Source organism: Xanthobacter albus (assembly GCF_043194895.2).
Classification (GTDB): domain Bacteria; phylum Pseudomonadota; class Alphaproteobacteria; order Rhizobiales; family Xanthobacteraceae; genus Xanthobacter.
Genome location: NZ_CM195532.1, coordinates 3,008,435 through 3,064,737, shown reverse-complemented (window position 1 = coordinate 3,064,737; position 56,303 = coordinate 3,008,435). Strand labels below are relative to the sequence as shown.

At 69.1% G+C, this 56,303-nt stretch carries 50 protein-coding genes (2 of these 50 running past the window's edge); 22 read left to right on the top strand and 28 right to left on the bottom strand.

From position 1 onward, the window contains the following. The 3 genes from V5F75_RS13660 to V5F75_RS13650 form a co-directional block, all read right to left on the bottom strand. On the bottom strand, nt 1-954 hold the 5' portion of the coding sequence (locus V5F75_RS13660; protein ID WP_394034455.1) for an AEC family transporter. The gene continues 30 nt to the left of window position 1, outside the view; the window shows 954 of its 984 coding nt (coding positions 1-954); its start codon is at nt 952-954; its stop codon lies beyond the left edge, outside the window. A 117-nt stretch (nt 955-1,071) separates the two neighbouring features. Further along, nucleotides 1,072-2,721 (bottom strand): long-chain-fatty-acid--CoA ligase, encoded by a 1,650-nt coding sequence (locus tag V5F75_RS13655; protein WP_394034456.1) that lies wholly within the window; start codon nt 2,719-2,721, stop codon nt 1,072-1,074. Nucleotides 2,722-2,916: 195 nt separating this feature from the next. Beyond that, nucleotides 2,917-4,239: an OmpP1/FadL family transporter gene (locus V5F75_RS13650; RefSeq protein ID WP_394034458.1), complete on the bottom strand. Its 1,323-nt coding sequence runs from the start codon at nt 4,237-4,239 to the stop codon at nt 2,917-2,919. A 420-nt stretch (nt 4,240-4,659) separates the two neighbouring features. On the opposite strand from V5F75_RS13650, the gene V5F75_RS13645 reads away from it, so the two are divergent. The 5 genes from V5F75_RS13645 to V5F75_RS13625 all read left to right on the top strand — a co-directional run bounded on the left by V5F75_RS13645 (nt 4,660) and on the right by V5F75_RS13625 (nt 11,104). Beyond that, entirely contained in the window at nt 4,660-5,091 is a 432-nt protein-coding gene (locus V5F75_RS13645) for a MerR family transcriptional regulator (RefSeq protein WP_394034459.1), read from the top strand. A 186-nt stretch (nt 5,092-5,277) separates the two neighbouring features. Beyond that, nucleotides 5,278-6,423, top strand: a complete 1,146-nt coding sequence (locus tag V5F75_RS13640) for a thiolase family protein (RefSeq protein WP_394034460.1) — start codon at nt 5,278-5,280, stop codon at nt 6,421-6,423. Between the two features lie 11 nt (nt 6,424-6,434). After that, nucleotides 6,435-8,765 carry a 3-hydroxyacyl-CoA dehydrogenase/enoyl-CoA hydratase family protein gene (locus V5F75_RS13635; protein ID WP_394034461.1) on the top strand — a complete coding sequence of 777 codons (2,331 nt, stop codon included), beginning with the start codon at nt 6,435-6,437 and terminating at the stop codon, nt 8,763-8,765. 163 nt (nt 8,766-8,928) lie between these two features. Beyond that, nucleotides 8,929-10,719 (top strand): acyl-CoA dehydrogenase C-terminal domain-containing protein, encoded by a 1,791-nt coding sequence (locus V5F75_RS13630; RefSeq protein WP_394034462.1) that lies wholly within the window; start codon nt 8,929-8,931, stop codon nt 10,717-10,719. A 73-nt stretch (nt 10,720-10,792) separates the two neighbouring features. Next, nucleotides 10,793-11,104, top strand: coding sequence for an SCP2 sterol-binding domain-containing protein (locus V5F75_RS13625; RefSeq protein ID WP_394034463.1), 312 nt, complete (start codon nt 10,793-10,795; stop codon nt 11,102-11,104). A 7-nt stretch (nt 11,105-11,111) separates the two neighbouring features. On the opposite strand, the gene V5F75_RS13620 is transcribed toward V5F75_RS13625, so the two are convergent. The 3 genes from V5F75_RS13620 to V5F75_RS13610 all read right to left on the bottom strand — a co-directional run bounded on the left by V5F75_RS13620 (nt 11,112) and on the right by V5F75_RS13610 (nt 15,723). Then, the gene (locus V5F75_RS13620; protein WP_394034464.1) at nt 11,112-13,157 is read right to left on the bottom strand and encodes an acyltransferase family protein; all 2,046 of its coding nucleotides are present in this window, start codon (nt 13,155-13,157) and stop codon (nt 11,112-11,114) included. Between the two features lie 160 nt (nt 13,158-13,317). After that, nucleotides 13,318-15,378 (bottom strand): acyltransferase family protein, encoded by a 2,061-nt coding sequence (locus V5F75_RS13615; RefSeq protein WP_394034465.1) that lies wholly within the window; start codon nt 15,376-15,378, stop codon nt 13,318-13,320. 108 nt (nt 15,379-15,486) lie between these two features. Next, a complete protein-coding gene (locus tag V5F75_RS13610) occupies nt 15,487-15,723 on the bottom strand; it encodes an Lrp/AsnC ligand binding domain-containing protein (protein ID WP_394034466.1) in 237 nt (78 codons plus the stop codon). Between the two features lie 275 nt (nt 15,724-15,998). On the opposite strand from V5F75_RS13610, the gene thiD reads away from it, so the two are divergent. Then, on the top strand, nt 15,999-16,814 hold the full coding sequence (gene thiD / locus V5F75_RS13605; protein ID WP_394034467.1) for a bifunctional hydroxymethylpyrimidine kinase/phosphomethylpyrimidine kinase: 816 nt from the start codon (nt 15,999-16,001) through the stop codon (nt 16,812-16,814). 81 nt (nt 16,815-16,895) lie between these two features. Then, entirely contained in the window at nt 16,896-17,510 is a 615-nt protein-coding gene (locus V5F75_RS13600; RefSeq protein ID WP_394034468.1) for a helix-turn-helix domain-containing protein, read from the top strand. Nucleotides 17,511-17,526: 16 nt separating this feature from the next. Here the strand turns inward: V5F75_RS13600 and V5F75_RS13595 are convergent, their stop codons facing one another. Together V5F75_RS13595 and V5F75_RS13590 are read right to left on the bottom strand one after the other, a co-directional pair. Continuing rightward, the gene (locus tag V5F75_RS13595) at nt 17,527-17,967 is read right to left on the bottom strand and encodes a DUF1489 family protein (protein WP_394034469.1); all 441 of its coding nucleotides are present in this window, start codon (nt 17,965-17,967) and stop codon (nt 17,527-17,529) included. Nucleotides 17,968-18,040: 73 nt separating this feature from the next. Then, nucleotides 18,041-19,021, bottom strand: a complete 981-nt coding sequence (locus V5F75_RS13590) for a hypothetical protein (RefSeq protein ID WP_394034470.1) — start codon at nt 19,019-19,021, stop codon at nt 18,041-18,043. Between the two features lie 556 nt (nt 19,022-19,577). On the opposite strand from V5F75_RS13590, the gene V5F75_RS13585 reads away from it, so the two are divergent. After that, nucleotides 19,578-19,886, top strand: a complete 309-nt coding sequence (locus V5F75_RS13585; protein ID WP_394034471.1) for a DUF3253 domain-containing protein — start codon at nt 19,578-19,580, stop codon at nt 19,884-19,886. Nucleotides 19,887-19,889: 3 nt separating this feature from the next. On the opposite strand, the gene V5F75_RS13580 is transcribed toward V5F75_RS13585, so the two are convergent. The 4 genes from V5F75_RS13580 to V5F75_RS13565 form a co-directional block, all read right to left on the bottom strand. Beyond that, a complete protein-coding gene (locus V5F75_RS13580; RefSeq protein WP_394034472.1) occupies nt 19,890-20,693 on the bottom strand; it encodes a YdcF family protein in 804 nt (267 codons plus the stop codon). Nucleotides 20,694-20,912: 219 nt separating this feature from the next. Next, complete coding sequence (locus V5F75_RS13575; RefSeq protein WP_394034473.1) at nt 20,913-22,085, bottom strand: isovaleryl-CoA dehydrogenase; 1,173 nt, start codon at nt 22,083-22,085, stop codon at nt 20,913-20,915. Between the two features lie 139 nt (nt 22,086-22,224). After that, the gene (obgE, locus tag V5F75_RS13570) at nt 22,225-23,259 is read right to left on the bottom strand and encodes a GTPase ObgE (protein WP_394034703.1); all 1,035 of its coding nucleotides are present in this window, start codon (nt 23,257-23,259) and stop codon (nt 22,225-22,227) included. 68 nt (nt 23,260-23,327) lie between these two features. After that, the gene (locus V5F75_RS13565) at nt 23,328-24,332 is read right to left on the bottom strand and encodes an amidohydrolase family protein (protein WP_509212076.1); all 1,005 of its coding nucleotides are present in this window, start codon (nt 24,330-24,332) and stop codon (nt 23,328-23,330) included. Nucleotides 24,333-24,467: 135 nt separating this feature from the next. Here V5F75_RS13565 and V5F75_RS13560 point away from each other — a divergent pair, with 135 nt between their 5' ends. After that, entirely contained in the window at nt 24,468-26,645 is a 2,178-nt protein-coding gene (locus V5F75_RS13560) for a primosomal protein N' (protein WP_394034475.1), read from the top strand. Nucleotides 26,646-26,754: 109 nt separating this feature from the next. Here the strand turns inward: V5F75_RS13560 and tgt are convergent, their stop codons facing one another. The 4 genes from tgt to V5F75_RS13540 all read right to left on the bottom strand — a co-directional run bounded on the left by tgt (nt 26,755) and on the right by V5F75_RS13540 (nt 30,272). Continuing rightward, a complete protein-coding gene (gene tgt / locus V5F75_RS13555) occupies nt 26,755-27,906 on the bottom strand; it encodes a tRNA guanosine(34) transglycosylase Tgt (RefSeq protein ID WP_394034476.1) in 1,152 nt (383 codons plus the stop codon). Then, a complete protein-coding gene (queA, locus tag V5F75_RS13550; RefSeq protein ID WP_394034477.1) occupies nt 27,903-28,988 on the bottom strand; it encodes a tRNA preQ1(34) S-adenosylmethionine ribosyltransferase-isomerase QueA in 1,086 nt (361 codons plus the stop codon). Before queA ends, tgt begins: the two co-directional genes overlap by 4 nt. 92 nt (nt 28,989-29,080) lie before the next feature. Beyond that, the gene (locus V5F75_RS13545) at nt 29,081-29,698 is read right to left on the bottom strand and encodes an exopolysaccharide biosynthesis protein (protein ID WP_509212075.1); all 618 of its coding nucleotides are present in this window, start codon (nt 29,696-29,698) and stop codon (nt 29,081-29,083) included. 331 nt (nt 29,699-30,029) lie between these two features. After that, entirely contained in the window at nt 30,030-30,272 is a 243-nt protein-coding gene (locus tag V5F75_RS13540; protein ID WP_394034704.1) for an usg protein, read from the bottom strand. Between the two features lie 500 nt (nt 30,273-30,772). Here V5F75_RS13540 and groES point away from each other — a divergent pair, with 500 nt between their 5' ends. The 7 genes from groES (at nt 30,773) to rpmG (ending at nt 38,423) form a co-directional block, all read left to right on the top strand. Continuing rightward, a complete protein-coding gene (gene groES, locus V5F75_RS13535) occupies nt 30,773-31,087 on the top strand; it encodes a co-chaperone GroES (RefSeq protein ID WP_393988308.1) in 315 nt (104 codons plus the stop codon). A gap of 92 nt (nt 31,088-31,179) precedes the next feature. After that, nucleotides 31,180-32,811, top strand: a complete 1,632-nt coding sequence (gene groL, locus V5F75_RS13530) for a chaperonin GroEL (protein WP_394034479.1) — start codon at nt 31,180-31,182, stop codon at nt 32,809-32,811. Between the two features lie 522 nt (nt 32,812-33,333). After that, nucleotides 33,334-35,664, top strand: a complete 2,331-nt coding sequence (gene rnr, locus V5F75_RS13525) for a ribonuclease R (protein WP_445329412.1) — start codon at nt 33,334-33,336, stop codon at nt 35,662-35,664. A 20-nt stretch (nt 35,665-35,684) separates the two neighbouring features. Beyond that, complete coding sequence (locus V5F75_RS13520) at nt 35,685-36,188, top strand: DUF983 domain-containing protein (RefSeq protein ID WP_394034706.1); 504 nt, start codon at nt 35,685-35,687, stop codon at nt 36,186-36,188. Then, on the top strand, nt 36,185-36,919 hold the full coding sequence (locus V5F75_RS13515; RefSeq protein WP_394034480.1) for an NUDIX hydrolase: 735 nt from the start codon (nt 36,185-36,187) through the stop codon (nt 36,917-36,919). Before V5F75_RS13520 ends, V5F75_RS13515 begins: the two co-directional genes overlap by 4 nt. 16 nt (nt 36,920-36,935) lie before the next feature. Continuing rightward, nucleotides 36,936-38,123, top strand: coding sequence for an MFS transporter (locus tag V5F75_RS13510; RefSeq protein ID WP_394034481.1), 1,188 nt, complete (start codon nt 36,936-36,938; stop codon nt 38,121-38,123). Nucleotides 38,124-38,255: 132 nt separating this feature from the next. Continuing rightward, on the top strand, nt 38,256-38,423 hold the full coding sequence (gene rpmG / locus V5F75_RS13505; protein ID WP_127089705.1) for a 50S ribosomal protein L33: 168 nt from the start codon (nt 38,256-38,258) through the stop codon (nt 38,421-38,423). Nucleotides 38,424-38,903: 480 nt separating this feature from the next. Here the strand turns inward: rpmG and V5F75_RS13500 are convergent, their stop codons facing one another. After that, nucleotides 38,904-39,284, bottom strand: coding sequence for a response regulator (locus V5F75_RS13500; RefSeq protein WP_394034482.1), 381 nt, complete (start codon nt 39,282-39,284; stop codon nt 38,904-38,906). Nucleotides 39,285-39,373: 89 nt separating this feature from the next. Between V5F75_RS13500 and V5F75_RS13495 the strand changes: the two genes are divergently transcribed. From V5F75_RS13495 to purB, 3 genes are all read left to right on the top strand, one after another. Beyond that, nucleotides 39,374-39,700, top strand: a complete 327-nt coding sequence (locus V5F75_RS13495; protein WP_394034483.1) for a DUF3572 domain-containing protein — start codon at nt 39,374-39,376, stop codon at nt 39,698-39,700. Nucleotides 39,701-39,763: 63 nt separating this feature from the next. Beyond that, the gene (locus V5F75_RS13490) at nt 39,764-41,056 is read left to right on the top strand and encodes a DNA polymerase IV (RefSeq protein ID WP_394034484.1); all 1,293 of its coding nucleotides are present in this window, start codon (nt 39,764-39,766) and stop codon (nt 41,054-41,056) included. An 82-nt stretch (nt 41,057-41,138) separates the two neighbouring features. Further along, nucleotides 41,139-42,446, top strand: a complete 1,308-nt coding sequence (gene purB / locus V5F75_RS13485; protein ID WP_394034485.1) for an adenylosuccinate lyase — start codon at nt 41,139-41,141, stop codon at nt 42,444-42,446. A gap of 94 nt (nt 42,447-42,540) precedes the next feature. On the opposite strand, the gene V5F75_RS13480 is transcribed toward purB, so the two are convergent. The 7 genes from V5F75_RS13480 to purC form a co-directional block, all read right to left on the bottom strand. Then, on the bottom strand, nt 42,541-42,810 hold the full coding sequence (locus V5F75_RS13480) for a hypothetical protein (RefSeq protein WP_394034486.1): 270 nt from the start codon (nt 42,808-42,810) through the stop codon (nt 42,541-42,543). 75 nt (nt 42,811-42,885) lie between these two features. After that, nucleotides 42,886-43,224, bottom strand: a complete 339-nt coding sequence (gene grxD, locus V5F75_RS13475) for a Grx4 family monothiol glutaredoxin (RefSeq protein WP_394034487.1) — start codon at nt 43,222-43,224, stop codon at nt 42,886-42,888. A 181-nt stretch (nt 43,225-43,405) separates the two neighbouring features. Next, nucleotides 43,406-43,645, bottom strand: a complete 240-nt coding sequence (locus tag V5F75_RS13470) for a BolA family protein (RefSeq protein ID WP_393988320.1) — start codon at nt 43,643-43,645, stop codon at nt 43,406-43,408. A 144-nt stretch (nt 43,646-43,789) separates the two neighbouring features. After that, on the bottom strand, nt 43,790-46,000 hold the full coding sequence (gene purL, locus V5F75_RS13465) for a phosphoribosylformylglycinamidine synthase subunit PurL (protein ID WP_394034488.1): 2,211 nt from the start codon (nt 45,998-46,000) through the stop codon (nt 43,790-43,792). 28 nt (nt 46,001-46,028) lie between these two features. After that, entirely contained in the window at nt 46,029-46,727 is a 699-nt protein-coding gene (purQ, locus tag V5F75_RS13460) for a phosphoribosylformylglycinamidine synthase subunit PurQ (protein ID WP_394034489.1), read from the bottom strand. Nucleotides 46,728-46,974: 247 nt separating this feature from the next. Beyond that, nucleotides 46,975-47,214, bottom strand: a complete 240-nt coding sequence (purS, locus tag V5F75_RS13455; protein WP_394034490.1) for a phosphoribosylformylglycinamidine synthase subunit PurS — start codon at nt 47,212-47,214, stop codon at nt 46,975-46,977. A 143-nt stretch (nt 47,215-47,357) separates the two neighbouring features. Further along, nucleotides 47,358-48,152, bottom strand: coding sequence for a phosphoribosylaminoimidazolesuccinocarboxamide synthase (gene purC / locus V5F75_RS13450; protein WP_234050378.1), 795 nt, complete (start codon nt 48,150-48,152; stop codon nt 47,358-47,360). 415 nt (nt 48,153-48,567) lie between these two features. Between purC and V5F75_RS13445 the strand changes: the two genes are divergently transcribed. Then, nucleotides 48,568-48,888: a DUF1476 domain-containing protein gene (locus V5F75_RS13445; protein WP_394034491.1), complete on the top strand. Its 321-nt coding sequence runs from the start codon at nt 48,568-48,570 to the stop codon at nt 48,886-48,888. Nucleotides 48,889-48,969: 81 nt separating this feature from the next. On the opposite strand, the gene rpsD is transcribed toward V5F75_RS13445, so the two are convergent. Then, nucleotides 48,970-49,587 carry a 30S ribosomal protein S4 gene (rpsD, locus tag V5F75_RS13440; protein WP_394034492.1) on the bottom strand — a complete coding sequence of 206 codons (618 nt, stop codon included), beginning with the start codon at nt 49,585-49,587 and terminating at the stop codon, nt 48,970-48,972. 317 nt (nt 49,588-49,904) lie between these two features. Between rpsD and V5F75_RS13435 the strand changes: the two genes are divergently transcribed. Further along, entirely contained in the window at nt 49,905-50,618 is a 714-nt protein-coding gene (locus tag V5F75_RS13435) for a type 1 glutamine amidotransferase (protein WP_394034493.1), read from the top strand. A 120-nt stretch (nt 50,619-50,738) separates the two neighbouring features. On the opposite strand, the gene V5F75_RS13430 is transcribed toward V5F75_RS13435, so the two are convergent. The 3 genes from V5F75_RS13430 to V5F75_RS13420 all read right to left on the bottom strand — a co-directional run bounded on the left by V5F75_RS13430 (nt 50,739) and on the right by V5F75_RS13420 (nt 53,266). Continuing rightward, nucleotides 50,739-51,977 (bottom strand): lytic murein transglycosylase, encoded by a 1,239-nt coding sequence (locus V5F75_RS13430; protein WP_394034494.1) that lies wholly within the window; start codon nt 51,975-51,977, stop codon nt 50,739-50,741. A gap of 17 nt (nt 51,978-51,994) precedes the next feature. Beyond that, nucleotides 51,995-52,867 carry a glutamate racemase gene (gene murI / locus V5F75_RS13425; protein WP_394034495.1) on the bottom strand — a complete coding sequence of 291 codons (873 nt, stop codon included), beginning with the start codon at nt 52,865-52,867 and terminating at the stop codon, nt 51,995-51,997. A 78-nt stretch (nt 52,868-52,945) separates the two neighbouring features. After that, nucleotides 52,946-53,266 (bottom strand): 2Fe-2S iron-sulfur cluster-binding protein, encoded by a 321-nt coding sequence (locus V5F75_RS13420; RefSeq protein ID WP_394034496.1) that lies wholly within the window; start codon nt 53,264-53,266, stop codon nt 52,946-52,948. Nucleotides 53,267-53,592: 326 nt separating this feature from the next. Between V5F75_RS13420 and V5F75_RS13415 the strand changes: the two genes are divergently transcribed. Then, nucleotides 53,593-56,303, top strand: partial view of an apolipoprotein A-IV repeat region-like domain-containing protein gene (locus V5F75_RS13415; RefSeq protein WP_509212074.1) — the 5' portion only. It continues 2,260 nt past the right edge of the window; the window shows 2,711 of its 4,971 coding nt (coding positions 1-2,711); it begins with the start codon at nt 53,593-53,595; the stop codon falls past the right edge of the window.

Sequence of the window (56,303 nt, the reverse complement as noted above, 5' to 3'; positions counted from 1 at the left end):
CGCCCGCAGCACATAGAGCATGGCCGTGACGCTGAAGACGGAGCAGACCGTGCCGATGAGCACCGCCGTGGAGGCCTCCTCCACGTAGGTGTGGTACTGCCGCGCGAGCACGAAGCAGTTGAGCGCCGGCGGCAGCGCCGCCATCACCAGCAGCGTCTGCGCCCACACCGGCGACCAGGACACCCCCCAGCCCTGGGCGAGCGCGCCGACGAGCGACAGCGCGAGCAGCGCGATGGCGGGGTGTGCGACCAGCTTCAGCCCCAGCAGCGGCGCCAGCTCCAGCGGAATGCGCCGCAGCGGGCGCAGCGCCACCGTCACCCCGAGCGTGAACAGGGCGCAGGGGGCCGCGGCGTTCTTCAGCCCGTCCAGCAGGCGGGAGACCGCATCCGGCTCCCGGAAATGCACGGCGGCGGCGAGCACGCCGAGCAGGGTGGCGATGTTGAAGGGGTGGGTGAAGACCCGCTTGGCGATGAGCCCGAAGGTGGCGGCGAGGCTCTCGCCGCGCCCGCGCGTGGCCATGAGCAGCGGCACCAGCGTGAAGAACAGCACGCTGTCGCAGGCGAAGATGAGGGCGGCGGGCGTCGCCGCCCCCTGCCCCAGCGCCGCGATGCTCAGGCCCGGCCCCATGTAGCCCACGTTGGCATAGGCGCCGACCGTGGTGGCGATGGCCGCCTCCCCCACGTTCCCCCGCCGGAACCACAGGCCGATGCCCAGCGCGACCGCAGCCGTGGTGGCGGTGGAGCACACCACCGCGAGGATGAAGGCCGGGTTCGCCAGCTCCTCGAACGGGGTCTGCGCCACGATGCGGTAGAACAGCGCCGGCAGCGCCACATAGATGATGAAGAAGGTGAGCCAGGCGAGCCCCGCCTCTGGCAGCCGCACCAGCCGCCCGCAGAAATAGCCCAGAAAGATCAGGCCGAAGAACGGGAAGACGAGGCCGAACAGGTCGCTCATGGGGGGATCTGGGGTTGGCCTCGGGGGCGGGATGCAAGGCGGCCGCCCGGCGCCTGGGGCGCGGACGGCCGTTTTCCGCCTAAAGAGAACGCGCCGCCCTTGCAAGCGGGCGCAGGCTCAGGCGCTGGTGCGCGCCCGCTCTTCCTCGATCAGCTCCTTCTTGGAGAGCTTGCCCACCATGCTCTTGGGCAGGCTGTCGCGGATCTCGATCTCCCGCGGCATCTCGATCTTGGAGATCTGCGCCGAGAGGAAGGAGAGCAGCTCTTCGGGGGTGGCGCTGGCGCCGTGGCGCAGGGTGACGAACGCCTTCGGAGCCTGCCCGCGATAGGCGTCGGGAATCGCGATGGCCACCGCCTCCGAAACCGCGGGGTGCAGGTACAACGCCTCCTCGATCACGCGCGGATAGACATTGTAGCCCCCGCACAGAATCACGTCCTTGATGCGATCCACCAGGAACAGGTAGCCGTCGACATCGAGATAGCCCACGTCCCCGGTGCGCAGGGCGCCGTCCTGGAAGCTGTCGATGGTCTCGAGCGGGCGGTTGTAATAGCCGCGCATCACCTGCGGCCCGCGCACATAGACCTCGCCCTTCTCCCCCACCCCGCACAGCCGCGCGGGATTGGCGAGGTCGTGGATCTCGATGACGGTGCCCGGCACGGCGGTGCCCACCGAGCCGTCCTTCACCAGCCCCAGGGGCGGATTGGCGGTGACCACGGGCGAGGTCTCGCTGAGGCCGTAGCCCTCCACGAGCTTGCAGCCGGTGAGCGCCTCGAATCGCGCGCGCACCTCGCCCGGCAGCGGCGCGCCGCCGGAGATGCACAGGGTGAGCGAGGAGAGGTCCCGCCCCTCGATACCCGGCGCGCCGTTGATGGCGGCGAAGATGGTGGGCACGCCGGGAAACATGGTGGGCTTCTCTTGCTCGATGAGGTCCAGCACGTCCGAAAGGGTGAAGCGCGGCACCAGCAGGATTTCGGCGCCGAGGCAGATGGGAATCACCATCACCGTCTGCATGGCGAACACGTGGAACAGGGGCAGCACGCCCACCACCCGCTTCACGCCGATACGCCGGCATTCGGCGTGGATCATCACCTGCTGCGCATTGGCCGAGACGTTGGCGTGGGTGAGCATGGCGCCCTTGGGCACGCCGGTGGTGCCGCCCGTATATTGCAGCACGGCGATATCGGTGACCGGGTCGACGATCACGGGCCGCGCGCGCGCGCCGTGGCGCAGCAGCGCCGCATACGGCAGGTGCAGGCCGTCTCCCGGCTGGAACTCGGCCTGCTCCTTGCGCTTGAAGAGGGTGAACAGCATGCCCTTGAGCCAGGGCAGCACCCCCGCCATGGGGCAGACGATGATGCGCCGCAGCCCCGCCTCCTGGGCCACCGCCGCCACTCGCGCATGGATGAGCTTCACGTCCGGCACCACCATGATGGTCGTGCCCGAATCCCGGATCTGGTGCCGCAGCTCGCGCTCCACATAGAGCGGGCTGAAGTTCACCACGGTGCCGCCCGCCTTCATGATGGCGAAGAAGAAGATGACGGAATAGGGCGTGTTGGGCAGGCACAGGCCCACCTTGCTGCCGGGGCCGACTCCTTCGGCCTGCAGGCCCGCCGCCACCTTGTCCACGAGCATGCCGAGTTCGTCGTAGGTCCACTGCCGGCCGAAGAAGTTGAGGGCCGGCTTGGGGCCGTGCTCCGCGACGCTGGCGTCGAGCAGGTCCGGCACGGGAACCGGCACGATGGGCGTGCTCTCGGTCCGTTCGAGCATGGGCGTTCTCCCGCGTGGCAGGCGCGCCGCCGCCGTTCGCCGGCGTTTCGGACGCATGGCCCGCCGTCTGTTCTTGATGCCTTCGGGGGCGCGCCGCATGAGGTGCGCCTTTTGCTTTCGGGCCAGGATCGGCCCCGATTGCGCCGGGACGGCGGCGCCCCCACCGCCGTCCCGGCTGACCGCGCCCTGCCGCGGCTACTTGGTAATGAGGCTGGTCTGCTGGGCCGGCGCGCCGAACTTGTAGCGCAGGCCCACGGAGACGATGTCCACGTAGCCGTCGTTCACCTCCCCCACCAGCACGCCGCGCAGGGCGTTGCCGGTCTTGTAGGGGTACTGGTCGATGGGGCTGTTCTCGCCGAAGATGTGGCTGTAGGCGAAGTCCATGGAGAGCTGCTGCGTCACCGCATAGGTGAAGCCGGCCGAGAGCCACAGGCGGTTGGTGTCCGGCAGGCGGGGAGAACGGGTCTCGTCGGGCACGGGGGTGAGCTCGTAGGCGAGGCCGGCGCGCAGGGCGAGCTTCGGGTCCCACTGATATTCGACGCCGCCCGAGAAGAACCAGCCGCTCTTCCACTGCAGGTCGAGGACGCTCGCCACGCCGGCCGGGGTGCGCACCACGAGCTGGTCCACCGACGACCAGTCGGTCCATTCCACGGTGCCGAGCACCGTCCACTGCGGCGCCACCTGGGAGCGCAGGGAGGCGGTCACCTGCCCCGGCAGGGTAAGGCCGGCATTGGCCGCATATTGGGCGATCTTGGTCTGCAGCATGAACATGCTGAGTGTGCCCTCCAGATCATGATCCATGGAGGACTTGTAGCCGATACCGATGCTGGTCCCCGCCCAGGGGGTGAACAGAACGCCGAGGTTGAAGCCGACCCCGAGGTCGTCGCCGTCCACCTGGGCATAGAGATTGTTGGCGGGGGGCACGATGCCGGTGAAGGCCGCGTTGCTCAGCCGCGCGTCGATGTAATTGACGCTGACGCCGCCGCCGATGGTGAGCCACGGGTTCACCTTGTAGGCGATGGAGGCCTGGGCGTTGATGTCGAAGATGCGGCTGTAGCAGCCGTAGTAGCGGCCGGACCAGCTGCACGGCGCATCGGAGATGAGGCCGAACGGCACCGTGAGCCCGAAACCGACCGCGATGTCGTCCCACGCGTAGGTGAGGAAGGTGGTCGGCAGCAGGGCGTCGTCGATGATGTCGCCCACCCCCGCGTTGCCGAGGTTCGCGCCGGTGAGAGGCGCCCGCGCCTCATACACGTCCACCGAGGCGTGGGGCATGATGTAGGTGAAGTTGCTCTCGATGTTCATGCCCGGCGAGAAGCTGATCGCCGCCGGGTTCCAGAACATGGAGGCGAGGCCCTCGCCCCCCGCGGCGGCACCGGCGAACGACGTGCCCTGGTAATAGGAGCTCTGCTCCCGGAGCCCGAAGCCGCCGGCCTGCGCCTCGGCGGCGAGCAGGGTGGCGAACACAGGCAGCGCAACGCAGCCGGCACGTCTGACCAGGACGGTGGATCTGAACATGACTCCCCCTTGCTCGGCGCGCCCGGACTGGATGCGGGGCGGCGCCTGCGAATGTGGCGTTTCCTCGGGGCACGGCACGCTGCGGTGCACTATTGGTTTCTAGGGTGCCCTATACGTCACCCAGAATGCCTAAACGAACAGCCGCGTCAACCGCCATCGTAGCCATGATATGCGGAAGACCCACGATATTTCGGCAGCGTTGCATGAACAGCACGCGGAAGCTTAAGCGTGTGCTTCTCTCCCACAGAACAATCCGCGTGCGGAAAGAAAAGAGACATTGAGGCTGACGTATTCGTTGCGGCGCATCATGCGCGTTTTTTGACGTTGCGTGCCGCGGCGGTGAAAATCGGTGGGGAGGGTCTTGCGCCGAAGGTCAAAGCATGTATCGTCAGTGCGGATAGGTGACGTATAGGTGAACTTGTGGCATCGACAGGCAAACGTGGCAGCGGTGGCGCCCCCACCGACACCTTCTTCACCGTCACGGAGCTCGCACGCGACCTCGCGGTGACGCCGCGCACCATCCGCTTCTATGAGGACAAGGGCCTCATCACCCCCCGCCGAGCCGGCACCATGCGCGTCTACACCAAGCGTGACCGCGCCCGGATGGTGCTGATCCTGCGGGGCAAGCGGCTCGGCTTCTCCCTGCGCGACATCAAGGACTATCTCGACCTCTACGACATGGATCCCACCCAGTCCGAGCAGATGCGGATGCTTCTGAAGAAGGTGGAGAACCGGCTGGAGATGCTGGAGGACCAGCGCCTGGCGCTGGAGGAGACCATCGCCGAGCTCCGGGAGATCCAGGACCAGACCCTCGCGGGCCTCGCCAGCGGCGAAGTCAAGGCCGCGGGCTGAGCCGCCTTCGGCGCACTTTCCAGCAAAGCCGCGGGCCGGGGCGCGAAAGACGCCCTGGACGCGGACGCGATCGGGCCCGCGGCAAACTGCGGCGCCCCAACACGCCGCCCCCTCCGGCGGAAACCAAAATGCCCCCGCGGCGTCGCCGCAGGCGGGTGGAAGAAACGCACACAGGCAGGAGCGCTCATGCTTAACGTCGTGATCGCGGGCTATGCCCGCTCGCCCTTCACCCTCGCCAAGAAAGGCGACCTCGCGCGCCTTCGCCCCGACGATCTCGCCGCCCAGGTGGTGGCCGAGCTGGTGGCGCGCACCAAGGTGAAGGTGGAGGACATCGAGGACCTCATCGTCGGCTGCGCCTTCCCGGAGGCCGAGCAGGGCTTCAACATCGCCCGCCTCATCGGCATGATCGCGGGCCTGCCGCAGTCGGTGGCCGGCACCACCGTGAACCGCTTCTGCGGCTCGTCCATGCAGTCCGTGCACATGGCGGCGGGGCAGATCCAGCTTGGCGCCGGAGAGGCCTTCATCTGCGCCGGCATCGAGAGCATGAGCCGCGTGCCCATGACCGGCTTCAACCCCATGCCCAACCCGGCGCTCTACGCGCGGATGCCCGCCGCCTACATGGGCATGGGCGAAACCGCCGAGAATGTCGCCAGCAAGTGGCAGATCACCCGCGCCGACCAGGACGCCTTCGCCCTGCGGAGCCAGGAAAAGGCCACCCGCGCCGAGGCTGAAGGCCGCTTCAAGGCGGAGATCGTCCCCGTGCACGTCAACGGCAAGGTCAACCGGACCGTGGACACCGACGGCTGCATCCGCCGCGACGCCACCCTGGAGGCCCTCGCCAGCCTGAAGCCCGCCTTCGACGAGAACGGCACGGTCACCGCCGGCACCTCCTCCCCCCTCACCGACGGCGCCTCCGCCGTGCTGGTGTGCTCGGAGAGCTACGCCGAGAAGAACGGCCTGGAGCCCCTGGCGCGCGTGAAGAGCGTGGCGGTCGCGGGCTGCGCGCCGGAGATCATGGGCATCGGCCCGGTCGCGGCCACCAGGAAGGCCCTCACCCGCGCCGGCATCTCCATCTCCGACATCAACGTGGTGGAGCTGAACGAGGCCTTCGCCTCCCAGGCCATCGCCTGCCAGCGGGAGCTGGGCATCTCCGACGAGACGCTGAACATCGACGGCGGCGCCATCGCGCTCGGCCATCCGCTCGGCGCCACCGGCGCGCGCATCGTCGGCAAGGCGGCGGCGCTGCTGAAGCGTGAGGGCGGCAGGTATGCGCTCGCCACCCAGTGCATCGGCGGCGGGCAGGGCATCGCCACCGTGCTCGAGCGCGTCTGAGGGAGGCGCGCATGTCGTTCGAAATCAAGAAGGTCGCCGTCATCGGCGCCGGCGTCATGGGCGCCGGCATCGCCGCCCACGTGGCCAATGCGGGCATCGAGGTGCTGCTCCTGGACATCGTCCCGGAAGGCGCCGCCAACCGCAACGCCGTCGCCGACAAGGCGGTGGAGAAGCTCCTGAAGGCGGACCCCGCCGCCTTCATGTCCAAGAAGGCCGCCCGGCTCGTCACCACCGGCAACATCGAGGACAACCTCGCCGACCTCGCCACCTGCGACTGGATCGTGGAGGCGGTGATCGAGCGGCTCGACATCAAGCAGGCGCTCTATGCGAAGATCGAGGCCGCCCGCCGGCCCGGCAGCGCGGTGTCGTCCAACACCTCCACCATTCCCCTCGCGGACCTGACCTCCGGCCTGCCGGAGAGCTTCCGGCACGACTTCCTCATCACCCACTTCTTCAACCCGCCGCGCTACATGCGCCTGCTGGAGATCGTGGCCGGGCCGCAGACGAACCCCGACACGGTGGCCGCCGTCTCCCGCTTCGCGGACGTGAAGCTCGGCAAGACGGTGGTGACCTGCAAGGACACCCCCGGCTTCATCGCCAACCGGCTCGGGACCTATTGGCTCCAGCTCGCGGTGGGCGAGGCCTTCGCGCTCGGCCTCAAGGTGGAAGAGGCGGACCAGGTGATGGGCCGGCCCTTCGGCTTCCCGAAGACCGGCGTGTTCGGCCTCATCGACCTCGTGGGGCTCGACCTGATGCCCCACGTCCAGGGCTCCCTGAAGCGGGCGCTGCCGGCGTCCGATCCCTTCCACGCGACCCTGCGCGACGAGCCGCTGATCTCGCGGATGATCGAGACCGGCTACACCGGGCGCAAGGGCAAGGGCGGCTTCTACCGCCTCAACCGCGCGGACGGGCAGAAGCTGAAGGAGGCCATCGAGCTTTCCACCGGCGAGTACCGCCCGCAGGTGAAGGCCGGCGTGCCGGAGCTGGAAGAGGGCGGCGGCAGGGACCTTGCCGCCCTCATGTCCGCCCCCGGCCCCGCCGGCCGCTATGCCCGCGCCGTCATGGCCCGCACGCTGGCCTATGCCGCGCGCCTCGTGCCCGAAGCCGCCGACGACATCGTCGCCATCGATGACGCCATGCGCCTCGGCTACAACTGGAAATACGGCCCCTTCGAGCTGATCGACAAGATCGGCGCCGCGCGGCTCATCGAGATGCTGAAGGCCGACGCGGTGGAGGTGCCCGCCCTGCTGGCCCTCGCCGCCGACACCCCCTTCTACCGCACCGAGAACGGCACGCGGCAATATCTGGGAACCGACGGCGCCTACCGCGACATCGCACGGCCCGAGGGCGTCCTGCTGCTGGCCGACATCAAGCTGAAGTCTCAGCCGCTCCTCAAGAACGGCTCGGCCTCCCTGTGGGATATCGGCGACGGCGTGGTGTGCCTGGAGTTCACCTCCAAGAGCAACTCCCTGGACGAGGGCATCATCAGCCTGCTCTCCAAGTCGCTGAAGCTTGTGAAGGAAAAGTACAAGGCGCTCGTGATCTATAACGAGGGCACGAACTTCTCCGTGGGCGCGAACCTGGGCCTTGCCCTGTTCGCCTGCAACATCGGCGCCTTCGGCGAGGTGGAGAAGCTGGTGGCCACCGGCCAGAAGGCCTACCAGGACATGAAGTACGCCCCCTTCCCCGTGGTGGCGGCGCCCTCCGGCCTCGCGCTCGGCGGCGGGTGCGAGATCCTGCTGCATGCGGATGCGGTGCAGGCCCACGCGGAGAGCTACATCGGCCTCGTGGAGTGCGGCGTGGGCGTGCTGCCGGCCTGGGGCGGCTGCACCGCCATGCTGGAGCGCTGGCAGAGCGACAAGACCTTCCCGAAGGGGCCCATGCCCGCGCCCTCCAAGGTGTTCGAGACGGTCTCCACCGCCACCGTCGCCAAGTCCGCCGCCGAGGCGAAGGAGCTGAAGTTCCTGCGCGAGGGCGACGGCATCACCATGAACCGCGACCGCCTGCTCGCCGATGCCAAGGCCCGCGCCCTGGCGCTGGTGGAAGGCTACGTGCCGCCCAAGCCCATCGAGCTCACCCTGCCCGGCCCCTCGGGCAAGGCCGCCATGGTGATGGCGGTGGAGGGCTTCGCCAAGCGCGGCCTCGCCACCCGGCACGACAAGGTGGTCTCCGCCGCCCTGGCCGAGGTGCTCACCGGCGGCGACGCCGACCACATCGAGCCGGTGAGCGCGGCGCGGGTGCTGGAGCTGGAACGCGAGGGCTTCATGAAGCTCCTGCGCACCACCGCCACGCTCGACCGCATCGAGCACATTCTGGAAACCGGCCGGCCGCTGCGGAACTGAGCGCCGCTACGCCACCGGCCGGCGGCTGCCCCCCCCAACGGGGAGGCCTCGGAAGGGAAAAAGCCCTTCCCACAAAACGACAAGCGGGGTGAAGCGGGCGCAAGGCCCCCACCCCGCCCTCCCCGCGCGGGAGGCATCACCGGAATATTCGGGAGCAAACGCCATGCAGGTCTATACCCCCCCGCTCCGCGACATGCGCTTCGTGCTGCACGAGCTGCACGGCAGCGCCGAGCTGGGCACCCTCCCCGGCCTGGAGGAGGTCACGCCCGATCTCATCGACGCGGTGCTGGACGAAGCCGCCAAGCTCGTCACGGAAGTGCTCGCGCCGCTGAACCAGAGCGCCGACCAGGAGGGCTGCACCTATGAGAACGGCGTGGTGCGCACGCCGAAGGGCTTCAAGGAAGCCTACCAGACCTTCATCGAGGGCGGCTGGAACGGCATCGCCTGCGATCCGAAATACGGCGGCCAGGGGCTGCCGGCCTCGGTGAACAAGCTGGTGGAGGAGATGCTGTGCTCGGGCAACCTCGCCTTCGGCATCTGCCCCGGCCTCACCCACGGCGCCTATGAGGCGCTGAAGGCCTACGCCTCCGATGAGCTGAAGGACCGCTTCCTGCCCAAGATGGTGGAAGGCGTGTGGTCCGGCTCCATGTGCCTCACCGAGCCCCAGTGCGGCACCGATCTCGGCCTGGTGCGCACCCGCGCCGTGCCGCAGGAGGACGGCAGCTACAAGATCACCGGCAACAAGATCTTCATCTCGGCCGGCGAGCAGGATCTCACCGAGAACATCATCCATCTGGTGCTCGGCCGCCTGCCGGACGCGCCCAAGGGCATCAAGGGCATCTCCCTGTTCCTGGTGCCGAAGTTCCTGCCGAAGGACGACGGCACGCTCGGCCCCCGCAACGGCGTGCTCTGCACGGGCATCGAGCACAAGATGGGCATCCATGGCTCCTCCACCTGCCAGATGTCCTTCGACGACGCCACCGGCTGGCTGGTGGGCGAGCCCCACAAGGGCATGCGCGCCATGTTCGCCATGATGAACTCGGAGCGCCTTTCCGTGGGCACCCAGGGCCTGGGCCTGGGCGAGGCGGCCTATCAGGCGGCAGTGGCCTATGCGAAGGAGCGCCTGCAGGGCCGGTCGCTGACCGGCGCCAAGCATCCCGACAAGCCGGCCGACCCCATCATCGTGCACCCCGACGTGCGGCGCACGCTGATGACCATCCGCGCCTACAACGAGGGATGCCGCGCCCTCGGCGGCTGGGTGGCGCGCGCGCTCGACCTGATGGAGCACTCCGCCGATCCCGAGGAGCGCCGGCGCGCGGAGGACCTTACCGCCCTCATGACCCCCATCGTGAAGGCGCTGTTCACCGATCTCGGCTTCGCCTCCGCCTCCATGGGCATGCAGGTCTATGGCGGTCACGGCTATATCCGTGATCATGGCATGGAGCAGTATGTGCGCGATGCGCGCATCGCCATGATCTACGAGGGCACGAACGGCGTGCAGGCGCTGGACCTCGTGGGCCGCAAGCTGCCGGCGCACATGGGACGCTACCTGCGCGCTTTCTTCCACCCCGTGCTCGCCTACATCGACGCCAAGATGGACGACGACGATCTCGGCCCCCTGGTGGCGCCGCTCGGCAAGGCGTTCGGCGCCCTGCAGCTCGCCACTGCCCACATCGCCGAGAAGGGCCTGAAGGATCCGGAGGAGGCGGGTGCCGCCGCCACCGACTACCTGCGCCTCTTCGGCCTGGTGGCGCTGGGCTACATGTGGGCGCGCATGGCGGAAGTGGCATTCGAGAAGCGCCTTGGCGCGGACGGCGATGCCGCCTTCTACGACGCGAAGATCGCCACGGCCCGCTTCTACATGGAGAAGCTGCTGCCGGAGGTGGCGGCCCTGTGGGGTGCCATCAAGGCCGGCAAGGCGGCCACGATGGGGCTTGAAGAAGCCATGTTCTGACGCCTCCCGGCGCCGTTTCCACCAACTTTCCCGCCCCGTCCCGCCGGGGCGGCCCTTTTGAGAGGTGTTTCCGATGGCCGATGTTCCCGCCCTGATCGAAGCCATGCACGCGCGCGCCGATGCGCTCGGCACGCTCGGCTACAAGGTGCGCTTCGACCTGACCGACAAGGACGTCTCCCTCATGCTCGATGCCTCCGACGGCACCGCCAGCCTGGAGGAAGGCGACGGCGATGCCGATGCCGTGCTCAAGCTCTCCTCCGACACGCTGGACAAGCTGGTGGCCGGACGGCTCGGCGCCATGCTCGCCTTTTCCACCGGGCGGCTGAAGGTGGAAGGCTCGCGCGGCGTGGCGCTGAAGCTCGCGAGCCTGCTCGGCGACGAGTGAGCCCCGCTCAGCGGGGCTCCGCGCTCGCCTCCAGGCCCGGCGTCAGCAGCGAGGCGATGAGCGCCTGAAGCCGCGCGTCCTTCTCCAGCTCGCGGGCTCCGGTGGCGGAAAGGTGATCCGTGTCGGAGTAGTAAAAGCGCTCCTCGTCTCCGGCGATGCAGGTGTCGCCGCGGCAGAAGATCTCCGAAAGCTGGAACACGGTGGCATCGGCGCCCGGAGCGGCCGCTTCCAGCAGGGCGTCGTTTCCCGCACCGATGGCTGCCACCGCATCCCCCCGTCCCTGCGACAGGCAGGCGGACGAGGATTCCCCGGCCAGCTCGCGTTCCAGCACGCATTTCGGCGGCGCGGGCACGAACTCCGCCGGCTGGCCCAGCAGCAGCACCCTGATGCCATGCGCGTTCAAGGTCTCGACCGTCCGCGCCAGCATGTGGCGGAACACGCGTGCGGTCGCGGCGGCGGACTTCTCGCCGCCGCCCTCCACCTCGTCGCTGGTCAGGGCGAATTCACTGCCCGCGTGGTGTGTCCACATGCTCCAGCGGCCCACCAGGATGGCGAGCTGGGGCCGCATCCGCACGATCTCTTCGAGCGCGGCCGCGTTGAAGGCGGCGCAAGCGGCCGCAGGGACCTTCGCCCGATGGACGGTCCCGCCCAGAAGGGGCGGACATCCCGGCATGAAGGTCAGCCGCGCGGTGTGCCCGAGGCCGGCGACGATGGGGCCGATGCCCGGAAACACGGCATCCGCATGGGAATCGCCCCACACCATCACCTCGTATCCGCCCGCCGCCCCATCGGGCCCGATGGAGCAGTTCTCCAGCGTCCCCGACAGAGTCCCGTTCCACTTGCGGGGCGTATTCACACAGGTGCGATGGAACGGGGCGCGGTCGGCCATCGCGGCCTCGGCCGCCGCTGCCCGGGCAGATACCGGCCACAGCCGGCTTCCATAGCTCTCGAAGCCCCAGGTGAGCCCCGCCACCAGGGCGATGGCGGTGCCCGCCGCGACCATCCGCACGGCACGCCGCCCGCCCAGCGCGCAGGGCCGGCGCAGCGGCGTCTCCACGAAGCGGAGCGAAAGAGCCGAGAGCGCGACGGAGACGGCGACGATTCCGGCCGCCTCCCATCCTCCCAGCCCACGGCCCAGGTACGCGACAGCCAGAACCAGCAGCGGCCAGTGCCACAGATAGAGCGAATAGGAGATGCGCCCCACATAGACCGGCGCCCGCAGGCTCAGCAGCCGGGTGACGAAGCCATGCGGGTGATGGCTCCCGGCGAGGATGAGCGCCGCGGCGCCAAGCACCGGCGGCAGCGCCGCGAGGCCCGGAAACGGCGTGTGCCGGTCATAGGCGAAGACCGGAATGAGAATGCACAGCAGCCCCGCCCATCCGAGCCCCTCCGCCACGGCGGGCGAGGGGCGCCGCCAGGGCACGAGGGCGAGCACCGCTCCGGCCACAAGCTCCCACGCCCGGCTGGGAAGCAGGAAGAAGGCGGCCATGGGCTCCGATTTCAGCGCATGAACCGCATAGGCGAGCGAGGCGGCGGCGATGCCCGCGAACAGGGCAGCGGACCATTTGAGCCCGGCCAGCCGCACCGCCCCGAGAAGCGCGAGCGGGAACAGGATGTAGAACTGCTCCTCCAGCGCCAGCGACCACAGGTGCAGCAGCGGCGCCTCCTCGGCGCGCGGGCCGAAATAATCCAGCGCATCCTCGAAATGGAAATTCGCGACGAACAGGATGGAGGGTGGCACCGATTCGGCAAACTGCCGCAGCGCCCGCGGCGACAGCACCAGCGCGGCCATGGCGGAAACCGCCACGAGCATCACCAGCAGCGCCGGAAAGATCCGCCGGATGCGGTGGTCGCAGAAGGTGATCAGCGAGAAAGCACCCGCCTCCATGTCCCGCAACAGAACGGAGGTGATGAGAAAACCCGAGATCACGAAGAACACATCGACGCCGACGAACCCGCCCCGCAATGGCAAGAACCCGGCGTGAAACAACACCACGCTGCCGACAGCGACGGCGCGCAAACCGTCGATGTCCGGCCGATAGGCCAGACTCATCCTTTCCGCCCCCAGATCCGCGCCCCCGAAAGCGCGCCTTCACCGATGGTTAAGGAATAGCCCGTGCCTGCCGCAACGGCAAATTGCGGACGAACCCGATATCGCGGCCGCGAGCAGCGCCCCGCCGCAGCCCTATCGGGCTAACGGCATGCGCCGTACCCTAATAGGAAGACGCTGGTGGTGCGTCGCCTGCGGCGTGCTCGGCGCGCGCGGGCGGCGGCGAGAGGCCCAGCAGCGCCCACACCGCGGCCCGGATGGACGCGTCGTCCCGCAGTCGGCGTGATCCATCGAGCGAAAGGTGATTCGCGTCGCTGTAGTAGAAGGCGTCACCGTCTCCGGCCCGGCATTCCTTCTCGTTGCAGAAGACCTGCGAGAGCAGCGCCGCGCCGCTGCCGGGCACCTCGTCGACAACCTTGCGGATCTGGGTGTTGGCGGGATTGAGGATCCGCTCCATCTCCTTGACCGGCTGGGTCATGCAGCCGGAGGCATCCCGGCCGAAATATTCGGCCCGCACCACGCAGCCCGCCGGCGCGTGCAGATATTCCGGCACCTGCCCCAGCACCAGGGCCTTCGCCCCCGCCTTGCGGATGTCTTCCAGGGTCCTGCGCAGGGCGATGGGAAACGCCGCGCGGCTGCCCTCGGGGCTCGGCACCCGAGCGGCCGGCAGATCGGGCATGGTCAGGGCGTAGTTGCCGCGCGCGTGGGTGGTCCACAGCGACCAGCGGCTCACCAGCACCACCAGCCTGGGCCGGATCTTCTCGATCTCCGCCATCACCGCGGCGTTGAACGCATCGCACGCCACGATATCGTCGGCAACGATGGGCGCCGACACCCCCACCAGCGGCGGACAGCCGGACAGCGTCAGCAGGCGGCTGCTCATTCCCCGCTCGGCGGCCATCTCGGCGAGGCCCTGGAAGGCCGAGCGGGCGTGGGAATCGCCCCACACCACCACATCGACCGCGCTGCCGGCGCCGGGCGGCGTGACCGTGCAGGTCGCGGTGCCGCGCATGAAGGCGTCCGAGGTGTTGCAGATGGTCAGGGCCTGCGCCTGGCGAATCACAGCCTCCGCCTTGAGGCCCCGCGGCGAGAGCGGCCAGAGCCGGCCATCGCGCATCTCGATCCCCCACGCGCCGCCGACGGCCAGCAGCATGACAGCAGCAGCGGCCGCGAACCGCGCGATGCGGCGCCCGCCGAGCACCTCCCGGCGCCGCAGCGGCGTTTCCACATAGCGCAGCGACAGTGCCGAGAGCGCCACCGACACCGCGATCACCGCCATTGCCAGCAGGGGTGTCGGCGCCCGGCCGCGGTATACGAAGACCAGCGCCAGCAGCGGCCAATGCCACAGATAGAGCGAATAGGAGATGCGCCCCACATAGACCATGGCCGGCAGGCTCAGCAGCCGCGCCACCGGCGCACCGGCGGCATGGCGCCCCGAATAGATCAGCAGCACCGCGCCGAGGACCGGCGGCAGGGCGGCGATGCCGGGAAAGGTCGTGTGGCGATCATAGAAGAACACCGGCACAAGCAGCGCCGCCAGCCCCACTGCGCCGAGCCCGGCCGCGATGCGCGGCCCCACCCGCGGCAGCGGCGCCAGCGCCAGCAGCGCGCCCGCCAGCAATTCCCACGCGCGGGAGGAGAGGAGGAAGAAGGCCCGGCGCGGCGCCTCGCTCAGCTCCAGCTGGGAGAATACGAGCGATGCGAGGGCGAGCAGCAGCAGCCCACCCACCGCCAGCCGCTTTCCACCCAGGCGCATGAAGACGAACAGCACCAGCGGGAAGACGATGTAGAACTGCTCCTCCACCGCCAGCGACCACAGATGCAGCAGGGGCATCTCCTCCACCGCCGGGGCGAAATAGGATTCGAGCCCCATGAAGTGGACGTTCGCGTAGAACAGGGTCGCGGGAATGAGCGAGCGGGCGAGGTCCTCCATCTGGTTCGGCAGCAGGATGAAGGCGCCGAGGAGGGTGGTGGCCGCCAGCACCAGGAACAGGGCCGGAAGGATGCGCCGGATGCGGCGGTCGTAGAACTCGACCAGCGAGAACCGGCCCTTCTCCATGTCCTCCGCCAGGATGGAGGTAATGAGGAAGCCGGAAATGACGAAGAACACGTCGACGCCGACAAATCCGCCGCTGAACAGCGAAAACCCGCCATGAAAAAGAACAACACTGCCGACAGCGACGGCCCGCAGGCCGTCGATATCCGGCCGGTAGGCCAGGCTCATCCATCTTCCCCTGATCGGCGCATCTTAAGATGCGCGCTCCCGCCGGGAAACAGATAGCCCGTGCGCGCCGCCACCGCAAACGCGCGCGGCGGACACCCCCGGCGCGCCTCAGAACGCCTTGTAGGTGATGATGGTGCGGGTGTCCTGGATGCCGGCGATCGTCTGCACCTTCTGGTTCACGAATTGCCCGATGTCGGTGCCGGGCTCCACGTAGAACTTCACCAGGAGATCGAAATCACCGGCGGTGGAATAGATCTCGGACGCGATCTCGGCATCGGCGATGGCGTCGGCCACGTCGTAGGACTTGCCGAGCTGGCACTTGATCTGAACGAAAAAGGGGATCACGGCGCACTCCGCTTGGAAACCGCCGGGCGCGCGGCGGCGCCACGCTCCGGCCGGCGCCGCCAAGGTGGACAAAAGCGCCTCCCGACGCAAGTGCGCACCAGGCCGGATGCGCCCCCATCTCCCCTCCCCCATGATCTTTCGGGATTCAGCGCCGGCGGAGAATGCTCCAGATTCTTGAGTTGGCACGCTTTCTTCACGCGAACCGGTTTCCACTTCGCTCGAAAACGCTCTAAGCGTGCGGGCTCGACGCCCCTTCGCCAGCTGAGGTCCGCGCCTTGCCCCATTCCGCGCCGCCCATCGCCCTCACCATCGCCGGCTCCGACTCCAGCGGCGGCGCCGGCATCCAGGCCGATCTGAAGACTTTCTCCGCGCTCGGGGTCTACGGCGCCAGCGTCATCACCGCCCTGACCGCGCAGAACACCCTGGGCGTCACCGCCATCCATGACGTGCCGGACGATTTCATCGGCGCCCAGATGGACGCGGTGTTCGGCGACCTCGCGGTGAAGGCGGTGAAGATCGGCATGCTCTCGCGTCCCGGCGCCATCCGCGCGGTCGCCGCCGGGCTCGACCGCCACGGCGCGCGGCCGGTGGTGCTGGACCCGGTGATGGTGGCCGCTTCCGGCGCGCGGCTGCTCGCGGATGAAGCGGTCGCCACGCTGATCGCCGACCTTCTGCCCCGCGCCGACCTCATCACCCCCAACCTGCCCGAGGCGGCCGCCCTGCTCGGGGTTTCCCCGGCCGCCGACGAAGATGAAATGCACGCGCAGGCCCTGCGCCTGATGGCGTCCGGGGCGCGGGCGGTGCTGATGAAGGGCGGGCATGGCGTCGGCACCGAGAGCGTGGACCTGCTCGTCACGCCCTCCGGCGTCTCCCGCTTCGCCGCGCCCCGGCACGCGACCCGCAACACCCACGGCACCGGCTGCACCCTGTCCTCCGCCATCGCCGCGCGGCTGGCCTTGGGAGATGACCTGGTGTCGGCGGTCGCGGCGGCGAAGGCCTACATCACCGGCGCCATCGATGCCGCCGACCGGCTCGCGGTAGGTTCCGGGCATGGCCCGGTGCACCATTTCTTCGCCCTCTGGCCCTCCTGAGGCGAAGGCACTTGTGGCCTGCGAAATGCGCGGTATCGTCCGAAACAGCGAACGCGCGTTCGGCAGAAAGGATCGCACGCCATGGCAGTGAAGGACCGCGGGGGCTCTCCCCTCGAATCGGGCGCGCAGGCGATCACCGGCCAGCTGGGCAAGACCATCCAGCGGCTGCGCAAGGCCTACAACCTCTCGCTGTCCGATCTCGCGGAGCAGTCGGGCGTGGCCAAGTCCATCATCAGCCAGATCGAGCGCAACGAGACCAACCCCACCCTCGCCACCGTGTGGCGGCTTTCCCAGGCGCTCGACATGTCCGTGGAGCGCGTGCTCGCCTCCACCGACGAAGCCCCCTTCGTGGAGAAGCTCACGCGCGCCGACACGCCCATCCTGGTCTCGGAGGACGGCCTGTGCCGCCTCTCCATCATCGGCTGGATCAAGACCGTGGAGTGGCTGCAATATTACGACTTCCACGCGGAGCCGGGTGGAGAGCTCGATTCCGATGGTCACCAGCGCGGCTCGGTGGAATGCCTCACGCTCGTCAGCGGTACGCTGGAGGTGGAGGTGGGCGGCGTGGTGGAAACGGTGAAGGACGGCGAGACCGTACGCTACCGCTGTGACCGCCGGCACATCATCCGCAATCGCGGCCCGGCGCCCGCGCATGCCTTCATGGTCTGCCTGCTGAAGGCGGCCGTGCTCGATTGAGCCGGCGGCCGAGCGCTCACAGCAGGCCGAGCTGCTCGAGTTCCCGCCGCATCTCCTCCGGCATGGCGGCCGCGCCGTCGCCAGCCACGGAATCGAGGTCGCGGGGCACCTCGGAATCCTTCAGGTAGCGCCAGCCCTGGAAGGGGCGGGCCGGACGGGGCCGCACCCCGATCACCTGCGGATCGAGCACCAGCGCGCAGCGCCGCACCCCGTCTACATCCACGAACGGCCGCACATCCAGAAGGCGCTGGCGCGCGGCCACGTCGCCCTTGATGACCCAATAGAGCGAGCCGCCGTCGCGCAATTCCGCGATGCGGGTGGGCACCATGCGCGTCACGTGGGTCTGCTCGAAGGGCAGGCCGGCGCGGGCGGCATCGGCGCGCCGGTCCTCGATCCAGTTCCGCAGATCCTCGATGGAGGTGGCGCCGACGCACAGCTTGATGAGATGGAGAGGCATGGCCCCTTATACCTCACGAAATCGCCGTCCGCGCTGAGGCTGGATGCGGATCATCCCCGCGTGCCACGCAGCGTCATTGCCCCGTGCTTTCCGGCGCCTCGGGCGGCACTGGCGGGCGGGGCAGCGGGCGCGGCGCGGCCGGCTGCGCGCGGGTGACGGCGGGAATGGCCGGCCGCTGCGGCGGCAGCGGTGCGGCGGCCGCAGGCAGCGGCGACGCCTCGGGCGCCGTTGCCGCGACGGGAGCGCCCTGCCCCGGCACTTCCGCCGGAGCCGGTCCCCGCTCCTCGGCGGCCGGCGCGGGAACAGCCTGCGGGGCGGCCGTCTCCCCGGCCGGCGGGGGCAGTGGCGCGACGGGCTCCTGGTCCCCGGCCGCCCTCCACTGGGCGGCATGCGCGGCCTGCACGGCCGCGAACCTGCGGTTGGAAAGGTTGGCCACCGCGGGCGCATCTTCTCCCAGCAGACGGGCCGGGGCGCAGTTCTGGTCGGTGCAGGAGAAATCCTGCCGCATCACCTCCGCGACCAGACCGAAGGGGTCCCGCGCCAAAGGCTGGCGCCAGACCTCCACCAGCGCCGCGAGATCGGCCGCCGGCGCGCGCCGCAGCAGCGCATCCGCGTCCGTGAGCAGCAGCAGCCGTGCCCGCACCAGCGCGCGGGCGGCGACCACCGTCTGCGGGCGGGCGAAGACCACCGCCTCGCAGCTCGCGGCCATGTCGGGAAGGGTATCGATGCAGGCGAGCCCGCTGGCGGCCAGGGCGCCATCGAGCTGGGTGGCGCGCAATTGGAGCGCGCGGCCCTCTTCTCGAACCGCCTGCTCCGCGAGCTGTTTCTGATAGAGCAGCAGCAGGCCGTAGCCCACCACCAGCAGACCGATGAGCCCCAGCACCAGCACAGGCAGGCGGAAGCTCTGCGCCCTGAACAGCAGCACGAACACGGCGACCGCGGCCACCGCCGCGGCGGCGAGCACCAGCCACCCCGGGACGACGCCGGGCAGGGCGAAGGCGTTCATCGCGTCGACCTCCGGTGCAGGCTCGATCATGCCCGCGAGGGCGAGCACATCAAATCATCATGAGCCTTGAAGACCGGCAGGGCAACGCGAAGACGCGCGCCGGCCTGGCGGGGCGACGCAAGAGATAAAGAAATGCCGTCCCGCTGCCTGGCGAGGCCGCCTCGACCGGGCTCGGGAGAGCGGAAAAAGACGGCTGCCGCCCCTCAGTTCGCGAGGGCGACGGCGGTCTCGAATCCGCCGAAGAGATAAACGACCGCAACACCCAGGAAAAACGTGGTGAGCGCGGCGCGCGCCACGCTCCAGCAGGAGCGAGTTCCAGTCAGGTGCATGATAAGTCTGACGATATCCCTGTTTTCGGCGCCTCTCCGCATGGGGAGCGGTGCCGTGACGGCCTCGCCTTTAGGATTTTCTCAACCATGAAACAAGGGGTCACATGATGTGAGCGGGGCTGCCGCAATGCCTCCGCAATCATCCCGAAATCGCCACATTGCGGCGATGCGGAACATAACGTTTTGTTTCGCCGTGCTTTTTCGCTGCTGTGCAACAAAGCGGGACTGACCGGCGCACCCCTTCATTTTTTTCGCTTTTCCCCTACCAAGGGGGCATGACCAGCGACTCGCACTACGCGACCCCCGACGAATCCCATGCCCCGCGCGGCTTCGACCCCGAGGCCGTGACCCAGGCCATCCTCCAGCTCGCCGCCACATGCGGCCCCGAACGCACGGTCGCGCCGGCCGATGTGGCCCAGGCGGTGGCGCCGGGCGAGCACTGGCAACGCGCCCTGCCGCAGGTGCGGCGCAGCGCGGTCGCCCTCGCCGAGGCCGGGCGCCTCCTCATCTACCGCAAGGGCAAGGTGATCGATCCGGCGGAACTGCGCGGCGTCTACCGCCTCGGCCTGCCGCGCAACGACTGAGGCTCAGGGGCCGGGGAAGAGGGTGCGCGTCTTGCCGCCGAGGTAATAGGCGACAAGGCCCACCCACTCCTTCACCCCCACATCCGTGAAATCGAGCCCGCTGGCGGCGCGGGAGAAGAGGCCGTTCAGCTCGCTCGGCCCGATGGTGCGGAAATCCACGGGATAAGCGACCACAGGAAAGTCCACCGCGCGGAAGCAGCCCATGGCGCGGGGCATGTGGAAGGCGCTCGTCACCAGCAGCCAGCGCTCGCCGGGCTTGGGCTTCAGCAGCGCCTTGGCGAACTCGGCATTTTCCGCCGTGTTGCGAGACTTCTCCTCGAACTCCACGCGGGCGGGGTCAATGCCGAGCGCGCCCAGGCTTTGGCGCATCATTTCCGCCTCGCGCCCGTGGCCATCGGGAATGAGGGCGCCGCTGCCGCCGATGAAGGCGAGCCGCGCCTCCGGATACCGCCGCGCGAGATCCGCGAAGGCGATCACCCGCTCCCCCGCCTCGGAGAAGGCGGGCTGCCCGCGGGCAAGGCCGATGTCCGGCAGCTCCGCCCCGCCCAGCAGCAGCACGCCGGTGATGGGCTTTCCATCGTCGTGGAACTGGGGAAAGCGCTCCTCCAGCGGCGACATGATGTAATTGGCCGCCGGAGAGAAGCCGAACACGAGCACCCCCGCGACGCCGACCGTGAGCAGCACCCCGCCCGCGCGGCGCAGCCCCGCGAGCAGCGCCAGCGCCGCAAGCGCCAGCACGATGGCCAGCGCATTGGAAGGAGCCGCCACGAACCAGGCCAGCTTCGAGATCGTGAAGAACGAATCCATGCGCCGCGCTCCCCTAACCCGATGCCATCAGGCATAGCCGACCCCCTCGTCCTTGCGAAGGGCAAACGACGGCCGGCGCCGCGCGGGGGCGCGACACCGGCCGGTCCGGGAGGGACCTCATACCATCGGCCCCGGTCTTTGACCGGCGCCAAGTGGGTTCGCTCAAGCGCCGCGTGGGCTTAGCCAAAGGCCCATGAGTCAACTCAGGGGCCTTTGGTATCAGGCCGTCTTCTCGAACAGCTCGCGGCCGATAAGCATGCGGCGGATCTCGCTGGTGCCGGCGCCGATCTCATAGAGCTTGGCGTCGCGCAGCAGGCGGCCGGTGGGGTAATCGTTGATGTATCCGTTTCCACCAAGGGTCTGGATCGCCTCCAGCGCCATCCAGGTGGCCTTCTCGGCCGCGTAGAGGATGGCGCCGGCCGCGTCCTCGCGGGTGGTGGCGCCGCGATCGCAGGCTTTCGCCACCGCATAGACGTAGGCGCGCGCGGCGTTCATGGTCACGTACATGTCGGCGAGCTTGCCCTGCATGAGCTGGAAGCTGCCGATGGGCTGGCCGAACTGCTTGCGCTCATGGAGATAGGGCAGCACCACGTCCATGCACGCCTGCATGATGCCGATGGGGCCGGCGGCGAGCACCGCGCGCTCATAATCGAGTCCGCTCATGAGCACGTTCACGCCCTTGCCCACCTGGCCGAGCACGTTCTCTTCCGGTACCTCGCAATCCTGGAACACCAGCTCGCCGGTGTCGGAGCCGCGCATGCCGAGCTTGTCGAGCTTCTGGGCGGTGGAAAAACCCGGAAATCCCTTCTCCACCAGGAAGGCGGTCATCCCGCGCGGGCCGGCGGCGGGGTCGGTCTTGGCGTACACCACCAGCGTCTCTGCGATGGGGCCGTTGGTGATCCACATCTTGGAGCCGTTGAGGATATAGCGGTCGCCCTTCTTCTCGGCGCGGGTGCGCATGGAGACCACATCCGAGCCCGCCCCCGGCTCCGACATGGCGAGCGCGCCCACGTGCTCGCCGGAAATGAGCTTGGGCAGGTACCTCGCCTTCTGCGCGGCGGTGCCGTTGCGGCGGATCTGGTTGATGCAGAGATTCGAATGGGCGCCATAGGAGAGCCCGACGGAGGCGGAGGCGCGGGAGATCTCCTCCACCGCGATCACATGCTCCAGATAGCCAAGACCGGAGCCGCCGTATTCCTCTTCCACGGTAATGCCGTGCAGGCCGAGCGCACCGAGCTTGGGCCACAGGTCCCGCGGGAACTGGTTGGTGCGGTCGATCTCGGCGGCGCGGGGCGCGATCTCGGCGTCCGAGAAATTGCGCACGCTCTCGCGCAGCATGTCCGCGGTTTCGCCGAGGTCGAAATCGAATCCGGCGGGACTGTTCGGCAGCATGTGTTTCCTCCCTCGGTCCCCTTCTTCGTTGGCGCCGAAAGGACGGCGCGGGGACACGGCCGCTAGAATAAAACGGTTGTCCGTTTATTCAATGGGCAAGAGAGGAATGCGTGAAGGGGCGGGGCCGCGGCCCCGCCGCTCAGGGCTGCCAGGGCTCGCGCGGCTCGGCTTCCTTCTCCTCGCCGCGGGCTCCCTCCACGATGGAAAGCAGGGCGCGCAGCGCCTCCTGCACCCCCTGCCCCGACTGGGCGGAGAGCAGAAGCGGGGTCTTGCCGGCGGCCCGCCGAAGGCGTTCCTTCTGCTGCTTGAGAAGCTCGGGCGAGAGGGCGTCGATCTTGGAAAGGGCGACGATCTCCGGCTTCTCGTCGAGGCCGTTGCCGTAGGCGGCCAGCTCGGCGCGTACGGTCTTATAGGCCTTGCCGGCGTGCTCGCTGGTCCCGTCCACGAGGTGGAGCAGGGCGCGGCAGCGCTCCACATGGCCGAGGAAGCGGTCGCCGATGCCGACCCCCTCGTGCGCCCCCTCGATGAGGCCGGGGATATCCGCGAGCACGAACTCGCGCCCATCCACCCGCACCACGCCGAGACCGGGGTGGAGCGTGGTGAAGGGGTAATCCGCGATCTTGGGCTTGGCGGCGGTGGTGGCGGCAAGGAAGGTGGACTTGCCCGCATTGGGCAGCCCAACGAGACCGGCATCCGCGATCAGCTTCAGCCGCAGCCAGATCCAGCGCTCCTGCCCTTCCAGGCCAGGATTGGCCCGGCGCGGCGCCTGGTTGGTGGATGTCTTGAACTGGGCGTTGCCGAAGCCGCCGTTGCCGCCTTCCAGCAGCCTGATGCGCTGGCCCACCTCGGTGAAATCGGCGAGCACGGTTTCCTCGTCCTCGTCGAGGATCTGGGTGCCGGCCGGCACCCGCAGCACCACGTCGTCGCCCTTGGCGCCGGTGCGGTTGGCGCCCTTGCCGTGGTCGCCTTTCTTGGCCTTGAAATGCTGCTGATAGCGATAGTCGATGAGCGTGTTCAGGCCATCCACGCACTCGATCCACACGTCACCGCCGCGCCCGCCGTCCCCGCCGTCGGGGCCGCCGAACTCGATGAACTTTTCGCGCCGGAACGAGACGCAGCCGGCACCGCCGTCGCCCGAACGCACATAGACCTTGGCTTGATCGAGAAATTTCATGGGCTGGAGGTAGACGGGCCGCAAGGCGAACGCAAGGGGCGGCAGAGCCCGCCGCCCCTTGCGGACCGTCACAGTTTCAGGATGCGCTCCGCATTGGCATGGCAGATCTTGGCGCGCACGCCCTCGGGGATGGGGGCGGCCTCGATGAAGGCGGCGGCGGTGGGCGTATCCTCGTAGGGGTAGTCGACGGAGAACATGACATTGTCCTCGCCCATGGCCGCGACCGCGCAGGCGAGCGCATTGGGATCGCACACGCCCGAGGTGGTGATGGCGATGTGGCGGCGGATGATGGCGGAGGGCAGCTGCTCCGGCAGCAGGGGCGCGCCCGCCATGCCCTGCCAGCGGCTGTCGAAGCGCCACAGCAGGTAGGGCAGCGTCTCCCCCATGTGGCCCAGGATGACCCGCAGCTTCGGAAAGCGGGTGAAGGTGCCCCCGAACACGAGGCGCAGGGCGTGGGTGGCCGTGTCCACGGTCCAGCCCCACACGGCCCCGCCGAGCTCCGGCCGCCCAGCGAACATGGCCGGGGTGTCGACCATATCCCCCGGATGGAGGTAGACCGGCACGTCGAGGTCCTCGGCCCGTTCCCAGAACGGCAGGAACATGTCCGCGTCGAGATAGTGGCCGCCGGTCTGGCCGTTGATGAGCGCGCCCTTGAAGCCGAGCTGGCGCACGCACCGCTCCAGCTCCTCCGCCGCCGTGGCGGGGTCCTGCATGGGCAGGTGGGCGAAGCCCGCATATCGTGCGGGCCTTTTCTGCACCTCCGCGGCGAGCGCATCATTGGCCTTGCGGGCGAGGGCGATGGCCAACGCCGCGTCCTTCTCCCCCTGCACGCCGGGAGTGGTCACCGAGAGCACGCTGAGCGCGATTCCCGCCCGGTCCATGGCCTCCAGCCGGGTCTCCCCGAAATCGACGAGGTGCCGCTCGATGTCCGCGAAAACGGCATCGTCGCTGGTGGGCTTGGCCACGTAGCGCTCGGCCAGCTCGGGAATCGTGAAGTGCTCCTCAAGGGCGATCTTGCGGACCGCTGCCCCCGCCCCGGACCTGGTGGCGCTTCCCGCTTCCGTCGAGGACATGGCCATTGCGGCCTCCCGTTCAAGCTGAACCGTGGCTACACTAATTCACCCGCCCCGCGCATGGCACAGGGAAAACGCCGCAGGCCTCCCGGCCCGGCCTTTGACCTTTCGTTCCCGGCGGACCAAAAGACGGGCATGAGCGCGCGCACCGTCGATGTCCTCCTGCCCCTCGGCCTCGACACCCCCTATTCCTACCTCCTGCCCGACGGCATGAGCCTTTCACCGGGGGACCTCGTGCACGTGCCGCTGGGCTCCCGCGCCATGATGGGCTGCGTGTGGCCGCGCGCCGCCGGCGGCGGAGCGGTGCTGGACCCCAAGAAGCTCAAGGCGGTGAAGGCGAAGCTGCCCTACGCGCCCCTGCCCGCCGAGCTCATGAAGCTGATCGACTGGATGGCCGACTACACCCTCGCCCCCCGCGGCATGGTGCTGCGCATGGCGCTGCGCCACGGCGAGGCGCCGGGCGAGGCCCGCGAGCGGGTGGGCGTGCGCGCCACCGGCGGCAGGCCCGAGCGGATGACGGCCGCCCGCACCCGGCTGCTGGAATTCCTTGCGGACGGCTTCGTGCGCGGGAAATCCGAGGCGGCGCGCGAGGCCGGCGTGTCCCCCTCCGTGGTGGACGGGCTGGTGGACGACGGCGCGCTCGAGGCCGTGGTGCTGCCCCCCGAGCCCGCCGCCTACCCGCCCGATCCCGGCCACGCCGCCCTCCCCCTCTCGGATGTGCAGGCGGAAGCGGCGGCCACGCTCAAGGCGGCGGTCGCCGCGCATGCTTTCTGCGTATTCCTGCTGGACGGCGTCACCGGCTCCGGCAAGACGGAAGTGTATTTCGAGGCGGTGGCGCAGGCGGTGCGGGACGGGCGGCAGGCGCTGATCCTGCTGCCGGAAATCGCCCTCACCCAGGCGTTCCTGGATCGTTTCACCCAGCGTTTCGGCGTGAAGCCGGCGGAATGGCACTCGGGCGTCTCCGCCCGCCGGCGCGCGCGCATTCTCAATGGCGTCGCATCGGGCGAGGTGAAGGTGGTGGCGGGCGCGCGCTCGGCCCTGTTCCTGCCGTTCCACGATCTCGGCCTGACGGTGGTGGATGAGGAGCACGACCCCGCCTACAAGCAGGAAGACGGCGTCTGCTACCATGCCCGCGACATGGCGGTGGTGCGCGCGCGCCTGTGCGCGGCGCCCATCGTGCTCGCGTCCGCCACGCCGTCCATCGAGACCGAGGTGAACGCGCGGCGCGGGCGCTACCGGCGCCTCGCCCTGCCCGTCCGCTTCGGCGGCGCCAAGGTGCCCGGCCTCACGCCCATCGACCTGCGGCGCGAAAGCCCGCCGCGCGGGCGCTGGATCGCTCCGCGCCTGGAAGCGGAGATCAACGACACCCTCGCCGCCGGGGGGCAATCCCTCCTGTTCCTCAACCGGCGGGGCTATGCGCCGCTCACCCTCTGCAACGCCTGCGGCCACCGCATGCAGTGCCCCTGCTGCACCGCCTGGCTGGTGGAGCACCGCTTCCGCCGCCGCCTCACCTGCCACCATTGCGGCTATCAGGCTCCCGTGCCCGAGGAATGCCCGCGCTGCGGCGCCAAGGACAGCCTCGTCGCCGTGGGCCCCGGCGTGGAGCGGCTGCAGGAGGAGGTGCAGGCGCTGTTTCCCGCCGCCCGCACGCTGGTGCTCTCCTCCGATCTCCTGGGCGGCGTGGAGCGCATGCGCGCCGAGCTCGACGCGGTGACGAAGGGCGAGGTGGACGTGGTGGTGGGCACCCAGCTCGTCGCCAAGGGCCACAACTTCCCCGGCCTCGCGCTGGTGGGGGTGGTGGATGCGGATGTCGGCCTCGGCCAGGGCGACCCGCGCGCGGCGGAGCGCACCTTCCAGCTCGTGCACCAGGTGGCGGGGCGCGCCGGGCGCGGCAAGACCGAGGGGCGCGGCTTCATCCAGACCCGCAGCCCCGAGCATCCGGTGATGCGCGCCCTCGTCACCGGAGACCGAGACGCCTTCTACGATACCGAGATCGCGGCGCGGGAGGAAACGCAGCTTCCGCCCTTCGGCCGCATGGCGGGCATCATCGTCTCGGCCAGCGAGGCCCATGCCGCCGAGGCCCACGCCCGGCGGCTGGCGGCGTGCGCGCCGATCGTGCCGGACGTGCGCATCCTGGGCCCTGCGGAGGCGCCGCTCGCGGTGCTGCGCGGGCGCCATCGCTGGCGCCTCCTGGCGCGCGCGCCGCGCGGGCTGGACCTTTCGGCCTATCTCAGGAAGTGGCGCGATCTGGCGCCCAAGCCCACCGGCAACGTGAAGGTGGTGATCGACGTGGACCCGCAGAGCTTCCTGTAGAGCATCTTCAAGCGCAGTGGACACCGGTTCGCGTGAAGGAAACACGCTTTTTCAATAACCTGGAGTGGTTTCCGCGCGCCAGGGCGAGCGGAAATCACTCTCGGCCGCCCTAACCTTCCCATACGGGAAGGTCGCCCCGCGCCCAGCCGTCCTTCACCTCCGCCACGTAGTCCCCGTAGCGCCCGGCGGCGATAGCATCGCGGGCGCCGGCCATGAGCTGCTGGTAATAGTGGATGTTGGCCCAGGAGAGCAGCATACCGCCCAGCATCTCCTCGCAGCGCACGAGATGGTGGAGGTAGGCGCGGGAATAGTCCCGCAGGGCCGGGCAGTCGCTCTCCTCGTCCAGCGGACGAGGATCCTCGGCGTGGCGGGCGTTCTTCAGGTTGATGCGGCCGAAGCGGGTGAAGGCCAGGGCGTGGCGCCCCGAACGGGTGGGCATCACGCAGTCGAACATGTCGATGCCGCGCGCCACCGCCTCCAGAAGGTCGTCGGGCGTGCCCACGCCCATCAGGTAGCGGGGCTTGGTGATGGGCAGGTGCGGCTCCACCGTCTCGATCATGGCCAGCATGACCTCCTGCGGCTCCCCCACCGCGAGGCCGCCGATGGAATAGCCGGGGAAATCCATGTCCGCGAGCGCGGTGGCGGATTCCACACGCAGCGCCGGCACCGCGCCGCCCTGCACGATGCCGAACAGCGCCCGCCCCTTCGGCTGCGCCTCGAACGCGCGCTTGGAGCGCTCCGCCCAGCGCAGCGACAGGCGCATGGCGCGCGCGGCCTCCTCATCCGGGCAGGGCAGGCGCACGCACTCGTCGAGCTGCATCTGGATATCCGAGCCCAGAAGGCCCTGGATCTCCACCGCCCGTTCGGGGGTGAGCTCGTAATGGGTGCCGTCCACATGGGAGCGGAAGGTGACGCCGTTCTCGCTCATCTTCCGGAGCGAGGACAGGGACATGACCTGAAAGCCGCCGGAATCGGTGAGGATGGGCCCGCCCCAGCCCATGAAGCGGTGCAGCCCGCCGAGCTTCGCCACCCGCTCGGCGCCGGGGCGCAGCATGAGGTGGTAGGTGTTGGCGAGCACGATGTCCGCGCCCGCCGCGCGCACCTGGTCGAAATAGAGCCCCTTCACCGTCGCCACCGTGCCCACGGGCATGAAGGCCGGCGTGCGGATGGTGCCGCGCGGCGTGAGGATGAGGCCGGTGCGCGCCGCCCCGCTGGTGGCGGAGAGCACGAAGGAGAAGCTGTCGGTGGGCGCGAAGGTCATGGCGCCGCTTGTGGCAGAAGCAGGCAGGCATCGCCATAGGAATAGAAGCGATAGCCCTCCGCGATGGCGTGCGCATAGGCGCGCTTCTGCACCTCGTGCCCCACGAAGGCCGCCACCAGCATCACCAGGGTGGAGCGGGGCAGGTGGAAGTTCGTCATCATCGCGTCCACCGCGCGGAAGCGGTAGCCGGGCGTGATGAAGATATCGGTCTCGCCCACGAAGGGCCGGATGGCGCCATCCTCCCCCGCCGCGCTCTCGATCAGCCGCGTCGGCGTCGAGCCAACGGTGACGATGCGCCCGCCGCGCGACTTGGCCGCGTTCAGCGTGGCTGCGGTCTCGGCGGAAACCTCGCCCCACTCGGCATGCATGCGGTGCTCGGCGGTGTCGTCCGCCTTCACGGGCAGGAAGGTGCCGGGGCCCACATGCAGCGTCACGGTCACCACCTCGACGCCGCGCGCCTTCACCGCCGCCATCAGCGCGGGCGTGAAGTGCAGGCTCGCCGTGGGCGCGGCCACCGAGCCGTCCACGCGGGCGAACAGGGTCTGGTAGTCGGTGCGGTCGCGCGCATCCTCGGCGCGGCGGGCGGCGATATAGGGCGGAATGGGCATGTGGCCCACCTGGGCCAGGGCATCGTCGAGCGCCGGGCCGGACAGGTCGAAGGCGAGGTCCACCTCCCCCTCCCGCCGCGCCTCCACCCGCGCGTCGAGGGTGCCGAGCATGCAGGCGCCGCCCTCGCGCCCGAAGCGGATGATGTCCCCTTCCCTCAGGCGCTTGGCGGGCTTGGCGAAGGCGGTCCAGCGGTGGCCATCGAGCCGCTTCACCAGCGTCGCCTCCACATGCACCGTGCCGGCCGCCTCGCGGGTGCGCGTGCCTTCCAGGGCGGCGGGAATGACGCGGGTGTCGTTCACCACCAGCGCGTCGCCGGGCTGGAGGAACTGCGGCAGGTCGCCCACGCGATAATCCGCCAGCTCCGGGACGCCGCCGGGGCGCACCACCAGCAGGCGCGCGGATTCACGCGGCTCGGCGGGGCGCAGGGCGATCCGCTCGGGGGGAAGCTCGAAATCGAAGGCGTCGACACGCATCGTGGCAGGCTTGCAGAGATCTTGTGGAAACAAGGAAGGCGCGTTCCTACAGCGGCGGCGCGGGAACGCAAGGGGAAGCGACAGGCGCCGCCTCAGAAGATGGCGACCGCCCCCTGCCAGATGGCCCAGCTCATCAGCCCCGTGATGACGATGCCGAGGAGCGTCGCCCCGAACCCCGCGAGGATGACGAGCCCGTCCCGCTCCACGAGGCCGAGGCCGAACACGCACACGGCGAAGCCGGGCGGCAGGTTGCCCAGGAAGGGGATGGGCAGCAGCAGGATGAAGCCCAGCAGCACCACAGTGGCACCCACCACGCGGCGGGCGGCGGGGCCCGCGAACTGCTCATAGCGCGGCCGGGAGATGCTCTCGAACTTCTCGATCCAGGGCCGCGACCGTGTGACGATGGCTTCCAGCATGGCGCGGGAGAAGGTGCGGTTGGCGATCTTCTCCGGCAGCCACAGCTCCTGCCGGCCCATGGCCATCTGCAGGCCGATGAGGCCGAGGATGATGCCGCAGATCACCGGTATGCCCGGCGGCATGGGGATGCAGTTCGGGATGCCGAAGATGAGGAAGAGGATTCCGAACGCACGGTTCCGCAGCGCATTGACGAGATCGCCAATGGCCACCTTCTCCCCCTCCTGGGCGGAGAGGACGGCGGCGAGCAGTTCGGACGTTCTTGGGGTACGGCGGTCCAATGCGGCCTCTTCCACGGCGTCTCCCGGCGGCGGTGTTTCCGCCGGGGGCGCTCCTTTTAGCACCGAGAAAGCGGCAGTGTCAGGGCGCGGCCGTCACGCCGGGCCCGGATACCAGCCCGGCGCGGCGTTGCGACGCGGGAATGCCCACGCCGGGCCATTCCGGTGCGGCGGGATCGGCGTGCGCCCCCACCCCCGCGGGGCGCGCACGCCTCTCACCGCCGCCCTCAACCTTTAGAACGCCGGCGCGCCGCGTGAAACCGATCCCGATCCGCCTCACGCAATTCTGTCCGGCGGGCGCCGCCCTCCCGGCGCCCGCCGGGTTCGCCGCCTGCTGGCCCGCGCGGGGTCAGTGCAGCACGAACACGCCGTCCACCGCCCGCATCTCCGCCGGCTTGATGAGCGCGCAATGGGCCACGCGCACCGAGTGCAGTCGCCCCTCGATCTCCCGGTGCCAGAATTCCAGGAAGCGGTGCAGCTCGGGAAATTTCGGGCACAGATCGTACTCCTGCCACAGGTAGCTCTGGAGCACGGAGGGATGATCTGGCATGCGATAGAGAATTTCCGCGGTGGCAAGGCCATAACCCGCCATCTGCAGCTTGAAGTCGTTGGAAACACCACTCTGCGACAAACCGGATGCACGGCCTGAATCGGATGCACTTGTGGACGTCATCGGCAAGACCTCCTGATGCAATGTCGAGTGAACGCTACCCCTTCCGGACACCGGGCCGCCGGGCCCTTTCTCCTCCGGCGGCGACAGGATCGATTGTCGGCTCAACAGCCTCGCGCCGCCAAGGTCAAAAAAGTGTTTCCATCTGCAAAAACAATGTACTAGCAGCGATAATGGAAGACTGCTGACAGGGCCGTGCGCCCTTGGAGGCCGGAGCGCCCGGCGCCCCCGGCGTGCGCTGCCCGCGGCCAACCTCTTCGCAGCGCAGCATTTTGGCGCCTGCTAGCACTCGGGTAAGCCGAGTGCCAAAAAAGTTCCCCATCCCCCTTGCGGGAGCTTTTGGCCACCCCTAGATGGGCCGTGGGCCGGGCTCATGAGCGCCCGGTGACTCCAAAAGAAGCAACCAACTGGAGGTTTCTCCTATGGGTTTCCGTCCTCTGCACGACCGCGTGGTGGTCAAGCGCATCGACGCCGAGCAGAAGTCCGCTGGCGGGATCATCATTCCCGACACCGCCAAGGAAAAGCCCCAGCAGGGTGAAGTGATCGCGGTGGGCCCCGGCGCCCGCAACGAGAAGGGCGAGCTGGTCGCCCTCGATGTGAAGGCCGGCGACGTGGTGCTGTTCGGCAAGTGGTCCGGCACCGAGGTCAAGATCGACGGCCAGGATCTCCTCATCATGAAGGAGAGCGACATCCTCGGCGTGATCGAAGGCGCGGCCGGCGCCCAGAAGGCCGCCTGATTTCCCCTGTCGCCCAGCGGCGGCCCGCCCGGCGGGCCCTGCCCCTTTGAAGATTTCCGGAACATTCGTCCCAAGCTGAAGGAGCAAGGCACATGGCTGCCAAGGACGTGAAATTCTCCGTCGACGCGCGCGACAAGGTGCTGCGCGGCGTGGACATCCTCGCCAACGCGGTGAAGGTGACGCTCGGCCCCAAGGGCCGCAACGTGGTGATCGAGAAGTCGTTCGGCGCTCCGCGCATCACCAAGGACGGCGTGACCGTCGCCAAGGAGATCGAGCTCGAGGATCGCTTCGAGAACCTCGGCGCCCAGCTCGTGCGTGAGGTCGCCTCCAAGACCAACGACCTCGCCGGCGACGGCACCACCACCGCCACCGTGCTGGCCCAGGCCATCGTGAAGGAAGGCGCCAAGGCGGTTGCCGCCGGCATGAACCCGATGGACCTGAAGCGCGGCATTGACGTCGCCGTCGAGGCCATCATCAAGGACCTCGCCGCCAACTCCAAGGCCGTGACCTCCAACGAGGAGATCGCCCAGGTCGGCACCATCTCCGCCAACGGCGACACCGAAGTCGGCACCTTCCTGGCGGAAGCCATGAAGAAGGTCGGCAACGAGGGCGTCATCACCGTCGAGGAAGCCAAGTCCTTCGAGACCGAGCTCGACGTGGTCGAGGGCATGCAGTTCGACCGCGGCTATCTCTCGCCCTACTTCGTCACCAACGCCGAAAAGATGCGCGTTGAGTTCGAGGATCCCTACATCCTCATCAACGAGAAGAAGCTGACCGGCCTGCAGGAGCTGCTGCCCGTGCTCGAGGCGGTGGTGCAGTCCGGCAAGCCGCTGCTCATCATCGCCGAGGACGTCGAGGGCGAGGCCCTGGCCACCCTGGTGGTGAACAAGCTGCGCGGCGGCCTGAAGGTGGCCGCGGTGAAGGCCCCCGGCTTCGGTGATCGCCGCAAGGCCATGCTGCAGGACATCGCCATCCTCACCGGCGGCACCGTCATTTCCGACGACCTCGGCATCAAGCTCGACAGCGTGAACCTCTCCATGCTCGGCCGCGCCAAGAAGGTGGTGATCGAGAAGGAGAACACCACCATCGTCGACGGCGCCGGCGAGAAGGCCGACATCGAGGCTCGCATCAGCCAGATCCGCGCCCAGATCGAGACCACCACCTCCGACTACGACCGTGAGAAGGCCCAGGAGCGTCTCGCCAAGCTTGCAGGCGGCGTGGCCGTCGTGCGCGTCGGCGGCGCCACCGAGGTCGAGGTCAAGGAGAAGAAGGACCGCGTGGACGACGCCCTGCACGCCACCCGCGCCGCGGTGGAAGAAGGCGTGCTGCCCGGCGGCGGCGTGGCCCTGCTGCGCTCCGTGAAGGTGCTCGAAGGCCTGAAGGTCGACAATGCCGACCAGAAGACCGGCATTGAGATCGTCCGCAAGGCGGTCCAGGCCCCGGCCCGTCAGATCGCCTCCAACGCCGGCGACGACGGCTCGGTGGTGGTGGGCAAGATCCTCGAGAACGCCGCCTACACCTTCGGCTACAACGCCCAGTCCGGGCAGTATGTGGACATGGTGAAGGAAGGCATCATCGACCCCACCAAGGTGGTGCGCACCGCCCTGCAGGATGCGGCCTCCATCGCCGGCCTGCTCATCACCACCGAGGCGCTCATCGCCGAGCTGCCGAAGAAGAACGCCTCCGCGGCCCCGTCCATGCCGGGCGGCGGCATGGACTTCTGAGGTTAACCGAGGCCTCCGACGCCGCCCGGCGAATCTTCGCAAAACGCAAACCGGCAACAGCCGGTTTACTCGGGCGGCGGCATGGACTTCTGAGGTTAGCCGAAGCCTCCGACGCCGCCCGGCGAATCTTCGCAGAACGCAAGCCGGCAACAGCCGGTTTGCTCGGGCGGCGGATGCGAGAACGAATGGAACGGCCGGGCCTCGCGCCCGGCCGTTTCCGTTTGCGCCGAGGCTCCCTCAGGGCCTTTTCCGTCACGCGACGCCGCGCGCGAACGGCCGGGGCCGGGCACCGGCCCGGCAGACGCCCGCCGTGCCGGTGTCACGCATCGCGGTCACACTCCATGCCGCAAACCCGCTAGCCCCGCGCTGCCGTTCCGGTTAGCGTCGGCCATCCGCACGGAAGCCGAGCCCTTGCCCAAACGCCCTACCCGCCCCTCCTCACGCCCCGCCAGCGCCCGCCCAGCCAAGACCCGCTCCGGCCGCAAGCGCGCCGCGGCCGACCATGTGGCGGAAGCCCTCGTCATCGCCCCCAAGGCCACAGGCGAGATGCCCACCAAGAAGGAGGTGCTGGCCTTCATCGCCAGCCAGAGCGGTACCGTCGGCAAGCGCGAGATCGCGCGCGCGTTCGGTCTTTCGGCGGCGCAGAAGGTGGAGCTGAAGGAGCTGCTGCGCGGCCTTTCGGATGAAGGCACCGTGGACCGGCGTGGCCGCAAGCTGCACGTGCCCGGCGCCCTGCCAGGGGTGGTGCTCGCCGACGTGGTGAGCCGCGACGCCGACGGCGAGCTGGTCGCCGTGCCGGTGGAGTGGGACAGCGAGGAGCACGGCGAGGCGCCACGCATCATCCTTCAGGCCCAGCGGCGCACCGCCCGCAGCCAGGGCGCGGCGCCGGGCCTCTCGGACCGGGTGCTGCTGCGCATCGTCGAGGGGTCCGGCGAGGCCTATGTGGGCCGTGTCATCAAGGTGCTGGAGAAGGCCCGCAAGCAGACCCTGGGCATCTTCCACGCCTTGCCCCACGGCGGGGGGCGCATCGTGCCCATCGACAAGAAGGCCCACGGCCGCGAGTTGCAGATTCCCCCCGGCGCCGAGCACGAGGCGGAGGATGGCGACCTCGTGGCGGTGGAGCTGATGCGCCAGCGCGTGTTCGGCCTGCCCACCGCGCGGGTGAAGGACCGCCTCGGCTCGCTGAAGAGCGAGAAGGCGGTGAGCCTCATCGCCCTGCACGCCCACGGCATTCCCCACCAGTTCCCCGAGGCCGTGACCCAGGAGGCGGAAGCCGCCCGCAAGGTCACCGCCCGCGGCCGCGAGGACTGGCGCAAGCTGCCCCTCGTCACCATCGACCCGCCGGACGCCAAGGACCATGACGACGCGGTCCATGCCATCGCAGACGAAGACCCGGACAATGCGGGCGGCTTCATCGTCACGGTGGCCATCGCGGATGTCTCCACCTATGTGCGGCCCGCCTCGGCGCTGGACCGCGAGGCGCTCATCCGCGGCAACTCGGTCTATTTCCCGGACCGGGTGGTGCCCATGCTGCCGGAGCGCATCTCCAACGACCTGTGTTCCCTGCGCCCGAAGGAGGACCGGCCGGCGCTCGCCGTGCGCATGGTCATCGGCAAGGACGGGCGCAAGAAGGGCCACACCTTCCACCGCATCATGATGTGCTCGGCGGGCAAGCTCGCCTATGCCCAGGCCCAGGCTGCCATCGAGGGCCGCGCGGACGAGGTGACCGATCCGCTGCTCGAAGGCGTGCTGAAGCCGCTCTATGCCGCCTATGCCTGCGTCAAGGCGGCGCGGGACAACCGCCAGCCCCTCGACCTCGACCTGCCGGAGCGCAAGATCCTGCTGAAGGCGGACGGCACGGTGGACAAGGTGGTGGTGCCGGAGCGGCTCGACGCCCACCGGCTCATCGAGGAATTCATGATCCTCGCCAATGTGGCCGCCGCCGAGACGCTGGAGGACAAGCGCACCCCGCTCATCTACCGCGTCCACGACGCGCCCTCCCTGGAGAAGCTCTCGGCCCTGCGCGACTTCCTGAAGACGCTGGACATCGCCCTGCCGAAGATCGACGCCGTGCGCCCCTCCCACCTCAACCGCATCCTCGCCCTGGTGAAGGACACGGACGTGGCGCCGCTGGTGAACCAGGTGATCCTGCGCAGCCAGTGCCAGGCGGAATATTCGCCGGAGAACTACGGCCATTTCGGCCTCAACCTGCGCCGCTACGCGCACTTCACCTCGCCCATCCGCCGCTATGCGGACCTCGTCGTGCACCGCGGGCTCATCCGGGCCATGGGCTTCGGCGCGGACGGCCTGCCCGAGGAGACGACCGTGGAGGCCCTGGGCGAGGTGGCCGCGGCCATCTCCGTCACCGAGCGGCGGGCCATGGCGGCCGAGCGGGAGACGGTGGACCGCCTGATCGCCCACCACCTCGCCAACCAGATCGGCGCGGTGTTCAAGGGCCGCATCTCCGGCGCCACCAAGGCGGGGCTGTTCATCGCCCTGGACGAGACGGGCGCGGACGGCTTCGTGCCGGCCGCCACCATCGGCGCGGACTATTACCGCTTCGACGAGGTGCGGCAGGCGCTCGTGGGCGAGCGCACCGGCGAGATGCACCGCATCGGCGACCGGGTGGAGGTGCGTCTCGTGGAGGCGGCACCGGTGGCGGGCGCGCTCCGGTTTGAGCTCCTCTCGGAAGGGACGTATGTAAAAGGTGCGCGCGGCCGGCCCGGGCCGTCGCGACGTTCCGGCGGAACGAAGAGCGGCCCCGGCCGCGCGCCCTCGCGCGCGGAGCATCCCCACAAGGGATCGCGGGGCGGACCGGGCGGGAGGAGCCCCGGCGGAAGCCGGAAAAAATAGGGACGGAACCGTCCATGCCGATGATCGTCACCACGCGGGCCATGCCGCCCGCATCCGGGGGCCCGGAAGGTCCTTCGGCCGAAGTCGCCCCCCGCGCGGTGGGCCCCTCGCTCCTGCGCGGCGCCCGCGGCCTGTGCCCGGCCTGCGGGGAGGGCCGCCTGTTCCCCCGCTACCTGAAGGTGGCGCCCTTCTGCGCCGCGTGTGGCGAGGAGCTCCACCACCACCGGGCGGACGACGCGCCGCCTTACGTGGTGATCCTGGCGGTGGGGCATATCGTGGTGCCGCTGCTGGTGATCGTGGAGGAGCTGTACCAGCCGCCGGTCTGGGGACACCTCGCCCTGTGGCTGCCGCTCACCCTGGCGCTCAGCCTTCTGCTGCTGCCGGTCGCCAAGGGCGCGCTGGTAAGCCTGCAATGGGCTCTGCGCATGCATGGGTTCGACCCCGCGAGCGCCGAGCGCGAGCCGCCTCCAGACGACGCCCTTCGCCCCTCCATCCCGCCAGCCATGGCCTCCACCGCATCATGACAGACTTCGCCACACGACTGACCGAGGCCGAACGCGGGCAGAACTCGCCCAACGTGCGCCCCAAGGATGCCGCCACGCTCATCCTCGTGGACCGCGCGGGCAAGGCGCCGCGCGTGCTCATGGGCCGCCGGCACCCGAACCTCAGGTTCCTGCCCGGCATGTACGTCTTCCCCGGCGGCCGGCTGGAGAAGTTCGACAAGGCGATGCCCGTCTACGGCATCGTGGATGCAGACAGCGAGCGCCGCCTGATGCAGGGCGTGCAGCGGCCCACCCTGGACCGCGTGCGCGGCCTCGCCGCCGCGGCCATCCGCGAGATGTACGAAGAAACGGGCCTCCTGGTGGGCACGAAGGACCTCGGCGCTCCTCAGGCCCCCTGCGACGACTGGCACGCCTTCGAGGCACGCGGCGTGTTCCCGAGCCTGGAGGCGCTCACCTTCGTCGCCCGCGCCATCACCCCGCCCCGCCGCCCGAGACGCTTCGATACGCGCTTCTTCGTTGCCGATGCGTCGGCGGTGTGCGACGAGGAGCCGGGCAAGGTCGGCGAGAATTCGGAGCTGGTCGACCTCAAGTGGCTCACCTTCGAGGAAACGAAGGCGCAGGAGCTGCCTACAGTCACCCGCGTGGTGCTGGACGAGCTGGCCGCCCGCATCGAGGCCGGCTTCCACGCCCGGCTCCCCGTTCCCTCCTATGCCATGCGGCACGGCCGCTTCGTGCGCACGCTGCTCGACTGACCGGACGTTTTCCCTCATGCACGCCCCGAACCCGCCGCCCGCCCAGATGAGCTGGGCGGCCTCGATTGCCGCTGCCATCGCCGCCATCGCCGTGGTGGGGGTGGGCATCAGCCTCTCCATCCCCCTCCTGGCGCTGGAGCTGGAATCGCGGGGCGTGTCGGGCACCCTCATCGGCATCAACACGGCGGTGGCGGGCATCGCCACCGTGGCGACCGCGCCGTTCGTGCCGCAGCTCGTGCGGCGGCTCGGGGTGCGCACGCTGCTGATTTTCGCCATCGTGCTGAGCGCGGCGAGCCTCATCGCCTTCAAGGCGGTGGCGTCTTTCATCCTGTGGTTCCCGCTGCGATTCGTGCTCGGCGCGGCCTTGTGCGTGCTGTTCGCGGTCAGCGAGTTCTGGATCAACGCCGTGGCGCCGCAGCACCGCCGCGGCCTCATCATGGGCATCTACGCCACCGGCCTCTCGGTGGGAGCGGCGCTGGGCCCGGTCATCCTGAGCGTCACCGGAACCACGGGCTGGCCCCCCTATCTCGCCGGTGCCGCGGTGCTGTGCCTCGGCATCATCCCGATCGTGATGGCGCGCGGCATGACCCCGCGCATCCACGAGAGCGAGCACCACGGCGTGCTCTCCTTCCTGCGCAAGTCGCCCACCGCCCTCCTGGCCGCGCTGGTGTTCGGCGCCATGGAAACCTCGGTGATGAGCTTCCTGCCGCTCTATGGCGTGCGCCTCGGCCTCGGCAACACCGATGCGGCGCTTCTGCTCACGGTGGCGGTGCTGGGCAACGTGGCGTTCCAGATTCCGCTCGGCCTCGTCTCCGACCGCATCGACCGGCGCATCCTGCTGTTCGCCTGCGCCCTGGCGGGCACCATCGGCGCGGCGATTCTGCCGGCGCTCGATGTGCACTCGGTGACCTTCCTGGTCGCGGTGTTCCTCGCGACCGGCGTGGTGGGTTCGCTCTACACGGTCGGCCTGGCGCACCTCGGGGCGCGCTTCCACGGGGCGAATCTCGCCTCCGCCAACGCCGCCTTCGTGATGTTCTATTCCATCGGCCTCATCGCCGGCCCGCCGCTCGCCGGGCAGGGCATGGACCTCTACGACCCCTACGGCTTCGCCTATGTCATCGCCGCCATGCTGGGTGCCTATGCCCTGCTGGTGGCTGCGCGTCTCGCCTTCGGAAACGAGGCGCTGAAGGCCCCCGGGCCTTGACAATGAAGGGCTGTTAAGGGCATTTCGGCGCATACGAGCCGCCGGTCCGGCAGCGCGTGCGTGTTTCTTTTTGCCGGCATTCGGCTTGCGCGCCAGGAATTGCGCGCCACCAGCGGCACCAGGGATCAAGATATGGCCAAGGCTGCAACCATCAAGATCAAGCTCCTGTCCAGCGCGGATACGGGCTCGTTCTACGTCACCAAGAAGAACTCCCGTACCAAGACCGACAAGATCGTGCTGAAGAAGTACGACCCGGTCGTGCGCAAGCACGTCGAGTTCCGCGAGACCAAGATCAAGTGAGGCGCGCGGGGCCACGCCCCGCCAGCGTTTCTTTGAAGAACGGGGCGCCCCTGCGGCGCCCTTTTCTTTTGCCCGCCGCCCAGTGTTCGCATGGGCGGGCCGCCCATGCGGCCTCCGCCCCGGCCCAGGTCAAGGCGTGTCGAAACGGCCGGGCGGCACCGGCGCGCGGATCATCGGAAAAAAGTGCTGGATGGCTTGGAAGCAAGGTGGCCGGTGGGGAACACGCGGGGAGGCCTCCCGTCAGCGCTCACCCACCGGCCAAACCCCACGGACCCAGGAGATGCGGCGGACCTGAGCACTCCGCAGGGTTGTCCTCAACGCGGGGCCGCTCTTCGGCGAGTCGCCCCGAAACCATCTTCGCAGGTTCGCATGAATCGCGCATCTGCGGCGGTAGGATCACACATCTATCCACGAAAATTCTAGCGCAGCTCGAAGCAGAGGAAAAGTGCTCGATTCGCCATCCCGTGGCCCGCGCCGGGTTCAACTCCCGGTGAAGTGGCGCACGGTCTCCAGGAACTTGGCCACGGAGATGGGCTTGGAGAGATAGGCCTCGCAGCCTCCGGCGCGGATTCGCTCCTCGTCGCCCTTCATGGCGAAGGCGGTCACGGCCACCACGGGGATTGCGCGCAGCTCCGGGTCCGCCTTCAGCTTGCGCGTCACGTCCAGCCCGGAGATCTCGGGCAGCTGGATATCCATGATGATGAGGTCTGGCCGGTGCGCGCGGGCGAGGTCCACGGCCTCCACCCCGGTGCGGGTTTCCACCGTGCGGTAGCCGTGCGCCTCCAGCAGGTCGTGGAAGAGCTTCATGTTGAGCTCGTTGTCCTCCACGATCATGACCGTCTTCGACTGGAGGGTCGTCATTGGGCGCCATCCCCGCTTCTCGCTTCGCAGCACGCCGCGAACGTGCTGGAATGGCGAACAGCTAGAGCCCATTCGTTGCGGAAGCGCAAATGCCAATTCGAGAGAAACCCAAGGGCCTGCAGGCCCAGCGCGCCGCGGCGCAGGAGGTGGCGGTGGCCGCCCTCTCCTTCATCGCCGCCGACGGCGAGCGCCTGGTGCGATTCCTGGCCGAAACCGGCCTCTCCCCCGCCAACCTGCGGGAGGCCGCCGGCCGCAAGGACTTCGGCGCCGGCGTGCTCGCCTATGTCATGTCCGACGAGCCGCTGCTGGTCGCGTTCGCGGCGGCCCAGCAGCTCGACCCCAAGCACGTGGTGAGCGCCTACGCCATCCTCTCGCCGCTGGAAGACCCGGACCAGGGCGCGCCCCAGCCCCTGTGAGTCGTCGCGCAGCGGGGGCCCGCCCCCGTTGCGCCCGAGCACGGCACGCGGCAGAATCGGGCCATGCCCACCCTCCCCCCAGGCTTCTGCCGCGACTGCCTTGCCGATGTCGGCGACGGCCCCCGCTGCGACGCCTGCGGCAGCCCCCGCCTGGCGCGCCATCCGGAAATCGACACCCTCTCCATCGCCCATGTGGACTGCGACGCCTTCTTCGCGGCCGTGGAGAAGCGCGACAACCCGGCGCTCGCGGATGTTCCGCTCATCATCGGCGGCGGCAAGAGGGGGGTCGTCTCCACCGCCTGCTACATCGCGCGCATCTCCGGCGTGCGCTCGGCCATGCCCATGTTCAAGGCCAAGGCCCTGTGCCCGCAAGCCGTGGTGCTGCCGCCGAACATGGAGAAATACCGCATCGCCGGCCGGCAGGTGCGCGCCATGATGCAGGCGCTCACGCCCCTGGTGGAGCCGCTCTCCATCGACGAGGCCTTCCTCGACCTTTCGGGCACGCAGGCGCTCCACGGCCTCAGCCCGTCGCGCACCCTCGCCCGCTTCGCGCGGGAAGTGGAAGAGAAGGTGGGCATCACCGTCTCGGTCGGCCTCGCGCCCAACAAGTTCCTTGCCAAGACCGCTTCCGATCTCGACAAACCGCGCGGCTTCTCCGTGCTCGGGGCCGCGGAGGCGGCGGCCTTCCTGGCGCCCCGGCCGGTCACCTTCATCTGGGGCGTGGGCGCCGCCTTTGGCAGCCGGCTGGCGCGGGACGGCTTCCACACCATCGCCGACCTGCAGCGGGCGGAGGCCTCCGAGCTCGCCCGCCGCTATGGCGCGGAGGGGCTGCGCCTGTCCCGCCTCGCCCGCGGCATCGACACCCGCGCGGTGGAACCCCACCGTGAGGCGAAGAGCGTCTCGGCCGAAACCACGTTCGACACCGACATCAGCGCCCTGCGCCCCCTGGAGCAGACCCTCTATGGCCTGGCGGAGGAGGTGAGCGCCCGCCTGAAGCGCTCGGACCTCTCCGGCCGCACGGTGACGCTGAAGCTGAAGACGGCCGACTTCCGCCTGCGTACCCGCTCGCGCACCCTGGAGAGCCCCACCCGCCTCGCTGGCCGCATCTATGCCAGCGCCCATGAGCTGCTGCAGAAGGAAGCCGACGGCACACGCTTCCGGCTCATCGGGGTCGGCGTCTCCGAGCTGGAGCCGGGCAGCGCAGCCGACCCCGCCGACCTCGTGGACCCCTCCGCCGAGCGGCTGAAGGCGGCGGAGACCGCCATGGATGCGCTCGCCGCCAAGTTCGGGCGCGGCGCGGTCTCGCGCGGGCTGATGCTCGATTCCGATGTCCGCCAGCGGCGCAAGGGGCGGTGAGCTCCCACCCGTCACGGGCGCTACTCTTTCGGGCCGCGATCTGCTAGAGCCAGCCTTCGCCTGAGATTTCACGAGTGCTGCGATGATCCCCCGTTATAGCCGGCCCCAGATGGCCGACATCTGGTCGCCCGAAGCCCGCTTCCGCATCTGGTTCGAGATCGAGGCCCACGCCGCCGACGCCCTGGCAGAGCTGGGCATCGTGCCCAAGGAGGCGGCCGCCAAGATCTGGGAGCTGGGCGGCAAGGCCGAGTTCAACATCGACCGCATCGACGAGATCGAGCGGGAAGTGAAGCACGATGTCATCGCCTTCCTGACCCACCTCGCCGAGTTCATCGGCCCCGAGGCGCGCTTCGTGCACCAGGGCATGACCTCCTCCGACGTGCTGGACACCTGCCTCGCGGTGCAGCTCACCCGCGCCGCCGACCTGCTCATCGCCGATATCGATGCGCTGCTGAAGGTGCTGGAGCGCCGGGCGTTCGAGTTCAAGCTCACCCCCACGGTGGGCCGCTCCCACGGCATCCATGCCGAGCCCACCACCTTCGGCGTGAAGCTTGCCATCGCGGCGGCGGAGTTCCAGCGCGCCCGCGCGCGGCTGGTCGCCGCCCGCGCCGAGATTTCCACCTGCGCCATCTCCGGCGCGGTGGGCACCTTCGCCCACATCGACCCCCGCGTGGAAGAGCATGTGGCGGAGAAGCTCGGCCTCACCGTGGAGCCCGTCTCCACCCAGGTGATCCCGCGTGACCGCCACGCCATGTTCTTCGCCACCCTGGGCGTGGTCGCCTCCTCCGTGGAGCGGCTCGCCATCGAGGTGCGCCATCTCCAGCGCACCGAGGTGCTGGAGGCGGAGGAATATTTCTCCGAGGCCCAGAAGGGCTCATCGGCCATGCCACACAAGCGCAACCCGGTGCTCACCGAGAACCTCACCGGCCTCGCCCGTATGGTGCGCGCCTATGTGACGCCGGCGCTGGAGAACGTGGCGCTCTGGCACGAGCGCGACATCTCCCACTCCTCCGTGGAGCGCATGATCGGCCCCGACGCCACCGTGACCCTGGACTTCGCCCTCTCCCGCCTCACCGGCGTGATGGACAAGCTGGTGGTCCATACGGACAACATGCAGAAGAACATGGACAAGCTGGGCGGGCTCATCCACTCCCAGCGGGTGCTGCTGGCGCTGACCCAGAAAGGCGCGAGCCGCGAGGACAGCTATCGCCTCGTGCAGCGCAACGCCATGAAGGTCTGGCGCGGCGAGGGCGACTTCCGCACCTTCCTGCTGAACGATGCGGATGTGCGCAAGTATCTCTCCGAGGACGATATCAACGAGAAGTTCGACCTCGGCTACCACTTCAAGAACGTGGACACCATTTTCAGGCGCGTGTTTGGCCACGCCTGAAAACCGAAGCCGCAAAAGAAAAGGCCCGCCTCCCGGCGGGCCTTTTTTCATGCATGTGGCAGCCTGGCGCCTTGACCGGGCATTTGGCCCCGCCTCAAAGCGTTCCGATCAGAATGCCCAGAAGCAGCGCGATCACCGGCAGCCAGATGGTGGCGAGAGCAATGTCCCGCCGCCCGCGCCGCCACATGGGCAGCGCCAACAGAGGCGCGATGACGCACACGGCGAGCGTCAGGCTCCAGCCCAGGATGGCCGAGCCTTCGCCACCACCCCCCTGCCCCGCGCCAAACACCACGCCCGCGAGCGCCAGCAGCAGCACCACCAGCCCGGCATCGGCGAGAAGACCAAGCGTGACCGCCACTTTCATCACCCATCCCGCTGGCGCGGGAACGGGCGAAGGCGCCGGCTGCGGCGCCTCAACATCCTCTTCGCTCACGCGCGGTCAGCCGATGGCCTTGTCGCGGATGGCGATGCCTTTCTCCTCCAGGAGCGGGATCAGCTCGCCCGACTGGAACATCTCACGCACGATGTCGCAGCCGCCGATGAACTCGCCCTTGATGTAGAGCTGGGGAATGGTCGGCCAGTTGGCATATTCCTTGATGCCTTGGCGGACAGCATCGTTCTCCAGCACGTTCACGCCCTTGAAGGGCACGCCGACGTGATCGAGGATCTGCACCACCTGCCCCGAGAAGCCACACTGCGGGAACTGCGGGGTGCCCTTCATGAAGAGGACCACGTCCGACGACTTCACGATGCCGTCGATGTCTTCGCGAATGCCCATGAGATCGAATCCAAGCTGCCGGGCCGAAACATCCGGCCCACTGCCCTGAAGATCGGCCCTCCCCGGCCAAAGTGCAAGGTCCGCGTTCCGCCCAGCTTCCTGCCCCGCCACGCAAAAATGCCCGGGTCAGGCCCGGGCATGATGCTTGGAACTCGGTCGTGGCCCGGAGCCGACGGCCGGCTCAGCCCTTCTCGGGAACGGAGGTGTGCAGCGCCAGGGCGTGCAGTTCCCCGCCCATGGTGCCCCGCAGCGCCGCATAGACCATCTGGTGCTGCTGCACCCGGCTCTTGCCGCGAAACGCCTCCGAGACGATGCGGGCGGCATAGTGGTCCCCGTCCCCCGCGAGGTCCTCGATCATCACCGAGGCGTCGGGAAGGGCGGACTTGATGAGCGCTTCGATGTCGCGGGCCTGCATCGGCATGCGGGTCGATCCTCCGGCAAGGGCTCTTTGGCGTATCTTCAAGCGAGGTGGATACCCGTATCGCTTGAAGATGATGCGTATTCTCAACAGCTTCTGGCGATGGCCACGCGCCGGTGCGCGGGGCAACCGCTCATGGACGCGTCTTCAGGACGCGCCCATGTAGATGGGCAGCCACGTCTCGTGGCGGTCCCTGAGCGATTCGACGATGATCGAACGGTCGCCGGGCAGGATCAAGCGGTCGCCGCCGGTCTTGCCGAGCTTCGTCACCGGCACGCCGGCCGCCTGGGCGTGGCGGATGACCTCCACGCCGTGGCCCGAGGGCACCGTGACCACATAGCGCGCCTGATCCTCGCCGAACCACCAAGCGTAGGGGTCCATGCCCTCCGCCGGCGCTTCCAGCGAGGCGCCCATGTGGCCGGCCATGGCCATTTCCGCCAGCGCCACCAGCAGGCCGCCATCGGAAATGTCGTGCACCGCGGTCGCGATGCCATCCTGGATGAGGGCCCGCACGAAATCGCCGTTCCGCTTTTCCGCCACCAGGTCCACGGGCGGGGGCGCGCCCTCCTCCCGCTCGCATACCGTGGCGAGGAACGCAGAGGCGCCGAGCCAGCCCGTGGTCTTGCCGATGAGCAGGACCAGCTCGCCGGAGGCCTTGAAGTCCAGCGTCATCGCCTGGGCGAGATCGTCGATGAGACCAACGCCGCCGATGGACGGCGTGGGCAGGATCGCCTTGCCGTTGGTCTCGTTGTAGAGGCTCACGTTGCCGGAGACGATGGGGAAGTCCAGCGCCTCGCAAGCGGCGCCGATCCCCTTCACGCAGGCCACGAACTGGCCCATGATCTCAGGCTTCTCGGGGTTGCCGAAATTGAGGTTGTCCGTGGCCGCGATGGGCAGCGCGCCCACGGCGGTCAGGTTGCGCCACGCCTCGGCCACCGCCTGCTTGCCGCCCTCGAAGGGCCCGGCCTCGCAATAGCGGGGCGTCACGTCGGTGGTGAAGGCCAGCGCCTTGGGGCCGTCGTCCACCCGCACCACGGCCGCGTCACCGCCGGGCTTCTGCACGGTGTTGCCCAGGATGAGGTGGTCGTACTGCTCCCACACCCAGCGCTTGGAACACAGGTCCGGCGAGGCGATGAGGCGCTCCAGCGCATCCGCCACCGAGAGCGACGTGCGCACCTCGGCCGGGTCGATCACGGGGCGCTCGGCCGGTTCGTCGTAGGGCCGGTGGTATTCCGGCGCCTCGTCGCCAAGCTCCTTAATGGGCAGGTCGGCTTCCACCTCGCCCTTGTGCTTCACCACGAAGCGCAGGGTATCGGTGGTGTGGCCCACGATCGCGAAGTCGAGGCCCCATTTGCGGAAGATGGCCTCCGCCTCGTCCTCCTTGCCGTCGGCGATCACCATGAGCATGCGCTCCTGGCTCTCCGAGAGCATCATCTCATAGGCGGTCATGCCCTGTTCGCGGCAGGGCACGGCGTCGAGGTTCAGCTCCACGCCCAGGTCGCCCTTGGCGCCCATCTCCACCGCGGAGCAGGTGAGGCCAGCGGCGCCCATGTCCTGGATCGCCACCACGCAGCCCGCCTGCATGATCTCGAGGCACGCCTCCAGCAGCAGCTTCTCCGCGAAGGGGTCGCCCACCTGCACGGTCGGGCGCTTCTCCTCCGCGTCGGCTCCGAACTCCGCCGAGGCCATGGTGGCGCCGTGGATGCCGTCGCGCCCGGTCTTGGAGCCGAGGTAGACGATGGCGCGGCCCACGCCGGTCGCGGCGGCGTAGAAGATCTCATCCGTCTTGGCGATGCCGACCGCCATGGCGTTGACGAGGATGTTGCCGTTGTAGCGCTTGTGGAACCCTACCGAGCCGCCCACCGTGGGCACGCCGAAGGAGTTGCCATAGCCGCCGATGCCGGCCACCACGCCGGCCAGCAGGCGGCGGGTCTTGGCGTTGTGGCAATCGCCGAAGCGCAGCAGGTTGAGCGCCGCGATGGGGCGCGCGCCCATGGTGAACACGTCGCGCAGGATGCCGCCCACACCTGTTCCCGCGCCCTGGTAGGGCTCGATGAAGGAGGGGTGGTTGTGGCTCTCCATCTTGAAGACGACGGCCTGCCCGTCACCGATGTCGACCACGCCGGCGTTCTCGCCGGGGCCCTGGATCACCCGCGGGCCGGTGGTGGGCAGGGTGCGCAGCCACACCTTGGAGGACTTGTAGGAACAGTGCTCGTTCCACATGGCGGAAACGATGCCGAGCTCCGTGATGCTCGGCTCGCGACCGATGAGCTTCACGAAGTGCTCGTACTCCTCCGGCTTCAGGCCGTGCTCGGCCACCAGTTCCGGAGAGATGCGGGGCGTGTTGAGAAGGGTCACAGCGGGTCGATCCGAATTGGGGCGGGCGTCACGCCGCTTTGAGGGCGCCGGCGAGGCTTTCGAACAAGCCACGCCCGTCGGTCGGGCCGATCTCCGGCTCGATGTAGTTTTCCGGGTGCGGCATCATGCCGAGCACGTTGAACTTCTCGGAATAGATGCCGGCGATACCGTTGATGGAGCCGTTGGGGCCGTCGGTCTCGTCGATCTGGCCGTCCGGGCGGGCATAGCGGAAGGCGACGCGGCCTTCCTTCTCCAGCTCGGTGATGGTGGCCTCGTCGGCGGTGTAATTACCCTCGCCGTGGGCGACGGGGATGCGGATGAGGTCCGCCTTGCGATAGGCCTTGGTGAAGGCGGTATCGGCCCGCTCCACGCGCAGCAGCACCTCGCGGCAGACGAAGCGCAGGCGCGCGTTACGCACCAGCACGCCCGGCAGCAGCCCGGCCTCGCACAGGATCTGGAAGCCGTTGCAGATGCCAAGCACCAGTCCGCCCTTGGCGGCATGGGCACGCACCGCGTTCATGATGTTGGCGCGGGCGGCAATGGCGCCGCAGCGCAGGTAGTCGCCATAGGAGAAGCCGCCGGGCAGCACCACGAGATCGGTGCCCGCCGGCAGCTCATGCTCCGCGTGCCAGACGATGTTCGGCTTGGCGCCGGCGACGAGCCTCAGGGCACGCGCGGCATCCCGCTCACGATTGGAGCCGGGGAAGAGGATGACGGCAGGTTTCATGGTCTCTCTATGGGCGACGGCGCTGTCCGGGCGGCGTGCGATGCGCAGGGCGGGCGCACCGTGACCGTCCGCGAGCACGAAGGTGGCGCCATGGGGTGGTTCACGTCCTGCTGAAAGCCTGCGGCCGGCACGCGGACACCAAGGGCCTTCCGCCAGCGGCCATCCGGCCGGGCGTCATGGATCCGCTCTCTCGCGATCTCAGCCATGGCGTCCCTTCGGCGGCACCGGCATGCAGCTGACCTCAGGCTCAGGCGAACTCGATCCGGTAGGTCTCGATAACGGTGTTCGCCAGCAGCTTGTCGCAGGCTTCCTTCAGGGAGGTTTCGGCGGTGTCGCGGTCGTTGCCGGCGAGTTCCACGTCGAACACCTTGCCCTGGCGCACGCTCTGCACCCCGTTGACGCCGAGCGAGCGCAGCGCGCCCTCGATGGCCTTGCCCTGCGGGTCAAGCACCGCCGACTTCAATGTGACGATCACGCGTGCCTTCATGACACCTTCTCTCGTTTCGCGCGCCGCGCGCGCCGGTTTCCGCGGCGCCGGCCAGCCGGCACGGCCTGGGCCGAACGCAAACGGGGGCCTCAGGGCCCCCGCGTAGCACTATTTGCCGACCGGGCTCAATGCGCCGTCCGGCCTCACTTGACCAGCACCGGGCCCTTGCCCTGGGTGTTCTCGTTCTCCATGAGGATGCCGAGCCGGCGCGCCACTTCCGTGTAGGCCTCGACCAGCCCGCCCATGTCGCGGCGGAAACGATCCTTGTCCAGCTTGTCGTTGGACTTGATGTCCCACAGCCGGCACGAATCGGGGCTGATCTCGTCGGCGACGACGATCCGCATCATGTCGTTTTCCCAGAGGCGACCGCATTCCATCTTGAAGTCCACGAGACGGATGCCGACGCCGAGGAAAAGGCCGGACAGGAAATCGTTGACGCGGATCGCGAGCGCGATGATGTCGTCGATCTCCTGGGTGGTGGCCCAGCCGAAGGCGGTGATGTGCTCTTCCGACACCATCGGGTCGTTGAGCGCGTCGTTCTTGTAGTAGAACTCGATGATCGAGCGCGGCAGCTGGGTGCCTTCCTCGATTCCGAGCCGGGTGGAGAGCGAGCCGGCCGCGACATTGCGCACCACGATCTCCAGCGGGATGATCTCCACCTCGCGGATCAGCTGCTCGCGCATGTTCAGGCGGCGAATGAAGTGAGTCGGCACGCCAATATCGTTCAACCGGGAGAAGACGTACTCCGAGATCCGGTTGTTGAGCACGCCCTTGCCATCGATGACATCGTGCTTCTTGGCGTTGAAGGCGGTCGCGTCATCCTTGAAGTGCTGGATGAGAGTGCCGGGCTCCGGGCCTTCATAGAGGACCTTCGCCTTGCCTTCGTAGATACGGCGGCGGCGCGACATGGGTGTATACCGTCGATTGAGGAAATCCATGGGTGTGCCAAGGCTCCGTTCTGGTGACGCTCCTCGGCGGGGCGCGGCTGGCTGTCGGACAGTTGAAACCGAACCCGAGCGGACACTAGCCGATCCCGAGCCCGGACACAACGCAACTGCGTCAATCATGCAAACGTCGCAGACTTTTCGCCGGCAAACGGTATGCTGTTCCCTCCTGCCCCGCTTTGTCTCGTCTCACCTTCCGACGGAAAGGCTTCTTCCTGATTCTGCGATGGGTTACGATGGCGTTCGCGATGACACGACCGCGACATGGGGCAGCGGGCGACTGCCGTTGATCTAGAGAGAGGTGCCCTATATTCAAGGCACGCGCGCGGGCGACAGGACGCTTCTGGGCACCGTGCTAATCAATCCCGGTTCCAAGCCGGTTACGAAAATCGTCACGAAGAGGGCTACGATGACCACGTTCGACAAGCGCGAGGAAGGGTTTGAAAAGCGCTTCGCGCTGGACGAGGAAAGCCGCTTCAAGGCGCTCGCCCGTCGCAACAAGAAGCTTGGCCTGTGGGCCGCGCAAAAGCTCGGCCTCTTCGGAGAGGCAGCGGAGGCCTACGCCAAGGAAGTGGTGATCGCCGATCTCGAGGAAGCCGGCGACGAGGATGTGTTCCGCAAGCTGCGCACGGACTTCGACGCCAAGGGCGTCGCCGTTTCCGACCACCAGATTCGCCGGAGCATGGACGAGTTCCTGGCCGCCGCGGCCGAGGAGCTGAAGGCGGGCTGACCCGCTCTTCCCGCCGACGCTCCGCTCCAACAAAAAAGGCCGCCCCGAAGGGCGGCCTTTTCCTTGTCCTCGCCGAAGCGATCAGCGCGAGTAGAACTCGACCACCAGGTTCGGTTCCATCTGCACCGGATAGGGCACCTCGTTCAGCTCGGGCACGCGGGCGAAGCGCACCGCGGGCTTGCTGGCGTCGACCTCGAGATAATCGGGCACGTCGCGCTCGCCGAGCTGCTGGGCCTCGAGCACGAGGGCCAGCTGGCGGGAGGATTCCTTCACCTCGATCACGTCACCCACCTTCACGAGGTAGGACGGGACGTTCAGGCGCTTGCCGTTGACCTTGATGTGGCCATGCGACACGAACTGGCGGGCGGCGAAGATGGTGGGCACGAACTTGGCGCGGTACACCACGGCGTCCAGGCGGCGCTCCAGGAGGCCGATCAGGTTCGCACCGGTGTCGCCCTTCAGGCGGCCGGCTTCCACATAGGTCTTGTGGAACTGCTTCTCGCCGATGGGGCCGTAATAGCCCTTCAGCTTCTGCTTGGCGCGCAGCTGAACGCCGAAGTCGGACAGCTTGCCCTTGCGGCGCTGGCCATGCTGGCCGGGGCCGTACTCGCGGCGGTTCACCGGGCTCTTGGAGCGGCCCCAGATGTTCTCGCCAAGACGGCGGTCGATCTTGTGCTTGGCCGCAATGCGCTTGCTCATGTAACGCGGATCCTTGATGTTCTGATGTTAAGTGGGATCGCGCCCCTCCTCTGCGGACGCCCTCCGGCCCGGGGGCTCGAAGGTCTTCCGCCGACAGGCCCTTGCAGCGCGCTGCCGCAAGACGCCACGGGTGCGTGAAACGCCAAACGGGCCGAAGGCGGCCCGAAAGGTTCGCGCCTCTTAAGGGCTCACGCGCGGGAAGTCAACGTTTGCCGCCTACCCGATCAAAAAGGCATCCCGCCCTGCCCGTCATTTGGCCTTGCGGACGCACCGCTTGCCTCTAGCTTCCGGCCAGCTTTCACCGGAGCCGCTTCCCCATGAAGATCCTCGTGTTCCAGCACGTCGCCGCCGAGCACCCCGGCAGCTTCCGCGACCTCATGAAGGCCGACGGCATCGCATGGCACCCGGTGGAGCTGGACGAGGGCGAGACGATTCCGCCCCTCGACGGCTATGACGTGCTGATGGTGTTCGGCGGCCCCATGGACGTGTGGCAGGAGGCGGAGCACCCCTGGCTGGTGCCGGAGAAGGCCGCCATCCGCGAGTGGGTGGCGAAGGATCGGCCCTATCTCGGCGTGTGCCTCGGCCACCAGTTGCTCGCCGATGCGCTGGGCGGCAAGGTGGGCCTCATGGCGAAGCCGGAGGTCGGGGTCACGGAGGTGTCGCTGACCGCCGCCGGCCGCGAGGCGGCGCTGTTCCGGGGCCTCGCCCCCACATTCCCCACCTTGCAGTGGCACGGCGCGGCGGTGCTGGAAGCGCCGGCGGGCGCCGCCATCCTCGCCGAGAATGCGCACTGTCCCATTCAGGCCATCCAGGTGGGCCGGCGCGCCTTCGGCATCCAGTATCATGTGGAGCTCACCGACGCGACGGTGCCCGAATGGGGCGCCATCACGGAATACCGCTGCGCCCTGGAGGCCATCACCGGCCCCGGCGGACAGGCGGCGCTCGAAGCCGCCACGCGGGAGAAGATGCCGGTGTTCCAGGCCGCCGCGAGGCAGCTCTATGCCAACTTCAAGGCCGTGATCGCGAGCTGAGCGCCACGCTCCGGCGCGCTGGAGCGTGTCCCTGTTTCATGGAATCGGGGAAACGTTCCAGATTCGCGGGTTGACGCGTTTTCTTCAGGCGAACCGGTCTCCACTTCGCCCGAAAACGCTCTATCGCCCCTGGCGCAGGGCGTTCAGCACCTCGATGGAGGCATAGCCGTCGGCGGGCGCGATGCCGGCCTTCTGCTGGAAGGCGCGCACGGCGCGCATGGTGTCTGCGCCCACGCGCCCATCGGTGCCGCCGGTCCCGAAGCCGGCGGCGGTCAGGCGCTGCTGCACCTCCTGCACCTCGGCCAGGGTGAGCGCCCGCTCGCCGCCCGGCCAGGGGGTGACGAACGGCCCCTCCCCCATGATGCGGTCGCCCAGATGCACCACCGCGAGCGCATAATTGGAGGAGGGATTGTAGGAGCGCACGGCATAGAAATTGTGGAACAGCAGCAGCGCCGGCCCGCCCGGCCCGCCGGGCAGCCACAGGCGCGCCGCCTCGTCGTAGCCGGAGAGCGAGCGGCCATCCACGGTGGTGGCGCCGAGGTCGCCCCATTGGGAGAGCGGCCGCCATGTCTTGTTGTCGGCGAAGGCGGTGTTGAAGCCCGCCGGCAGCTTCGTTTCCACGCCCCAGGGCTCGCCGCGCCGGTACTTGCCGCGCTTCACCAGATAGTTGGCGGTGCCGGCGAGGGCATCATCCGGCTTGCCGAAGGGCGAGATGCGCCCGTCACCGTCGAAGTCCACGCCCATGTTGAGCCACACCTCGGGCATCCATTGGGTGTGGCCCATGGCGCCGGCCCAGGAGCCCGTCATCTCCTGCGGCGTGCCCCAGCCGCGCTGGACGATGACCAGGGCGTTCAGCAGCTCCGCCTCCCAATAGGTGCGGCGGCGCGGATCGCCCCACGCGAGGGCGGCCAGGGAGGGGAAGATGGGCTTCATGTGCTTGGGATTGTCGAGCACATCGCCGAAGGCGCTCTCCATGCCCCAATAGCCGAGCATCACCCGCCGATCGACGCCGAACGCCTGCTCGATGCGGCCGAACAGGCCCGCATATTGCCGCGCGCGCTCCTGGCCGGTGGCGATGCGCCAATCGGAAACGCGCCGATTGAGATATTGCCAGGTCTGCTCCGTGAACTCCGGCTGCGCCCGGTCCTGAGCGTAGACGCTGGTGTCCGGCTTTAGGCCGCGGAACACCTCGTCATAGGTGGCATCCGAGACGCCGCGGGCGCGGGCCCGTGCGCGGAACTGCTCCACCCAGGCGGGAAAGGGCTTGGCCGCCTTCTGCGCGAAGGCGGGGGCGGCGCCCAGCAGAGCGGCCCCCAGCAGGCCGAACGAGACGGCGCGGCGGTCGACCCGAACGGCCATGAAATCCTCCTTGTGTGTCAGCTCGCCGCGGCCAGCGGCCAGGGCAGCACGTCCGGCAGCGCCACCGCGCGCCCGATCACGGCGGCAATGCGCGCGCCATCGAGCGGGCGGGCGGTTGAGATCAAGCGCACCAGCGGGCGCGACAGGCTACGCTCCGGTGCGGAACCGAGGAGCTGCGTCACCCGCCGCGCGATGGCGGGGGCCGGGTCCACCCAGGAAACCGGCCAGGGGGCGAGCCGCTCCAGCCATGGGCGCAGCAGGGGATAATGGGTGCAGGCCAGTACCACGGTGTCGGTGCGGCGGCCGTCACGGTCCACGAAGCAGGGCGCGATCTCGGAGCGGATGGCGTCATCCGTCACCGCGCGGCCGGCGAGCGCGTCCTCCGCGAGGGCGGCGAGGCGAACGCTCGGCACCAGGGTGACATCGCACTGGGCGGCGAAGGCGCGGATGAGGCCGGCGGTGTAGTCCCGCCGTACGGTGCCGGGGGTGGCGAGAATGCTGACCCGGCCGCTGAGGGAGGCCGCGCAGGCCGGCTTCACCGCAGGCACGGTGCCCACGAAAGGCATGGGATGGCGCGCCCTGAGCGCCGGCAGCACCACGGTGGAGGCCGTGTTGCAGGCGATTACCACCAGGGCGGGGGCGGTCAGCGCGATGAGCCGGCCGAGAACGTCGTCCACCCGCGCCACGAGGGCGTGGTCGCTCAGGCCGCCATAGGGGAAGCCGGCGTCATCGGCGGCATAGACGAAGTGGGCGTCGGGCCGGGCATGGGCCACCTCGCGGAACACGGACAGCCCGCCGACACCGGAATCGAACACGAGGATGGTCGGCGCCGGAGCGTTGGCGGGCGGCACGGCAGCAGGTCTCCCGGCGGAAGCGGTGACGGATGGCATGGTCTATCCCCCACGGCGCAGGCGACAGTGTGGCGCCCCGGCGTAAAGGAAACATGAGCACCGCCCCGCCGGGGCGCGTCAGCCCTGGTTCTCGGGCGTGCGCAGCACCAGGCCTTCGAGCTCCGTCGTGAGCTTGATCTGGCAGGAGAGGCGCGAGTTGGGGCGCACGTCGGTCGCGAAGTCCAGCATGCCCTCCTCCATCTCGGAGGGCTCGCCCACCTTATCGAGCCATGCTTCGTCCACATAGACGTGGCAGGTGGCGCAGGCGCAGGCCCCGCCGCATTCCGCCACGATGCCGGGCACGCCGTTGCGCACCGCCGCCTCCATGGCCGTGGCGCCCTCGGGCGCCTCCACCTTGTGGGAGGTGCCGTCGAATTCGATGAAAGTGATCGCGACCATGGTTCCGCCGTAACCGCGCCGAATGGATTGAAGTCCTTCCAGGGAAGGCCGAGCCGCCTATAGCCCCAACGCCCCGGCGAGGCCAGCACCGATGCGCGCACACCCCGCTGCCACCGGGATTAACGATATCTTCATTCTCGGAAGACGGCCGGTTCAAAGCCTTCAGCGCGAAGGCTATCATAAGAAACAGTAAACCATTTCCATGGGTGCGCGCGGCCGGTGGGCCGGGTGCCGCCATGGCCTCGCAAGACAGGCGCTTGGTGAGCCGGCAGGTGATGCCGGAAGCCTGCTCCGAAGGCAAAGGCGACGGCGACATGAAGACTCCGATGAAGATCCAGGATCCGACCGAGGTCGCCCTCTCGGCGATTCAGGAGGCGCTGACGCTGGAGCTGGACAACGCCGAGCAGGCCCGCGCGGCGCGGGAGACCGAGCCCGTCGAGCCCCTGGAGGCGGAGGACGCCCTGCCGGAGCTGCCCGAGCCCGAGGCGCAGGAGCCCCTCGCCATCGCGGAACGTCCCCTGCCCCGGCCGGATCGTCCCCTGCCCGCTCCGGGCGTGCGGCCCATCGGCCGGCGTGCCCAGCGCGACGCCGACGCCGACGCCGAGCCGCGCCGCGAAGCGCCCCGCCGCGCCGCTGACGGCCGCGGCGGCGACCGCCGCGCCGCCAATGACGATCGCCAGAGCGTGGGCCGCGTGGTGAACCAGCTCCAGCGGCGCCCCTCGGCCGCGCCCTACTGGTGGGCCGCGGCGGTCTCGCTGCTGTGGGTGGCCGTCGGTGTCGCCCTCGCCTACACCTACCACCGGGGCCTGATGGCCAGCTCGGAAGGCATCCAGTCGCTCGCCAACTCGCCGGTGCTGCTCGGCGTGTTTGCCTCCATCCTGGTGCCGCCGCTGGCTTTCTTCGGCATGGCGGTGCTGATCCGCCGCTCGCAGGAATTGCAGGCCATCGCCCGCTCCATGGCCGAGGTGGCCATGCGCCTCGCCGAGCCGGAAGCCCTCGCCACCGACACCGTGGTGAACGTGGGCCAGGCCGTGCGCCGCGAGGTGGCGGCCATGGGCGACGGGCTCGACCGCGCCGTCTCCCGCGCCGGTGAGCTGGAAGCCATGGTGCGCACCGAGGTCTCGCTGCTGGAGCGCGCCTACGAGGACAACGAGGTGCGCATCCGCACCCTCATCGACGAGCTCCAGGCCGAGCGCCACAACATCCAGATCGAAACGGAGCGCCTGCGCGACGGCATCGCCGGCGCCGAGACCGTGCTCTCCAACGAGGTGCGCGACGCCTCCGCCCGTATCCACGAGACCATGCTCATCGCCAGCGAGCGCGTCACGGAGATCCTGGGCGAGAAGGGCGAGCACATCACCTCCGCCCTCGCCCGCGTGGGCGATTCCATGATCGACGGCCTCACCGCCAAGGGCACCGAGCTGATCGACCGCCTGCAGATCACCGGCACCGAGATCCGCCAGGATCTCTCCAATTCCGCCGACGCCATGGTGCAGACGCTCAAGTCGCGCACCGACGACCTCGCCTCCAACCTGCTGTCCACCACCTCCGACGTGGCGGTGCTGATCGACCGCTGGGGCGAGGACGTCAACGTCAACCTGGAACGCCTGAAGAAGAACATCGACGACACGCTGGCGGAGAACGGCGGCAACCTCACCGTCGAGATCGCCGCCCGCATCGATGCCGCGAGCGAGGCCTTCCGCGGCGCCACCGAGGCCATCGTGGCCGATTTCGGCACCCGCGGCGCCGACCTGGTGAAGCATCTGGAGACCAGCGGCGAGGCCATCGGCCGGAACCTCGGCGATCGCAGCGCCGAGGTGGCGGCGCGCATCGCCGGCACCAGCGATGCCTTCCGCGCCGCCACCGAGGCCGCGATCGCCGACTTCGACAATCGCGGCACCGCCCTCGTGGCGCAGATCGAGCGCTCCGGCGAGGCCATCACCGGCGCGCTCTCCAGCCAGGGCGAGGCCATCGCCGAGCGCGTGGGCACCTCCAGCGACACCTTCCGCGCGGCAGCCGAAGCCACCGTGGCCGACTTCGACAACCGCGGCGCCGCCCTCGTGGCGCAGCTCGAGCGGTCCGGCGAAACCATCACCGGCGCGCTCTCCAGCCAGGGCGAGGCCATCGCCGCGCGGGTGGGCGCCGCCAGCGACGCCTTCCGCACGGCCACCGAGGCCGCCGTGGCCCATTTCGACGACCGCGGCGCGGCGCTGGTGGCGCAGCTCGAGAAGAGCGGCGACAACCTCACCGGCGCCATCGTGGGCCGCGCCGACGAGCTGGCCGAGCGTGTCGGCATGGCCGGGGACCTCTTCCGCGCCACCGCCGAGGCCGCCGTCTCCGACTTCGACAGCCGCGGCACCGCGCTGGTGCTGCAGCTGGAGCGCACCGGCGAGATCATCAACGAGACCATCGCCACCCGCGGCGGCGATATCGCCGCACGCATCGAAGGCACCAGCCAGCGCATCGTGGACGCCATCGCCGTGCGCGGCGAGAGCCTGCCCCAGCGCCTCGCCGAGGCGGGCGACCGCGTGGCCGCCAGCCTCGACCGCTCCGCCGCCCAGATCGGCGCGGGCCTCGCCGACCGGGGCGACGAGATCGCCGCCGCGCTTACCGCCACCAGCGCCGATGTCACCGATCGCCTCTCCGCCGTGGGCAACCAGCTCACCAAGGCCATCGGCGCGCGCGGCAGCAAGGCCACCGACGCCTTCCGCGAGACGGCGGAAACCCTGGTGGCCGGCATCGGCACCAAGGGCGACGCCATCAAGGAGATGCTCGGCACCCACCTCAAGGCCATCGACGAGGCCTTCTCCGTGCAGGGCGCGGCGCTGGCGGACCGCCTGCACCACGACGGCACGGCCTTCGCCCGCGCGGTGAACGACGGTGTGCGCGCCTTCGACAACACCGTGAAGCTGCAGGCCCCCGAGCTGATCGACCAGATCAACCTGCGCGTGAACGAGGTGAACGAGAACCTGCGGCTCGCGGTGGACAATCTCGACGAGCGCCTCGCCTCCACCACCTCCAACGTGGCCGGCGCCCT

Bases quoted from the DNA above. Each gene is read 5' to 3' on its own strand.
- V5F75_RS13655 (WP_394034456.1), bottom strand. From the start codon at position 2,721: ATGCTCGAACGGACCGAGAGCACGCCCATCGTGCCGGTTCCCGTGCCG.
- V5F75_RS13650 (WP_394034458.1), bottom strand. From the start codon at position 4,239: ATGTTCAGATCCACCGTCCTGGTCAGACGTGCCGGCTGCGTTGCGCTG.
- V5F75_RS13640 (WP_394034460.1), top strand. From the start codon at position 5,278: ATGCTTAACGTCGTGATCGCGGGCTATGCCCGCTCGCCCTTCACCCTC.
- V5F75_RS13635 (WP_394034461.1), top strand. From the start codon at position 6,435: ATGTCGTTCGAAATCAAGAAGGTCGCCGTCATCGGCGCCGGCGTCATG.
- V5F75_RS13630 (WP_394034462.1), top strand. From the start codon at position 8,929: ATGCAGGTCTATACCCCCCCGCTCCGCGACATGCGCTTCGTGCTGCAC.
- V5F75_RS13625 (WP_394034463.1), top strand. From the start codon at position 10,793: ATGGCCGATGTTCCCGCCCTGATCGAAGCCATGCACGCGCGCGCCGAT.
- V5F75_RS13620 (WP_394034464.1), bottom strand. From the start codon at position 13,157: ATGAGTCTGGCCTATCGGCCGGACATCGACGGTTTGCGCGCCGTCGCT.
- V5F75_RS13615 (WP_394034465.1), bottom strand. From the start codon at position 15,378: ATGAGCCTGGCCTACCGGCCGGATATCGACGGCCTGCGGGCCGTCGCT.
- V5F75_RS13600 (WP_394034468.1), top strand. From the start codon at position 16,896: ATGGCAGTGAAGGACCGCGGGGGCTCTCCCCTCGAATCGGGCGCGCAG.
- V5F75_RS13595 (WP_394034469.1), bottom strand. From the start codon at position 17,967: ATGCCTCTCCATCTCATCAAGCTGTGCGTCGGCGCCACCTCCATCGAG.
- V5F75_RS13585 (WP_394034471.1), top strand. From the start codon at position 19,578: ATGACCAGCGACTCGCACTACGCGACCCCCGACGAATCCCATGCCCCG.
- V5F75_RS13580 (WP_394034472.1), bottom strand. From the start codon at position 20,693: ATGGATTCGTTCTTCACGATCTCGAAGCTGGCCTGGTTCGTGGCGGCT.
- V5F75_RS13575 (WP_394034473.1), bottom strand. From the start codon at position 22,085: ATGCTGCCGAACAGTCCCGCCGGATTCGATTTCGACCTCGGCGAAACC.
- obgE (WP_394034703.1), bottom strand. From the start codon at position 23,259: ATGAAATTTCTCGATCAAGCCAAGGTCTATGTGCGTTCGGGCGACGGC.
- V5F75_RS13565 (WP_509212076.1), bottom strand. From the start codon at position 24,332: ATGTCCTCGACGGAAGCGGGAAGCGCCACCAGGTCCGGGGCGGGGGCA.
- V5F75_RS13560 (WP_394034475.1), top strand. From the start codon at position 24,468: ATGAGCGCGCGCACCGTCGATGTCCTCCTGCCCCTCGGCCTCGACACC.
- tgt (WP_394034476.1), bottom strand. From the start codon at position 27,906: ATGACCTTCGCGCCCACCGACAGCTTCTCCTTCGTGCTCTCCGCCACC.
- queA (WP_394034477.1), bottom strand. From the start codon at position 28,988: ATGCGTGTCGACGCCTTCGATTTCGAGCTTCCCCCCGAGCGGATCGCC.
- V5F75_RS13540 (WP_394034704.1), bottom strand. From the start codon at position 30,272: ATGGCGGGTTATGGCCTTGCCACCGCGGAAATTCTCTATCGCATGCCA.
- groES (WP_393988308.1), top strand. From the start codon at position 30,773: ATGGGTTTCCGTCCTCTGCACGACCGCGTGGTGGTCAAGCGCATCGAC.
- groL (WP_394034479.1), top strand. From the start codon at position 31,180: ATGGCTGCCAAGGACGTGAAATTCTCCGTCGACGCGCGCGACAAGGTG.
- V5F75_RS13520 (WP_394034706.1), top strand. From the start codon at position 35,685: ATGATCGTCACCACGCGGGCCATGCCGCCCGCATCCGGGGGCCCGGAA.
- V5F75_RS13515 (WP_394034480.1), top strand. From the start codon at position 36,185: ATGACAGACTTCGCCACACGACTGACCGAGGCCGAACGCGGGCAGAAC.
- V5F75_RS13510 (WP_394034481.1), top strand. From the start codon at position 36,936: ATGCACGCCCCGAACCCGCCGCCCGCCCAGATGAGCTGGGCGGCCTCG.
- rpmG (WP_127089705.1), top strand. From the start codon at position 38,256: ATGGCCAAGGCTGCAACCATCAAGATCAAGCTCCTGTCCAGCGCGGAT.
- V5F75_RS13500 (WP_394034482.1), bottom strand. From the start codon at position 39,284: ATGACGACCCTCCAGTCGAAGACGGTCATGATCGTGGAGGACAACGAG.
- V5F75_RS13495 (WP_394034483.1), top strand. From the start codon at position 39,374: ATGCCAATTCGAGAGAAACCCAAGGGCCTGCAGGCCCAGCGCGCCGCG.
- V5F75_RS13490 (WP_394034484.1), top strand. From the start codon at position 39,764: ATGCCCACCCTCCCCCCAGGCTTCTGCCGCGACTGCCTTGCCGATGTC.
- purB (WP_394034485.1), top strand. From the start codon at position 41,139: ATGATCCCCCGTTATAGCCGGCCCCAGATGGCCGACATCTGGTCGCCC.
- V5F75_RS13480 (WP_394034486.1), bottom strand. From the start codon at position 42,810: ATGAAAGTGGCGGTCACGCTTGGTCTTCTCGCCGATGCCGGGCTGGTG.
- grxD (WP_394034487.1), bottom strand. From the start codon at position 43,224: ATGGGCATTCGCGAAGACATCGACGGCATCGTGAAGTCGTCGGACGTG.
- V5F75_RS13470 (WP_393988320.1), bottom strand. From the start codon at position 43,645: ATGCCGATGCAGGCCCGCGACATCGAAGCGCTCATCAAGTCCGCCCTT.
- purQ (WP_394034489.1), bottom strand. From the start codon at position 46,727: ATGAAACCTGCCGTCATCCTCTTCCCCGGCTCCAATCGTGAGCGGGAT.
- purS (WP_394034490.1), bottom strand. From the start codon at position 47,214: ATGAAGGCACGCGTGATCGTCACATTGAAGTCGGCGGTGCTTGACCCG.
- purC (WP_234050378.1), bottom strand. From the start codon at position 48,152: ATGGATTTCCTCAATCGACGGTATACACCCATGTCGCGCCGCCGCCGT.
- V5F75_RS13445 (WP_394034491.1), top strand. From the start codon at position 48,568: ATGACCACGTTCGACAAGCGCGAGGAAGGGTTTGAAAAGCGCTTCGCG.
- rpsD (WP_394034492.1), bottom strand. From the start codon at position 49,587: ATGAGCAAGCGCATTGCGGCCAAGCACAAGATCGACCGCCGTCTTGGC.
- V5F75_RS13435 (WP_394034493.1), top strand. From the start codon at position 49,905: ATGAAGATCCTCGTGTTCCAGCACGTCGCCGCCGAGCACCCCGGCAGC.
- V5F75_RS13430 (WP_394034494.1), bottom strand. From the start codon at position 51,977: ATGGCCGTTCGGGTCGACCGCCGCGCCGTCTCGTTCGGCCTGCTGGGG.
- murI (WP_394034495.1), bottom strand. From the start codon at position 52,867: ATGCCATCCGTCACCGCTTCCGCCGGGAGACCTGCTGCCGTGCCGCCC.
- V5F75_RS13420 (WP_394034496.1), bottom strand. From the start codon at position 53,266: ATGGTCGCGATCACTTTCATCGAATTCGACGGCACCTCCCACAAGGTG.